The following is a 57671-nucleotide window of genomic DNA, read 5'->3' on the forward strand; positions in this document are numbered from 1 at the left end:
AGGTACCGTCGGATTAAGGCAGCACCAGGAGCCGCTGGATTCAGGCGTCTCCCAGGCGAAGGGGAAGCACACCGTGGCACGCATCGGTGACGGCGGCGATCTGCTCAAGTGCTCGTTCTGCGGCAAGAGCCAGAAGCAGGTCAAGAAGCTCATCGCAGGGCCTGGTGTGTACATCTGCGACGAGTGCATCGACCTCTGCAACGAGATCATCGAGGAAGAGCTCGCTGAGACGAGCGAGGTGCGCTGGGAGGAACTTCCCAAGCCGCGCGAGATCTACGAGTTCCTCGAGGGCTACGTCGTCGGCCAGGAGCCGGCGAAGAAGGCCCTCTCGGTGGCGGTCTACAACCACTACAAGCGCGTCCAGGCCGGCGAGAACGGCGGCGCCAACGGACGCGACGACGCGATCGAGCTGGCGAAGTCCAACATCCTGCTGCTCGGCCCCACCGGCTCGGGCAAGACCCTCCTGGCCCAGACCCTGGCCCGCATGCTGAACGTGCCGTTCGCCATCGCCGACGCCACGGCGCTGACGGAGGCCGGCTATGTCGGCGAGGACGTCGAGAACATCCTGCTCAAGCTGATTCAGGCGGCCGACTACGACGTCAAGAAGGCCGAGACCGGGATCATCTACATCGACGAGATCGACAAGGTCGCCCGGAAGAGCGAAAACCCGTCGATCACGCGCGATGTGAGCGGCGAGGGCGTGCAGCAGGCCCTCCTCAAGATCCTCGAGGGCACGACCGCCTCGGTGCCGCCGCAGGGCGGCCGCAAGCACCCCCACCAGGAGTTCATCCAGATCGACACGACGAACGTCCTGTTCATCGTGGGCGGTGCCTTCGCGGGCCTGGAGAAGATCATCGAGTCCCGGGCGGGCGCCAAGGGCATCGGCTTCGGCGCGACGATCCGCTCCAAGCGTGAGCTGGAGGCCAAGGACCAGTTCGAGGACGTCATGCCCGAGGACCTGGTCAAGTTCGGCATGATCCCCGAGTTCATCGGCCGCCTCCCCGTCATCACCTCGGTCCACAACCTGGACCGCGAGGCCCTGCTGCAGATCCTCGTCGAGCCGCGTAACGCCCTGGTGAAGCAGTACCAGCGCCTGTTCGAACTCGACGGTGTGGAACTGGACTTCGAGCGCGAGGCCCTGGAGGCCATCGCCGACCAGGCCATCCTCCGCCAGACCGGCGCGCGAGGGCTGCGCGCCATCATGGAGGAAGTCCTCATGTCGGTGATGTACGAGGTCCCGTCCCGCAAGGATGTGGCCCGCGTGGTCGTCACGGCGGACGTCGTCCACTCGAACGTGAACCCGACCCTGATCCCGCGGGACGCCCGCGGCCGCGGCCCGGGGGAGCAGAAGACGGCGTAACCGCCGTCCCGTACACGGCGAAGGGGCCCCGGTCGACTGACCGGGGCCCCTTCGTGGTCGTGGCGTTCGGCGTCAGGCGGGGACGCGTACGTCGTTGCGGAGCTTGGCGGCCAGGGCTGCCGCGTCGTCCAGCGAGGTGCTCTTGCCCGAGGTCATGGAAGCCAGGTCGTACGAGACCACGTAGGCGAGGGTGCTGTGGTCACCCCAGATGCAGATCGGCATCTTCACCGTCTGCCCGGAGGACGTGGTGTCGAGCTCCTGGCACTTCATGACGCCGTTCTCGAAGCCGGCGGGCTTGAACTCCTGGGGGCTGCCCACGAGTTTGCCGCCGGACGAGCTCTTCTCGGTCTCCGTCTTGCTCTGGGCGAACATGGCGTCGACGGTCTTCTCCGGGTCGTCGATGGTGCCGTACACGCCCGTGAACATCAGGTTCTTCGCGGTGAGACCCGATCCCGAGGTGTAGAGCGCGCTGACGTCCTTGGCGTTCTGCACGCCCCACGACTCGGCGTCCTTGACGTCCTTGTCGCTCATCTGGCCGGCCGAGGAGTCGCTGCCCTTCTTGTACTCCCCGGAGAGGACCGTCGCCGGCGCCGACAGCTTGTGCGCCCCGTCGTCCGCGATGCTGCTTCCACTGCCGGATCCGCCGAACCTGCCCCCGCCGAGCACGAGGTACGCCCCGACCCCGATGGCCGCCACGACCGCCACGGCGCCGATGATCAGGCCCGCCTTCTTGCCGCCGCCACCGCTGGGCACGGGCGGCTGCGGGACGGTGTAGGGCTGCTGGCCGTAAGGGTCCTGGCCGTAAGGGGCCTGCTGCTGCGGGTAGCCGTAGCCGGGCTGGGGCGGGGGAGCCTGCTGCGGGTAGCCGTAACCCGGCTGGGGCTGGGGCGGAGGGGCCTGCTGGGGGTAGCCGTAGCCGGGCTGGGCCGGAGGGGCCTGCGGCGGCTGCTGGCCGTAGGGGCCCGGCTGGCCGTACGGGCCGGGCTGCTGGGGCTGCCCGCCGTACGGGCCCGGCTGGTTGTAGCTCATTACTGGGTTCCCCTCCAGAATGTTTATGTGGTGCCGACATCCTGGCGCAGACACGGACAGCGCACCGCATCGGGGCCCCCACCGTTACAGAGCAAACACGTTTCGGGACACGCCCGCGACACCCCTAAACTGACCCCGTGACCGAGAACGCTCAGCAGCAGCCACCAGCGCCCGACACCGAACTGCCGACCCAGTACGCGCCGGCCGATGTAGAGGGGCCGCTGTACGAGCGCTGGGTAGAGCGCGGTTACTTCGAGGCTGACGAGAAGAGCGACAAGCCGTCGTACACCATCGTCATCCCGCCGCCGAACGTCACCGGCAGCCTGCACCTCGGGCACGCCTTCGAGCACACCCTCATCGACGCGCTGACACGTCGTAAGCGCATGCAGGGCTTCGAGACGCTCTGGCAGCCCGGCATGGACCACGCCGGCATCGCCACCCAGAACGTCGTCGAGAGGGAGCTGGGCAAGGAGGGCAAGTCCCGCCATGACCTCGGCCGTGAGGCCTTCGTCGACCGCGTCTGGCAGTGGAAGGCCGAGTCCGGCGGGCAGATCTCCGGGCAGATGCGGCGCCTCGGTGACGGTGTCGCCTGGTCGCGCGAGCGCTTCACGATGGACGAGGGGCTCTCCCAGGCCGTCCAGACCATCTTCAAGCGCCTCTACGACGACGAGCTGATCTACCGCGCCGAGCGCATCATCAACTGGTGCCCGCGCTGTCTGACCGCGATCTCCGACATCGAGGTCGAGTACCAGGACGACGACGGCGAGCTGGTCTCCCTCAAGTACGGCGAGGGGGAGGAGACGGTCGTCGTCGCCACCACCCGTGCCGAGACCATGCTCGGTGACACGGCCGTCGCCGTTCACCCCGACGACGAGCGCTACAAGCACCTCATCGGCAAGCTCATCAAGCTGCCGCTGACCGACCGCTCCATCCCGGTCGTCGCCGACACCCACGTCGACCCCGAGTTCGGCACCGGCGCCGTCAAGGTCACCCCGGCCCACGACCCGAACGACTTCGAGATCGGCCAGCGCCACGACCTCCCGGCCATCACGGTCATGGACGAGCACGCCGTGATCACCGTCCACGGCCCCTTCCAGGGCCTGGACCGCTTCGAGGCCCGCTCGGCGATCGTCGCCGCGCTGCGCGCCGAGGGCCGGATCGTCGCCGAGAAGCGGCCCTACGTCCACTCCGTCGGCCACTGCTCGCGCTGCAAGACCACCATCGAGCCGCGGCTGTCCATGCAGTGGTGGGTCAAGGTCGGCCCGCTCGCCAAGGCCGCCGGTGACGCGGTCCGCGAGGGCAAGGTCAAGATCCACCCGCAGGAGATGGAGAAGCGGTACTTCGACTGGGTCGACAACCTCCACGACTGGTGCATCTCGCGGCAGTTGTGGTGGGGCCACCGCATCCCGGTCTGGTACGGACCGAACGGCGAGGTCGTCTGCGTCGGCCCCGACGAGCAGCCGCCGAGCGGCGAGGGCTGGCGTCAGGACACCGACGTCCTCGACACCTGGTTCTCCTCCGGCCTGTGGCCCTTCTCCACGCTCGGCTGGCCCGAACAGACCGAGTCGCTCGCGAAGTTCTACCCGAACTCCGTCCTGGTCACCGGCTACGACATCCTCTTCTTCTGGGTCGCCCGGATGATGATGTTCGGCCTGTACGCGATGGACGGCACCCCGCCGTTCCACACCATCGCCCTGCACGGCATGGTCCGCGACCAGTTCGGCAAGAAGATGTCGAAGTCCTTCGGCAACGCGGTCAACCCGCTGGACTGGATGGACAAGTACGGCAGCGACGCCCTCCGGTTCACCCTCGCCCGCGGCGCCAACCCCGGCGTCGACGTCCCGATCGGCGAGGACTGGGTCCAGGGCTCCCGCAACTTCGCCAACAAGATCTGGAACGCCACCCGCTTCGCACTGATGAACGGCGCGACGGTGGACGGCCCGCTGCCGGACGCCTCGAAGATGTCCGCGACCGACCGCTGGATCCTCTCCCGCCTCAACTCCGTCGTCGCCGAAGTCGACGCGCTCTACGAGGACTTCCAGTTCGCGAAGCTCTCGGACGCGCTGTTCCACTTCGCGTGGGACGAGGTCTTCGACTGGTACGTCGAGCTGTCCAAGACGACGTTCCAGGCGGGCGGCGAGGCGGCCGAGGTCAGCAAGCGGGTCCTCGGTGAGGTCCTCGACGTCACCCTCAAGCTCCTGCACCCGGTCGTCCCCTTCGTCACGGAGACGCTCTGGACCACCCTCACGGGCGGCGAGTCGGTCGTCATCGCCGAGTGGCCGAGCGACAGCGGCTTCCGCGACAAGGCGGCGGAGCAGGAGATCGAGACCCTGCAGTCCGTCATCACCGAGGTCCGCCGCTTCCGCGCCGACCAGGGTCTGCAGCCGGGTCAGCGGGTCCCGGCCCGGCTGACCCTGGACGGCACGACGCTGGCTCCGCACGAGTCGGCCATCCGCCAGCTGCTGCGTCTGCAGCCGGAGGGCGAGGCCTTCACGGCCACGGCGACCCTGCCGGTCGGCGGTGCCGAGGTCGCCCTCGACCTGTCCGGCACGATCGACGTGGCGGCGGAGCGCAAGCGCCTCGCGAAGGACCTCGCGGCCGCCGAGAAGGAGAAGGCCCAGGCCACCGCCAAGCTCGGCAACGAGGCGTTCCTGGCGAAGGCTCCGGACAACGTGGTGGACAAGATCCGCGGACGGCTGGCCAAGGCGGACGAGGACATCGCCCGGATCCAGGCCCAGCTGGACCGGCTGCCGGAGGCGTAAGTCGTTTTGCGGAGCTGAGGGCCTCCAGAGCTGCAAAGCTCTGGAGGCCCTCAGCTCCGTCACGGGCGCGGGGAACTGCGCGACCAGCCACATCCGGCCCGCGGCCGCCAACACGACCAGCCGCCCCACTCCCTGGGCGCACTGTCAGTCGACCTCCGTAGACTGACCCCGTGAGTGAAAGCGACCCCTTCGACGACATCGTCGCCGCAGAGACCGACCGCGACCCCGACCTCGCGATCATCGAGGCCGGCAGCCGCACCCTGCGCACGCAGGGCGGCCCGCCGCAGGCCGATGTGCCCGCGCGGCCGGAGGACCCCGAGGTCGACAAGGCCCTGCGCGAGGTCGAGGCGGAGCTCGCCACCCGCTGGGGCGAGACCAAGCTCGAGCCCTCGGTCAGCCGTATCTCCGCACTGATGGACGTCCTGGGCGAGCCGCAGCGCTCGTACCCCTCGATCCACATCACCGGCACCAACGGCAAGACCTCCACCGCCCGCATGATCGAGGCCCTTCTCGGCGCCTTCGAACTGCGCACCGGCCGGTACACCTCGCCGCACGTCCAGTCGATCACCGAGCGCATCAGCCTGGACGGCGCCCCCATCTCCGCCGAGCGCTTCATCGAGACGTACAACGACATCAAGCCGTACATCGAGATGGTCGACGCACAGCAGGAGTACCGGCTGTCCTTCTTCGAGGTGTTGACGGGCATGGCGTACGCGGCCTTCGCGGACGCGCCCGTCGACGTCGCCGTGGTGGAAGTGGGGATGGGCGGCTCCTGGGACGCCACCAACGTCATCGACGGGGACGTCGCCGTCGTCACCCCCATCGACCTCGACCACACCGACCGACTCGGTGAGACGCCCGGTGCGATCGCCACCGAGAAGGCCGGCATCGTCAAGCAGGACGCGACGGTCATCCTGGCCCAGCAGCCGGTGGACGCGGCCCAGGTGCTGCTGAAGAAGGCCGTCGAGGTCGACGCCACGGTGGCCCGTGAGGGCCTGGAGTTCGGGGTCGTGTCACGTCAGGTCGCGGTCGGCGGGCAGCTGCTCACCCTGCGCGGCCTCGGCGGCGAGTACGACGAGGTGTACCTCCCGCTCCACGGCCCGTACCAGGCGCACAACGCGGCCGTCGCGCTCGCCGCCGTCGAGGCGTTCTTCGGGGTCGGTTCGCAGCGGCCCGAGCCGCTCGACATCGACACCGTCCGCAAGGCCTTCGCGGCCGTCTCCTCGCCGGGGCGGCTCGAAGTCGTACGGCGCTCGCCCACCGTCGTCCTGGACGCCGCCCACAATCCGGCCGGCGCCCGCGCCACCGCCGAGGCGATCGGGGAGGCCTTCGACTTCAGCCGGCTGATCGGTGTGGTCGGCGCGAGCGGCGACAAGAACGTACGAGGAGTGCTGGAGGCCTTCGAGCCGATCTTCGCCGAGGTCGTCGTCACACAGAACTCCAGCCACCGCGCGATGGACGCGGACGAACTCGCCGCGATCGCCGTGGAGGTCTTCGGCGACGAGCGCGTCCAGGTCGAACCACGGCTGCCGGACGCCCTGGAGGCCGCGATCACGCTGGCCGAGGAGGAGGGCGAGTTCGCGGGCGGCGGCGTACTCGTGACCGGCTCCGTCATCACCGTCGGCGAGGCCCGGCTGCTGCTGGGAAGGGGCTGATCACTCGTGCGTACGCTCTGTGCCTCGACCCTGATCGGCGAGTTCTTCGTGATCGGCTTCGCCGGACTCGTCGCCATGAAGGACCCCGACCTCGCCACGTCGACGGTGTGGACGGTCAGCGGCATCGCGATGTTCCTGTGCGTGGTGCTGTGCGGTGTCGTGACGCGACCGGGCGGCGTCGCCCTCGGCTGGGCCCTGCAGGCGGCCCTCGTCGCCTCCGGCTTCGTCGTCCCGACGATGTTCTTCCTGGGCGTGGTCTTCGCGGCCCTGTGGTGGGCCTCGGTGCACTACGGAAGGAAGATCGACGAGGCGAAGGCGCGGTTCGCCGCCGCAGAGACAGGCTCGACAGGCTCCTCCACACCTGACGCTGTGTGACAGGGGCCCGGACACGCCCTGTAATCTTCGAACACCCCCGCACCATCCTTGATCTTCCATAGGAGCCCGCAGTGACCCAGCGCACCCTCGTCCTGCTCAAGCCCGACGCGGTCCGTCGTGGCCTGACCGGCGAGATCATCAGCCGTATCGAGCGCAAGGCCGGCTGGCAGATCACCGCGCTGGAGCTGCGCACCCTCGACCAGGAGACCCTGGAGCAGCACTACGGCGAGCACAAGGGCAAGCCCTTCTACGAGCCGCTGGTGGAGTTCATGGCCTCCGGTCCGGTCGTCGCGCTGATCGTCGAGGGCGAGCGGGTCATCGAGGGGCTGCGCGCGCTGGCCGGTCCGACCGACCCGATCGCCGCCGCCCCCGGCTCCATCCGCGGCGACTACGGCGTGATCGTCCGCGAGAACCTGATCCACGCCTCCGACTCCGAGGAGTCCGCCGAGCGCGAGGTGAAGATCTTTTTCCCCGGCCGCGGTTGAGCGACAAACCTATGAATTTTTGAGTGACCGTCAGGTCGCTCGCCCGTCTGACCTGGGACGGCCGAGGGTTTTGGGCCGTCCTCTGGCATATGCGTGCCGATCGGGGGAACGAGTGCCCCCGATGGGCCGTCTCCACAAGCGAGGCGACACTTCATCTGCTGACAATGGCGAGGACCCTCGCGCAGTGTTCGTGCAGGCGCGTCTACGATGGAAGCCTTCACGTCACAGCACCCACTTCGCCGACCTGAAAAGCCCTCAAAAGCTCCCAGGAAGGCCAGACGAATCCTGATGGGGAACTCAATGTCGTTCATCGGCCGTGACATGGCTGTCGACCTCGGGACCGCCAACACGCTGGTGTACGTCAGGGGACGGGGGATCGTACTCAACGAACCGTCCGTCGTCGCGATCAACACCAACACCGGTGGCATCCTCGCGGTCGGCGCCGAGGCGAAGAAGATGATCGGTCGGACCCCTGGCAACATCGTTGCCGTACGACCGCTGAAGGACGGCGTCATCGCCGACTTCGAGATCACCGAGCGGATGCTCCGCTACTTCATCCTGAAGATCCACAAGCGGCGGTATCTCGCGCGGCCGCGTGTCGTCGTGTGTGTGCCCTCCGGCATCACGGGCGTCGAGCGCCGCGCCGTGATCGAGGCGTCCTCGCAGGCCGGTGCTCGTCAGGTGCACATCATCGAGGAGCCCATGGCGGCGGCCATCGGCTCCGGCCTCCCGGTCCACGAGGCCACCGGCAACATGGTGGTGGACATCGGCGGCGGCACCACGGAGGTCGCGGTCATCTCGCTCGGCGGCATCGTCACCGCCCAGTCAATCCGCGTCGCGGGCGACGAACTGGACAACGCGATCATCCAGCACATCAAGAAGGAGTACTCGCTCCTTCTCGGTGAGCGGACGGCCGAGCAGATCAAGATCACGATCGGTTCGGCGTACGACCTGGAAGACGACCAGCACACCGAGATCCGCGGCCGGGACCTCGTCTCCGGACTGCCCAAGACCGTCGTCATCTCCGCCGCCGAGGTGCGCAAGGCGATCGAGGAGCCGGTCAACGCCATCGTGGACGCCGTCAAGACGACCCTCGACAAGTGCCCGCCGGAGCTGTCCGGCGACATCATGGACCGGGGGATCGTGCTGACCGGCGGCGGGGCGCTGCTGCGCGGGCTCGACGAGCGGCTGCGCCGGGAGACCGGGATGCCGATCCACATCGCCGAGGACCCGCTGGACAGCGTCGCGCTCGGCTCGGGCAAGTGCGTCGAGGAGTTCGAGGCGCTCCAGCAGGTGCTGGACGCCCAGCCGCGCAGATGACGGCAACTCTTCGATTCCGCCGTACGGGACGATCTCCTCTCGTACGGCGGATCGTTGATATAGAGGCAGTTGATATAGAGGCATAAGCTCGCCCATAAGCCTCTGCCCGCTGGAACCGCCCAGCTGAACCGAACACCTGAACCTCTGCACATTCCTATGAGGAAGGCACGGCCGCCGCACGTGAGGGACACACGAGAGAGCCGGCTGCTCCTGGTGCTGCTGATCGCCATCGCGTTCGCGCTGATCACGGTGGACATCCGCGGCGGGGAGGACTCACCGGTCGACGGTGCCCGCCAGGTCGCGGCCACCGTGTTCGGCCCGATCGAGGACGGCGTGTCGTCGGCGGTCGACCCGGTCGGCAACGCCATCTCAGCGGTCCGTGACTCGGGCACCCGGCACGACCGGCTCGCCCGTCTGGAGACGGAGAACGCCACCCTCAAGGCGAAACTCGGCAGCGACGACCGCAACCGCAGCCGGCTGGCGCAGCTCGACAAGATGCTGAAGGTCTCCGCCGAGGGCCAGTACGGCATCAAGGGCGCCCAGGTCATCGCCATAGGAGCGGCCCAGGGCTTCTCCTGGACGATCACCATCGACGTCGGCGCCAACGACGGCATCAAGCGGGACATGACCGTGCTGAACGGCGACGGCCTGGTCGGACGGGTCACCAACGTCGGCCCCGACGCCTCCACCGTCCTGCTCGCCAACGACCCGGACTTCACCGTCGGCACCCGCATGGAGGGCAGCGACGAGCTCGGCTTCGCCACCGGGCAGGGCGACCGCCCGCTGCGGGTGGAACTGCTCAACTCCAAGGCGGACGTGAAGAAGGGCGACCGCCTGGTCACCTTCGGCTCCGAGGCCGACAAGCCCTTCGTGCCGGGCGTCCCGGTCGGTGTGGTCTCCCGCGTCGACCCGTCCGGCGGCAACCTGACCCGCACCCTCTTCGTCACGCCGTTCGTCAGCTTCTCCAAGCTGGACATCGTCGGCGTCGTCGTCGAGGCCCCGAAGAAGGACCCGCGCGACACGGTGCTCCCCGCCAAGCCCCAGCCGACGCCCACACCGACGGTCACCGTCACGGTGACCCCGTCCCCGAGCGCGTCCCTCGACGGCCAGACCCAGCAGCAGTAGGAGCTGAATCCCCATGCGCGTCAACCGGATCCTGCTCTCCTCGGCCCTGGTCGTCGTAGCCCTGGTGGTCCAGGTGAGCGTCCTCGCCCGGCTCCATCTGCCGGGCGCCGTTCCCGACTTGCTGCTGCTGACCGTGCTGGGCCTGGCCCTGGTCTACGGCCATGTCGGCGGCGCCCTCGTCGGCTTCGGCGCGGGCCTGCTCGCGGACCTCGCCCCGCCCGCCGACCACGCGGCCGGCCGCTACGCCCTGGTGCTGTGCGTCATCGGCTACCTCGCCGGGCTGGCCAGACCGGAGAACGGGCGGCTGAAGTCGGCCACCGGCCCCATGCTCGTCGTGGTGGCCGCCGCCATCGGCTCGACCCTGCTGTACGCCGGTGTCGGTGCCCTCGTCGGGGACACCGCCGCCCGCCATGTCGGCCTCGTCAGCCTGATGCTCTCGGCGGCACTGTACGACCTGCTGCTCGCCCCCTTCGTCGTGCCCGGGATCATGGCCCTGGCCCGGCGCGCGGACAACGACCCGCTCGCCGAGGCCGGCTCCCCGTCGAAGAAGGCCACCGACATCACCTCCGGCTGGATCTCCAACGGGACGGGCCTCAAGCTCGGCGGCCAGCGCGGCGGCCTCGGCGCCCTGAAGGCCAGGGCCCGCACCCGCACCGCCCGCGTGGGCCGCATCAAGGGGGTCAAGCGGCTGTGAGCAGGCGGGAGTTGGCGGCGGGCGCCATTCACAGCTCCGTCGTATATGACACGTACACACACTGAGAGGGGGAGGCAGCCGCAGTGACCAACATTCCCGAGACCGGGCGGACCCCACGGGTCCAGATCCGGCTCGTCGTCATCCAGATCCTGGTCCTCTCCCTGCTCGGTACCCTCGGCGGCCGGTTGTGGTACCTGCAGATCCGCGAGGGCAGCGAGTACGCCAAGGAGGCGTCCGGCAACCACGTCCAGCAGGTCGTCGACCCCGCCGTACGCGGCTCGATCCTGGACGCCCGCGGTGTGGCGCTCGCCGACAACGAGACCCGGCTCGTGGTCTCCGCCTCCCGCACCGACCTGCTGAAGATGAAGGACGACGGCAAGGCGGTCCTCACCAAGCTGGCCGGGGTCCTGGGCATGAAGCCCAAGGAGGTCATGCAGCGGGTCCGGCTGTGCGACGCCAAGACGCCCCAGCCCTGCTGGAACGGCTCGCCCTTCCAGCCGATCCCCATCACCGACGAGGCAACGCCCCGCCAGGCCATGCAGATCCGCGAGCGCTCCGAGGACTTCCCCGGCATCACCGCGGAGCCCGAGGCGCTGCGCCGCTACCCCGGCCCCGGCAAGTCCAACACCGCGCAGGTCCTCGGCTATCTCTCGCCCGTCACCGACGAGGAGATCCAGAAGGCCAAGGACACCGACTCGCCCTATCTCCGCTCCGACCAGGTCGGCCGCTCCGGCCTCGAGCGCCAGTACGACAAGGAACTGCGCGGCAAGGCCGGCGTCACCCGCTACGAGGTCGACAACCTCGGCAGGGTCATCGGCAAGGCCAAGTCCGATCCCGCCCAGGCCGGTTCGACCCTCGTCACCAGCATCGACGCCCGCGTCCAGCGGGTCGCCGAGTACGAGCTGCACAACGCGATGAAGATCGCCCGCGGGCAGTACGACAAGGTCACGGGCGAGAAGTACAAGGCCGACTCGGGTGCCGTCATCGTGATGGAGGCCAAGACCGGCCGTATCGTCGCCATGGCGTCCGCGCCGACGTACGACCCGAACGTCTGGGTCGGCGGCATCTCCGCCAAGGACTACAAGCAGCTCACCGGCAAGGACTCCGACTACCCGCTGCTCAATCGGGCCATACAGGGTCAGTCCGCGCCGGGTTCGACCTTCAAGGTGGTCTCCACGGCCGCCGCGGTCCAGGCCGGCTACGCCTGGGACGGCGGCTACCCCTGCACCAGCTCGTACTCGGTGGGCGGCCAGGTCTTCAAGAACTTCGAGGGCGAGAGCTTCGGCCCCATCTCGCTGGGCCGGGCCCTGGAGGTCTCCTGCGACACCGTCTTCTACGGCCTCGCGGACCGCGAGTGGAAGAAGGACGGCGGGATCAACCCGAAGAAGGGCCAGCCCAAGGACTACTTCTACAAGACCGCCCACCAGTTCGGCCTCGGCAAGCAGACGGGCATCGACCTCCCGAACGAGGTCACCGGCCGCGTCCCCGACCGCCAGTGGAAGCAGGACTACTGGAAGGCCAACAAGGACGCCTGGTGCAAGAGCGGCAAGAAGGGCGGCACCTACGTCCAGAGGATCGAGTACGAGGGCTGCCTCGAGGGCTACAAGATGCGCGAGGGCGACTCGATCAACTACTCCATCGGTCAGGGCGACACCCTCCTCACCCCGATCCAGGAGGCCATGATCTACGGGGCCCTCGCCAACGGCGGCACCGAGCACGTCCCGACCATCGGCAAGGCGATCATCAGCGCCGACGGCAGGACGGTCAAGGAGATCAAGCCCCGGGTCCTGCGCAAGCTCCCGATCAGCGAGGCCACGCACAAGGGCATCGACAAGGCGCTCGCGGGCGTCATCACCGCCGGTACCGCCGCCTGGAAGTTCAAGGGCTGGCCGCAGGACAAGATCACACTGCACGCCAAGACCGGTACCGCGGAGGTCTACGGCAAGCAGACCACCTCATGGCTCGCCACGTACTCCAAGGACTACTCGGTCGTCATGACGATCGCCCAGGCCGGTACGGGTTCCGGCGCCTCCGGTGAGGCCGTCCGCAGCATCTACAGCGCCCTCTACGGCGTCCAGCCCGACGGCTCGATCGACAACAAGAAGGCACTGCTGCCCTCCCCGCAGAAGGGCCTGCCCAAGGTCAAGACGGACGGCACGATCGCCTCGCCGAAGGTCCCCAAGGACCCGGCCAAGGAACTCCACGCCAACGACAACGCCAGCCCCTCCCCGGGCGCCAGTCAGCCCGCGGCGACCACGCCCTCGCCCACGTCCACCAACCGGACCACCCGCAGGCGGCCGCGCAGGCGGGGAAGCCGGAGGATGCTCACATGACCGGTGCAGGCAGCTTCTCCGTTCCCGGATACGGCCCGCGGCGCGCGGGCTGGACCCGGATCTTCGCCCGTGACTCGGTGTCCCGCCGGCTGGACTGGCCGATGCTGCTGGCGGCCCTCGCGCTCTCGGGGATCGGCTCGCTGCTCGTCTACTCGGCGACCCGCAACCGCACCGAGATCAACCAGGGCGACCAGTACTACTTCCTGATCCGGCACATCATGAACACGGGCATCGGGTTCGCCCTGATGGCCGGCACGGTCTGGCTCGGCCACCGCACCCTGCGCACCGCCGTCCCGATCCTGTACGGCGCCTCGGTGTTCCTGATCCTGCTGGTCCTCACCCCGCTGGGCGCCACCATCAACGGCAGCCGCAACTGGATCGTCTTCGGCGGCGGCTTCTCCCTGCAGCCCGCCGAGTTCGTGAAGGTCACGATCATCCTCGGGATGGCGATGCTGCTGGCGGCGCGGGTCGACGCGGGTGACAAGAAGTACCCCGACCACCGCACGGTCCTGCAGGCGCTGGGCCTGGCCGCCGTACCGATCCTGATCGTGCTGCTCATGCCCGACCTCGGCACGGTCCTGGTCCTGGTGACGATCATCCTGGGCGTGCTGCTCGCCTCCGGCGCCTCCAACCGCTGGGTCTTCGGCCTGATCACGGCCGGAGTCATCGGCTGCATCACCATCTGGCAGCTGCACATCCTGGACGAGTACCAGATCAACCGTTTCGCGGCCTTCGCCAACCCGAGCCTCGACCCGGCGGGCGTCGGCTACAACACCAACCAGGCGCGCATCGCGATCGGTTCGGGCGGTCTGACCGGCGCGGGCCTCTTCCACGGCTCGCAGACCACCGGCCAGTTCGTGCCCGAGCAGCAGACCGACTTCGTCTTCACCGTGGCGGGGGAGGAGCTGGGCTTCGTCGGCGCCGGCCTGATCATCTTCCTCCTCGGCGTGGTGCTGTGGCGCGCCTGCCGCATCGCCCGTGACTCGACGGAGCTGTACGGCACGATCGTCGCCGCCGGGATCGTCGCCTGGTTCGCCTTCCAGACCTTCGAGAACATCGGCATGACCCTCGGCATCATGCCGGTCACGGGCCTGCCGCTGCCCTTTGTGTCGTACGGCGGCTCGTCGATGTTCGCGGTGTGGATGGCGGTGGGCCTGCTGCAGTCGATCAGGGTGCAGCGGCCCATGTCGGCTTAGGCCTCCGGCGGTCGGGCCGGGTGCGGTGCGGGTGAGTGGGGGTGCGGCCCCGGGGGCTGTGCCCCCACACCTCCTTCGGCCTGAACGGCCTCGTCCCCAAACGCCGGACGGGCTGAAAGTGCGCCCCCTGTCCTACCGGATCCGCAGCAACTAGATTCGGTGCATGGCGGACACAAAGCGGGAGATCGAGCGGAAGTACGAGTCCGACGACAGCGGCCTGCCCGACCTGACCGGCGTCGCCGGAATCGACGCGGTCGTCGACAAGGGGGTCGCGCACCTGGACGCCACCTACTACGACACCTCCGACGAACGCCTCGCCGCGTCCGCGATCACCCTGCGCCGCCGCACCGGCGGCTCCGACGCGGGCTGGCATCTGAAGTTCCCGGTCGCCCCCGGTGTCCGCGACGAGATCCAGGCCCCGCTCTCCGACACCGTCCCGCGCAGCCTCGCCGGGCTGGTCCGCTCCCGGGTGCGCGACGCCGAGCTGCTGCCCGTGGTCCGGCTGCGCTCCGACCGCGACCTGCGTGACCTGGTCGACGCCGGGGGCCGGGTGCTCGCCGAGGTCAGCGTGGACGCCGTGTACGCCGAACGGCTCACCGGCAAGGGCGGCTCGGCCCAGTGGACCGAGCTGGAGGTGGAGCTCGCCGACGGCGGCGACCCCGCCCTCCTGGACAAGGTCGACAAGCGGCTGCGCAAGGCGGGCGTACGACCCTCCGCATCGGCCTCCAAGCTGGCCCGGGCCCTCGCGGAGACCGCTCCGAAGAAGAAGCGCAGCAAGCAGCGGCAGGACGAACCACCGGTGACGGCCGGCGACCACGTCCTCGCCTACGTCCGTGAGCAGCGCGACGCCATCGTCGAACTCGACCCCGCCGTACGGCAGGACGTGTTCGACTCCGTGCACCGCATGCGCGTCGCGACCCGCCGGATGCGCAGCGCCTTCCGCTCGTACGGCAAGGTCCTGGACCGCAGCGTCACCGACCCCATCGGCGGGGAACTGAAGTGGCTGGCCGGCGAGCTCGGCGTGGACCGGGACCGGGAAGTGCTGACCGAGCGCCTGGCGGCGGCCCTGGACGAGCTGCCCAGGACGCTGCTCTCCGGCCCGATCCGCACCCGGTTGCGCACCTGGATGAACGCCCGCCGCGGCGGTTCGCGCCGCCGTCTGACCGGGGTCCTGGACTCCCAGCGCTATCTGAAGCTGCTCGACAGCCTGGACGCGCTGGTCGCGGACCCGCCGCTGCTGAAGGCGGCCGCCGGGAAGCCGGAGAAGGTGATCACCAAGGCGGTACGGAAGGACTTCGGAAAGCTGTCCGAGCTGGTCGAGCGGGCCCTCGCCCTGGAACCCGGCCACGACCGCGACCTCGCCCTGCACGAGGCCCGCAAGGAGGCCAAGCGGACGCGGTACGCGGCGGAGGCGGCCGCACCGGCCCTCGGCAGCCCGGCAACCGAGCTCTCCCGGTCGATGAAGTCCCTGCAGAACCTGCTCGGCGACCACCAGGACAGCTTCATGACCCGTCAGACCCTGCGTGAGCTGTCCGCCGTGGCCCATGCGGCGGGGGAGAGCTCGTTCACGTACGGAGTGCTCTACGGGCGCGAGGAGGCGCGGGCCACGGCCGTGGAGCTCCAGATGCCGGCCGTCTGGCGGGAGGTCAAGGACGGGATGCAGGTCTGAGCGGTCGGGGCCGGTGCACAGCCGCGTTAGGCTAGATGGTCACCCCTGTCAGTTCAGGTCGTCCCATCAGCCCATCCCACGAAGGTTCGCGAGATGTCTGCCGAAGTCGCTGCGGCCGCCGAGTCTGTGTTCCCGCAGCTCGAAGCTCTGCTCCCGCATGTGCAGAAGCCGATCCAGTACGTCGGCGGAGAGCTCAACTCCACGGTCAAGCCGTGGGAGTCCTGTGACGTCCGCTGGGCGCTCATGTACCCGGACGCCTACGAGGTCGGGCTGCCCAACCAGGGCGTCATGATCCTCTACGAGGTCCTGAACGAGCAGGAGGGCGTCCTCGCCGAGCGCACCTACAGCGTGTGGCCGGACCTGGAGGCGCTGATGCGGGAGCACGCCGTCCCGCAGTTCACGGTGGACAGCCACCGGCCGGTGAAGGCCTTCGACGTGTTCGGGCTGAGCTTCTCCACGGAGCTGGGCTACACCAACATGCTGGCGGCCCTCGACCTCGCCGGGATCCCCCTGGAGTCCAAGGACCGGACGCTCGACGACCCGATCGTCCTGGCCGGCGGCCACGCGGCCTTCAACCCCGAGCCGATCGCGGACTTCATCGACGCGGCGATCATCGGCGACGGCGAGCAGGCCGTTCTGGACATGACGAAGATCATCCGCGACTGGAAGGCGGAGGGCCGCCCCGGCGGCCGCGAGGAGGTCCTGTTCCGCCTCGCGAAGACGGGCTCGGTCTACATCCCCGCGTTCTACGACGTGGAGTACCTCCCCGACGGCCGTATCGCCCGTGTCGTACCCAACAAGTCGGGCGTCCCGTGGCGCGTCTCCAAGCACACGGTCATGGACCTCGACGAGTGGCCCTACCCCAAGCAGCCCCTGGTCCCGCTCGCCGAGACGGTCCACGAGCGCATGTCGGTGGAGATCTTCCGCGGCTGCACGCGCGGCTGCCGCTTCTGCCAGGCGGGCATGATCACCCGCCCGGTCCGCGAGCGCTCCATCACGGGCATCGGCGAGATGGTGGAGAAGGGCCTGAAGGCGACCGGCTTCGAGGAGGTCGGCCTGCTCTCCCTGTCCTCCGCGGACCACAGCGAGATCGGTGACATCGCCAAGGGCCTCGCGGACCGGTACGAGGAGGACAAGATCGGCCTGTCGCTCCCGTCGACCCGGGTGGACGCCTTCAACGTCGACCTGGCGAACGAGCTGACGCGCAACGGCCGCCGTTCCGGCCTGACCTTCGCCCCCGAGGGCGGCTCGGAGCGCATGCGCAAGGTCATCAACAAGATGGTCTCGGAAGAGGACCTGATCAGGACGGTCGCCACCGCCTACGGCAACGGCTGGCGCCAGGTGAAGCTGTACTTCATGTGCGGCCTGCCGACGGAGACGGACGAGGACGTCCTGCAGATCGCCGACATGGCGACGAAGGTGATCGCGAAGGGCCGGGAGGTCTCCGGCTCCAACGACATCCGCTGCACGGTCTCCATCGGCGGCTTCGTCCCCAAGCCCCACACCCCCTTCCAGTGGGCCCCGCAGCTCTCGGCGGAGGAGACCGACGCCCGCCTCGAAAAGCTCCGGGACAAGATCCGCGGCGACAAGAAGTACGGCCGCTCGATCGGCTTCCGCTACCACGACGGCAAGCCCGGCATCGTCGAGGGCCTCCTCTCCCGCGGCGACCGCCGGATCGGCCCCGTCATCCGCGCCGTCTACGAGGACGGCGGCCGCTTCGACGGCTGGCGCGAGCACTTCTCCTACGACCGCTGGATGAGCTGCGCCGACAAGGTGCTGCCCGCCTTCGGCGTGGACGTCGACTGGTACACGACGCGCGAGAAGACGTACGAGGAGGTCCTGCCCTGGGACCACCTGGACTCCGGTCTCGACAAGGACTGGCTCTGGGAGGACTGGCAGGACGCCCTCGACGAGACGGAGGTCGAGGACTGCCGGTGGACGCCGTGCTTCGACTGCGGGGTGTGCCCGCAGATGGACACGCACATCCAGATCGGCCCGACGGGCAAGAAGCTGCTGCCGCTGACGGTCAGGAACGCCGGCCCGGCGCCCGCTTCGAGTGGCCACACGCACTGACGTGAACCTCGTCGTCTCCGTCGTCACGCCGGTGCACGGCGGCGCTGTCCGTTTCCTCCCCGACGCCTACGCCTCGCTGCTCCGCCAGGATCTTCCCGGCGGATGGTCCTGGGAGTGGTGCGTACAGGAGGACGGCGGCGATGTCCGCGCGCAGGTGTATCTGCCGGCCGACGATCCGCGGATCCGGATCTCGGCGTCCCGTGCCGGTGGGCCCCACGTGGCGCGGACCATGGCGTTCGCGCGCTCGACCGGTGCCTATGTGAAGACGCTGGACGCCGACGACCAGCTCACCCCCGGCACTCTCGCCCGGGATCTCGCCGTGCTGGAGGCGGACGCCTCGGTCGGCTGGACCACGTCACGGGTCGTCGATCTCCTCGAGGACGGCAGCACCGTCTCGTTCGAATCGAGCGACCCGCGACCGGGCCGGCTCCCCAGGGGCAGCGAGTTCGGCTTCTGGGCCGAGCACCACCGGCCGCAGGTCCACCCCGCCACCCTGTGTGTCAGGCGCTCCCTGCTGGCGCTGCTGGGCGGCTGGATGGCCCTGCCCGCCTCGGGCGACACCGGGCTGCTGCTCGGTCTGGACGCCCTGGCGGACGGATGGTTCATCGGCGAGACCGGCCTTGCCTACCGCAAGCACGGCGGCCAGATCACCGCCCATCCCGACCATCGCAGCGGCGCGGAATGGGAGGCCCGCATGTCCCTGATCCGTGAGCATGCGGAGGCGATCCGGGCGTGGGCCGGCACCGGGGTTCAGCTGGCGCCGGAGCCCGGGCCGTAGAGCGCGGCGATGTCCTTGGACGTCGCCCACCGGCTGTAGGTGGGGGACTGGGGCCAGCCCTCGGGTGAGTCCTGCCATTGCTCCTGACGGCCGTACGGGAGGAGATCGATCAGCGCGAAGCTGTGGCTCAGCTGCTCGGTGCCGCGGCCGTCGGTGTGCCAGGTGCGGTAGACGGTGTCGCCGTCGCGCAGGAAGACGTTGACCGCGAACCCGCCGCCGGGCGGTGCGCCGACGTCGGACCCGAAGGAGCTGTTGGCGGTCGAGTACCAGGTCATGCGGTTGCCGACGCGCCGCTTGTAGGCCAGTGCCTCCTCGATGGGACCCTGGGTGACGACGACGAACCGCGCGTCGTAGTTGTCCAGGAACTCCAGGCGGGTGTACTGCGACGTGAACCCGGTGCAGCCCGGGCACTGCCATTCCTGGCCGGCGGACCACATGTGGTTGTAGACGATCAGCTGCCTCCTGCCGTCGAAGACGTCCGCCAGCCGGACGGGGCCGTCCTCGCCGTCGAGGGTGTAGTCGGGCATCTCGACCATCGGCAGCCGGCGGCGCTCGGCGGCGATGGCGTCGAGTTCCCGTGTCGCGGCCTTCTCCCGGGCCCGCAGTGTTGCGAGCCTGCTCTCCCAGGTCGCGGCGTCGACGACGGGTGGCAGCGCGTGGTTGGTCATGGTCCCCTCACAGAGCTCGCGCGTGACTTTCGCTTGTACGGGGGTGGACCGTGCGGGGCTGCGGAACTCATCGGTGTTCCGACGGGGGATCCGGACGGGCGGCCACGGCGTCTGTGGGGGTATGGATCTGCAGAAGCCGCCCACCGGACACCCCGAACAGCAGCCCGCGCGGCAGTCGCCCGAAGGGTGCCTCGTCGTGGCGATCCGTCTTCCCGTGCGGATCGTCGTGCTCGTGCTGGTCGTGCCGGTGCGGATGGTGTGGGACGCGCTCGTCGTCACCGGGCGGTTCCTGAACGACACCGTGCTCCGGCCGGTGGGGCGGGCGCTGCTGTGGGTGGCGCGGGCGGTGTTCGTGTGGCCCGTCGTGGGGCTGTGGCGGTATGTCCTCGTGCCGCTCGGCAGGGCGCTGGGATGGCTCGGGAACGTGTTCCTCGTGGTGCCGCTGAAGTGGTTCCACGGCTATGTGCTGACCCCGCTCGGGCAGGCCCTGGTGTGGGTGTACGCGCGCGTGCTGACGCCTGTCGGGCACGGCGTGATGTGGGTGCTCAGGGGGGTCGGGGCGGTGCTCGCCCTGCTCGGGACCAGTGTGTTCGCCGGTCTCGCGTGGCTGGTGCGGTATCTCGTCGTCGTCCCCGCGGTGTGGGTGTACGCGCGCGTGCTCGCGCCGGTCGGCCGGGCGGTCGCGTGGCTCGTGGGCGTGGTCGCCACCGGGGTCGGGATCGGCCTGTACTGGGTGGGCCGGGTGCTGTTCGTGCTGCCGGCGCTCGCCCTGTGGCGGTGGGTGCTGGTGCCCGTCGGGCGGACCCTGGCGGTCGTCGGGCGCGAGGTGGGGCAGGCGATCGGGCATGCCTGGCGGGTGGCCGGGCGGATCTCGCTCGCCGTGGGGCGGGCTCTCGCAACCCTCTTCCGGTGGATCTTCGTGGAGCCCGTGCGCTGGGCCTACCGGACCGTGCTCGCTCCGGTCGGACATGTCGTACGGGATGCCGTGCTGCGGCCCGTCGCGGAGGCGGCGCGCAGTGTGGGGCGGGCCACCAGGCTGGCGCTCGCCTCCGCCCGGGAGGCCGCACGGCAGGCGCGTGCCGACTTCCGGCGGCTGCTCTTGGGGGAGCCCGAGCGGACGCGGGCTGTGGACCGGCGGGAACCTACGGCCCGCGAGACACGTACTCTTGGTAGCAGGACGACCGCTCTCACGAAGGACTGAACGACACTGGGCAAGCGACAGCCCGAAGGCCCGCCGCCCGCACCCGCGGTGCAGCGCATCCGACTGCGTTACACCAAGCGCGGCCGCCTCCGGTTCACCAGCCACCGTGACTTCCAGCGCGCCTTCGAGCGTGCGCTGCGCCGCGCCGAGGTGCCCATGGCGTACTCGGCGGGGTTCACGCCGCATCCGAAGGTGTCGTACGCCAATGCCGCACCCACCGGCACGGGCAGTGAGGCGGAGTATCTGGAGATCGCCCTCACCGAGGCGCGGGACCCGGAGAAGCTGAGGCTGCTGCTCGACGAGTCGCTGCCCGCCGGGCTCGACGTCGTCGACGCGGTCGAGGCACGGACCTCCGGCCTCGCCGACCGGCTGACGGCTTCCGTGTGGGAGCTGCGGCTGGACGGCGTGGACCCGGCCGAGGCGGAACGGGCCGTAGCGGCCTTCAACTCCGCCGAGGCCGTCGAGGTCCAGCGGATGACCAAGAACGGCGTCCGGACCTTCGACGCGCGCCCCGCGGTCGTACAACTTGAAACGCATAGTGATCCGGCTGATAGGCCGACCGACCAGCCCTGTGCGATACTGCGGCTGGTTGTTCGGCACGTGACGCCTGCCGTACGACCCGACGACGTCCTGTCCGGTCTCCGCGCCGTGGCCGACCTGGCGCCGCCGGTCCCCGCAGCGGTGACCAGGCTGGCGCAGGGGCTGTTCGATGAAGAGACCGGCACGGTGACCGACCCGCTCGCGCCCGACCGCGAGGCAGCGACGGCCCCCATGGCCGATTCCGCTGCCGCCGCGAAGGCGTCGGCGTAAGGAAGGTCCCGCGAAGGACGGACGTCGAAGCGCCGCCCTCGTACTCGGGAGCCACCTGGGTCGGGCAGCGCACCGACACAGAAGACTTTCGCCAGGCCGTACGCAATAGGTGTACGGAACCGGCGAGACAGGACACAGAGAGCTCCCGTGCGGCGCCCGCGCCCCGGACGGCGGCACCGCGCATCGCGCGAGCCGCGGACGTCACCGGCGATCAACGCCGGACCAGGCGCGGCGCCCGGGAGCCTGACGGGAGAAAAGCCCGCATGCTCGAACCGACCGAACCCACCGAGGGTTCCGAACTGAACACCCCCAGCGACACCTTGCCGCCGCGTCGTCGGCGCCGTGCCGCCTCGCGTCCGGCGGGTCCTCCCGCCGGTGCCGCCTCCGAAACCCCGGAGGAGATCGTCGCGCCGGCCATACCGGCCGACACCGACAGCGAGAAGAAGCCCGACGAGACCGAAGAGGTCGCCGAGGCCGAGGAGACCGAAGAGGCCGCCGAGGCGCCTTCGGTCGTCGAGGAGCCTGCGCCCGTCGCGCGGACGCGTCGTCGTGCGACCCGCCGGGTGTCCGCTCCTGCCGGGGCGCCCGCTGCGGCCGAGGCCGCCGAGACCGTGGTGCCCGCTGCCGCTCCGGCCGCGGAGCCGGCCGCTGCCGAGGTTCCTGCCGAAGCGCCCGCCGAGTCCGACGAGGACGCCGCTCCGCGCCGGACCCGTCGTCGCGCCACGCGCCGTGTGTCGGCGCCCGGCGAGGCACCCGTGAGCGTCGAGGCGACCGCTGCCGAGGAGGCCGAGGCGCCCGCCGAGGCCGAGGCACCTGCCGTCGAGGCCGTCGAGCCGGCCGAGGACGCTGCCCCGCGCCGTACGCGCCGTCGTGCCACGCGCCGCGGGTCCACGCCGGTCGAGGAGACCTCCGGCGCCGAAGAGGCGCCCGCTGCCGAAGAGCCCGCTGCCGTTCCGGCCGCCGCCGAGCAGGCCGAGGAGGACGGCGCGCCGCGGCGTACCCGCCGCCGTACCGCCCGCAAGGCCGCCACCGGCTTCGCCGAGCCCGCGCAGAGTGCCGCCGCCGAGAGCGTCGAGGACGAGGGTCCGCGGCGGCCGGCCCGTCCCGCCGTCGCCGTGTTCCAGGCGCCCGTGTTCACCGAGCCGCAGTTCCAGACGCCGCAGCGGGCCGCCGCCGAGGCGGCCGCCGAGGCCGAGACCGCCGAGCCGGAGGAGCTTCCCGAGGAGCAGGCCGGGGCGCGGCGCCGTCGCCGTCGCCGGGGTGCCGCGTTCGGTGAGGAGGCCGAGCCGCAGGCCGTCGAGACCGCCGTGGAGGACGAGGCGGAGGAGGCCGAGGAGTCCGCCGAGGACGGCGCCGAGGGCGACGAGTCCGAGGACACCGGTTCGCGCCGTCGCCGTCGCCGTGGCGGCCGTCGCCGCCGGCGTGGCGAGTCCGCCGACTCCGCGGGTGACGACGAGTCGGAGGACTCCGACGAGCTGGCCGCCGTACAGGCCGCGCAGGACGCCGAGGACACCGCCGAGCAGGTCGAGGACGACGAGGAGGACGAGGCCGGCGAGAGCGGCGGCTCCAGCTCCAGCAACCGCCGTCGCCGGCGCCGTCGTCGTCGTGCCGGTGACACCTCCGTGGACACCGAGCCCGGCGAGGGCGACCCCGAGCGCACCGTCGTCAAGGTCCGCGAGCCCCGCCCGAAGGCGGAGCCGTCCGACGAGGTGCAGTCCATCAAGGGCTCCACGCGTCTGGAGGCCAAGAAGCAGCGCCGTCGCGAAGGCCGTGAGCAGGGCCGCCGTCGCGTGCCGATCATCACCGAGGCCGAGTTCCTGGCCCGCCGCGAGGCCGTCGAGCGCGTGATGGTCGTGCGCCAGTACGGCGAGCGCACGCAGATCGGTGTGCTCGAGGACGGCGTGCTCGTCGAGCACTACGTCAACAAGGAGCAGGCCACCTCGTACGTCGGCAACGTCTACCTGGGCAAGGTCCAGAACGTGCTGCCCTCGATGGAGGCCGCCTTCATCGACATCGGCAAGGGCCGCAACGCCGTCCTGTACGCCGGCGAGGTCAACTTCGAGGCGCTCGGCATGGCCAACGGGCCGCGCCGCATCGAGTCCGCCCTGAAGTCCGGCCAGTCGGTGCTCGTGCAGGTCACCAAGGACCCGATCGGGCACAAGGGTGCCCGTCTGACCAGCCAGGTCTCCCTGCCGGGCCGCTACCTCGTGTACGTCCCCGAGGGCTCGATGACCGGCATCAGCCGCAAGCTGCCCGACACCGAGCGGGCCCGGCTGAAGACCATCCTCAAGAAGATCGTCCCCGAGGACGCGGGCGTCATCGTCCGCACCGCCGCCGAGGGCGCTTCGGAGGACGAGCTGCGCAGGGACGTCGAGCGGCTCCAGGCGCAGTGGGAGGACATCCAGAAGAAGTCCAAGAACGGCAACGCCCCCACGCTGCTGTACGGCGAGCCGGACATGACCGTCCGGGTCGTCCGCGACATCTTCAACGAGGACTTCACCAAGGTCGTCGTCAGCGGCGACGACGCGTGGGAGACCATCCACGGCTACGTCTCGCACGTCGCCCCGGACCTCGCCGACCGGCTGTCGAAGTGGACCAGTGAGGTCGACGTCTTCGCCACGTACCGGATCGACGAGCAGCTCGCCAAGGCCCTGGACCGCAAGGTCTGGCTGCCCAGCGGCGGTTCGCTGGTGATCGACCGGACCGAGGCGATGGTCGTCGTCGACGTCAACACCGGCAAGTTCACCGGTCAGGGCGGCAATCTCGAGGAGACGGTCACCAGGAACAACCTGGAGGCGGCCGAGGAGATCGTGCGCCAGCTGCGGCTGCGCGACCTCGGCGGCATCATCGTCATCGACTTCATCGACATGGTGCTGGAGTCCAACCGGGACCTGGTGCTGCGGCGCCTGCTGGAGTGCCTGGGCCGGGACCGTACGAAGCACCAGGTCGCCGAGGTCACCTCGCTCGGCCTGGTCCAGATGACCCGCAAGCGCGTGGGTCAGGGCCTGCTGGAGTCCTTCTCCGAGACCTGCGTCCACTGCAACGGCCGCGGTGTCATCGTGCACATGGAGCAGCCGACCTCCGCCGGTGGCGGCGGCAAGCGCAAGAAGCGCGGGCGCGGCGGCGACGGGCACGAGCACGTGCACGAGGCCGCGGTGGCCGCCGAGGCCCCGGAGGCCGAGGAGACCGAGGCCGAGGTCGCCGCCGAGGTCGCCGAGCCGGTCGCGCTCTCCGCGCCCGCCTTCGCGCCGGACGAGGAGCTGTACAGCAGCGTCGCCGAGGCGGAGGCCGCGGTCGGCCGTGGCCGTTCGCGGCGCCGCGCGAGCCGTCGGGCGTCCGCTCCGGCGGGTGCGCCCCGGCGTGAGGCACCGCGGTACGAAGAGGCCGAGGTGCCGACCGCCCAGGACGTGACGGTCGAGGCAGAGGTGGAGCGTCCGGTGCAGCCGGAGCCCGCCGCCGAGGCGCTGGCCGAGCCCGCCGCCGTGGAGGACGCCGTGGTTCCGGCCGAGGCCCCGGCCGCGGACGAGGCAGCGCCCAAGGGGCGTACGCGCCGTCGTGCGACCCGCAAGGTGTCCGCGCCGGCCGGCTCGCCCGCAGGGGCCGAGGCCACCGTGGTGACCGTCGCCGAGACCGCGCAGGTCGCGGAGGCCGCACCGGCGGAGGCCGTCGCGGAGCCCGAGGCTCCGGCCGAGAGCGCCGCTCCGGCCCGCCCGCGGCGCCGTGCGGTGCGCAAGGAGGCCGCGCCGACCGCGTCCGAGGAGACGGCCGTCGTGGTCGTCCCGTCGGCTGCGGAGGAGCCGGCTGCCGCGGAGGAGAGCGCCGAGGAGGCGGCTCCGGCCAAGAAGACGGCCGCCCGCAAGACGGCGAAGAAGGCCACCGCGAAGAAGGCCGCCACCAAGAAGACCGCGGCCGCCAAGAAGACGGCGGCCAAGAAGGTCACGGCCAAGAAGGCGGCGAAGACCGCCAAGACGGCCGCGGCCAAGTCGACGGCGAAGAAGACCTCGGTCTCGGCCGCCGCCGACGAGAGCTGAGCAGAGTGCGCCGTGCGGCCGGTCCCTGTGACCGGCCGCACGCGTGCGAGGCCAGGCCCGGTTTGACCCCTCCGGCCACGGCCCCGTAACCTTGACCGTCGGCGTGTCCTTGGATATGGGCGCGCCACATCCCCGTAAACCTCATTCCTCCAGGGCACTGGGTGCTCCGGAGAGGCTGCCCGTGCCGGGTGGCTGGACTGCGGGGGTGCCGTTCCCGAGCGAGAGAGTGAGATCCGCGTGTACGCCATCGTGCGCAGCGGTGGTCGCCAGCACAAGGTTGCTGTCGGCGACATCGTTGAGGTTGACAAGATTTCCACTGCCAAGGTTGGCGACACGGTCGAGCTCTCGACCCTGCTCGTTGTCGACGGCGACGCTGTGACCAGCGACCCGTGGGTGCTGGCCGGCATCAAGGTCCAGGCCGAGGTCGTGGACCACCACAAGGGCCAGAAGATCGACATTCTGCGCTACAAGAACAAGACCGGCTACCGCCGTCGTCAGGGCCACCGCCAGCAGTACACGGCGATCAAGGTCACTGAGATCCCCACGGCTGCGAAGTAAGGGACTGAGGAGAGATGGCACACAAGAAGGGCGCATCGTCCACCCGGAACGGTCGCGACTCGAACGCCCAGCGGCTCGGCGTGAAGCGCTTCGGCGGTCAGGTCGTCAACGCGGGTGAGATCATCGTCCGCCAGCGCGGCACCCACTTCCACCCCGGCGCGGGCGTCGGCCGTGGCGGCGACGACACGCTGTTCGCGCTGCAGCCCGGTGCGGTGGAGTTCGGTACCCACCGCGGCCGCAAGGTCGTGAACATCGTTCCGGTCGCCTGAATCAGGCCCTGATCGGAAGCTTTGCGCGAGGCGGACCTCACTTCCCTGGTGGGAAGGCGGGTCCGCCTTTCGCGTGTTGACATAGGTAACACCCGTACGTAACTGGAGGCACCCCACCATGACCACCTTCGTGGACCGCGTCGAACTGCATGTCGCCGCGGGTAACGGAGGTCACGGCTGTGCCTCCGTCCACCGTGAGAAGTTCAAGCCGCTCGGCGGACCCGACGGCGGCAACGGCGGGCGCGGCGGTGACGTCATCCTCACCGTCGACCAGTCCGTGACGACTCTTCTCGACTACCACCACTCGCCGCACCGCAAGGCCACCAACGGCAAGCCCGGCGAGGGCGGCAACCGCTCTGGCAAGGACGGCCAGGACCTCGTGCTGCCCGTGCCGGACGGCACCGTCGTCCTCGACAAGGCCGGCAATGTGCTCGCCGACCTGGTCGGACACGGCACCTCGTACGTCGCCGCGCAGGGCGGCCGCGGCGGGCTCGGCAACGCGGCGCTCGCCTCGGCGCGCCGCAAGGCGCCCGGGTTCGCGCTGCTCGGTGTCCCCGGCGATGTCCAGGAGATCGTCCTTGAGCTGAAGACGGTCGCGGACGTGGCGCTGGTGGGCTACCCGAGCGCCGGCAAGTCCTCGCTGATCTCGGTGCTGTCGGCCGCCAAGCCGAAGATCGCCGACTACCCGTTCACCACCCTCGTCCCCAACCTGGGTGTCGTGACGGCCGGTTCGACCGTGTACACCATCGCGGACGTGCCGGGGCTGATCCCCGGTGCCAGCCAGGGCAAGGGGCTGGGGCTGGAGTTCCTGCGGCACGTGGAGCGGTGCAGTGTGCTGGTGCATGTGCTGGACACGGCGACCCTCGAGTCCGAGCGGGACCCGGTCTCCGACCTCGATGTCATCGAGGAGGAGCTGAAGCAGTACGGCGGGCTCGACCGGCGGCCGCGGATCGTCGTACTGAACAAGATCGACGTACCGGACGGCAAGGATCTCGCCGAGATGGTGCGGCCGGATCTGGAGGCGCGCGGATACCGGGTCTTCGAGGTGTCGGCGGTGGCTCATCTCGGGCTGAAGGAGCTGTCGTTCGCGCTGGCCGACCTGGTGGCGAAGGCGCGCGCCGCGAAGCCGAAGGAGGAGGCGACGCGGATCGTCATCCGGCCCAAGGCCGTCGACGACGCGGGCTTCACGGTGACGCGCGAGGACGACGGGCTGTTCCGGGTGCGGGGCGAGAAGCCCGAGCGCTGGGTGCGGCAGACCGACTTCAACAACGACGAGGCCGTCGGGTATCTCGCGGACCGCCTCAACCGCCTCGGTGTGGAAGAGGAGTTGATGAAGGCGGGGGCCCGGTCGGGCGACGGTGTCGCCATCGGACCCGAGGAGAACGCCGTCGTCTTCGACTGGGAGCCGTCGGTGATGGCCGGGGCGGAGATGCTGGGCCGTCGTGGTGAGGACCACCGGTTCGAGGCGCCGAGGCCCGCGGCGCAGCGGCGTCGTGATCGGCAGGCCGAGCGTGATGAAGCCTTTCAGGAGTACGGGGGCTTCGAACCGTTCAGTGAGTAGGCGGGCGGCGGCTTCGGTTCCGTCAACTGGGGGCTGCCGCCCCCAGGCCCCCGCTGTCGGCCCTTGAGGGGCCTCGTCCTCGAACGCCGGACGGGCTGGATGGGGCAACCCTCTCGGCCGGTGGGGAGTCGTACTGGGCAGCGCGGATGAGGATCTTGAACCTCTCCGTGGGTAACTGTCCTTCAGATTCCCGGAGTCGACGTGTCCGAGTCCGTTGTTGTACCCAGAACGCGGCGTGCCGTCGCGGTCGCGATCGCTCTGCTTGCCGCGACCGGTGTGGTCTCGCCGCTCGCCCATGCACAGCCCGCCGCGGTGAAGAGTGTCCGGCAGGACTTCAACGGTGACGGGTACGAGGACCTCGCCACCGGGGCGCCGGGCGCCACGGTCGGCGGCAGGAAGGCCGCCGGTTATGTCGCTGTCGTGTACGGGTCGGCTCATGGGCTGAACCTCGCGAGCAAGCGGGTCTTCACCCAGGCGACGCCGGGTGTTCCGGGTACCCCCGAGGCGGGTGACCTCTTCGGTGCGCATCTGACCGCCGGTGACCTGGACGGCGACGGCTACACCGATCTCGTGGTCCCGGCGGCGGGCGAGCAGTGGACGCAGGGCGGGGTGGCCCGGCACGGCAGTGTGACCGTGCTGTGGGGCGGGAAGAGCGGGCTTTCCGGCGGGACGATTCTGCCGGGTGCCCGCACCGACGGTACCGCGCGCGTCGTCGCCGGTGACTTCGACGGGGACGGGCACGCCGACCTGGTGGGGCCCTCGTCGCTGGAGTCGGGGCCGTTCAGCCGGACCGGAGTGCCCGCCCGCAGCCAGGACATCTCCTTCACCGACGCCGATGTGCAGGTGCTGGACGTGGCGAGCGGGGACGTCGACGGCGACGGCATCAGCGACCTGGTCGTGCTGACCGGGCCGTTCGACTTCGACGACCCGGGCGACCTGAACGTCGGGCACACCCTCCTCTATCGGCACGGCACCCGGAGCGGTCTCGCCTCGCCGGTGCATCTGAAGGACGGCGAGGGCCGGGAGATCGAGGGCGGTGAGAGCATCGCGCTCGGTGACGTCAACGGCGACGGGCGGGACGATCTCGTCTTCGGGCGGCCCCGGGTCGCGTACTCCGGCGAGGGCACGCCCGACCCCAGCGAGTACGGCGAGCGGATCGGCGTGGTGCTCGGTACGGCACAGGGGCCGCAGGCCGCCGACCCGCGCACGATCGACCAGGACACGCCCGGAGTGCCGGGGGCGACGGAGTCCGGTGACGGCTTCGGTACGGATGTCGCGGTCGGTGACGTGAACGGCGACGGTTACGCCGACATCGCGGTCGGTATTCCCGGTGAGGACTTCTCCGGGGTGACTGATGCGGGGACCGTCGCCGTCGTTCCCGGCAGTGCGTCCGGGCCCACCGGCGCCGGTACGAAGGTGTTCAGCCAGAACACCGCGGGCGTCCCCGGCACGGCCGAGCGCGCGGACCACTTCGGCGAGGCGGTCACCCTCCTCGACGGCGACCATGACGGCCGTGCGGACCTGGTCGTCGGCGCGCCCGGTGAGAACTCGAATGCCGGTTCGGTATGGGGGTTCCGTTCCACCGCCTCCGGGGTCACCACCACCGGCTCCCTCTCCTTCGGCGCGACGGCCCTCGGTACGAACCCCGAACTCGCCCGCCTCGGCAGCGAGTTCACCCGCTGAGTCCATGCCCCTGGTCGAGGCTGACGTCGAACTCGGCTTGAACTTCGCTCACTGAACAGCCCCTTGCCCGGTGTCAATTGACGGCATGTAGGGCCCGTTGCGGCAAAATCACGTTGTCGTGTTGTTCCCGTGTCGCAACGGGCCTTCTGTTGTCTGCTCATTTGTCATGCACGCGAAGGCTTCAGTTCAGCGGGTGGACCGCCCGGTTGCGTGAGCTTTCACGTGTCCAGGCTTGCGAGACAGGGGAGTTCGCGATGACCGGAGCAATCTCGCCCGACCGACGCCGCTTTCTGACCGCCGGTGCCGCCGTCCTCGGCGCCGCCGCGTCCGCCCAGCTCTGGCTGCCGGGCACGGCCCGCGCGGCCGAAGCCACCCTGCCCGACGGCGTGTTCAGCCTCGGCATCGCCTCCGGCGACCCGCTGCACGACGGCATCGTGCTGTGGACCCGGCTCGCCCCCGACCCCCTGAACGGCGGAGGCATGCCCGACGCCGTGGTCCCGGTCGAGTGGGAGCTCGCCGAGGACGACCGGTTCAGAAAGCCCGTGCGCCGGGGTGTCGCCCAGGCCCGGCCCGAGTACGGGCACAGCGTTCACGTGGACGTACGGGGCCTGCGCCCGGACCGCTCGTACTGGTACCGGTTCCGTACGGGCGGTCAGATCTCGCCCACCGGCCGCACCCGCACAGCCCCGCACCCGCACAGCAGGGGCGGTTCGCTGCGGGTCGCGCTCGCCTCCTGCCAGAACTGGCAGCACGGCTATTTCACGCCGTACGCCGACATGCTCGACCAGGACCCCGACGTCGTCCTCTTCGTCGGCGACTACATCTACGAGTCCGCGCCCTCGGCCACGGCCGTGCGCAGGCACGAGGGCACGGGGGAGCCGTACACCCTGGAGCAGTACCGCAACCGGTACGCGCAGTACAAGACCGACCCCGATCTCGCCGCGGTGCACGCGAGCATGCCCTGGGTGGTCACCTTCGACGACCACGAGGTCGACAACGACTGGGCCGGCGAGATCCCGCAGGACCCCGACAAGCAGCCGCACGACGCGTTCGTGGCGCGGCTGACGGCGGCCTTCCAGGCGTACTACGAGCACATGCCGGTGCGTGCCTCGGCGATCCCGAACGGCCCGCACATCCAGATGTACCGGCGGCTGGAGTTCGGCCGCCTCGTCCGTCTGAACGTCCTGGACACCCGGCAGTTCCGCAGCGACCAGGTGACCAGCCAGGCGGCCGCCGAGAACCCGTCGCTCACCATGCTCGGCGCCGAGCAGAAGAAGTGGCTCCTGGACGGGCTGGAGTACTCCCCGGCCCGCTGGAACCTGATCGCCTCGCAGATAATGATGGCCGAGACCGATCTGCAGATCGGCGAGGGCAAGCTCTGGTACTACGACGCCTGGGACGGCTACCAGGTCGAGCGCAATGCCCTGCTGGAGGAGTTCGCCGACATCCGCAACCCGGTGGTGCTCAGCGGCGACCGCCACCTCACGATGATCAGCGACCTCAAGGCCGACTACGACGACCCGGACTCCGAGGTCGTCGGCGCCGAGTTCGTCGGTACGTCCATCTCCAGCAACGGGGACCAGGACCAGGCCGCCTTCCACGCCGAGTGGGACCCGCGGATGCCCGACAACCCGCACTGGAAGCTGATCGACGCCCACCGCGGCTACCACCTCCTGGACATCGACCGTGACGGCATCGACGCGCAGGTGAGGGTCGTGGACACGGTGCGCCGGCCGACCGCCGCGCCGAGCACGCTGGCGCGGCTGCGGGTGGAATCGGGCGAACCCGGCGTGCGGCTGGTCTGACCCTCAGCGCAAACCGTTGCCGCGGAATCCCCATAGGGAATTCCGCGGCAATGGACTCCCTGAGGAGCCGCATTCCAGAGGCTCGTTCATAACGGCGCGGGCATGCATATGAAGAACGCGTGCAGCCCGACGCCGCAGGACGTGAAGGTGCCGGCCCCGCAGTGGTCCGTCGAGGCCGCCACCTGGACCGCCGCCGAGATGATTGACCGCGTCGCCCAAACGGGTGTACGACCCCTCGGCGATCCGGCACTGCCCTGCGCCGTCCTGTGCAGTTACTCACAGCAATTCCGGCGCGGCCGACGCAGGTGGTCCCACCGTCACCAGCAGTGCAAGGTGAATGACAGATGGCGCGCACATATGCAGCGAACAGCGCTCACCTTGCACAGCGGTAACCGCAAGTGGGACCATTTCCGCGTTCCCTGTCGCCCCAAGGTAGGTCCTCTGTGTCCCAGCACATAGCCAAGCCCCGTACCACCGCAGTGATCCTGGCCGGTGGCACCGGCCAGCGTGTGGGTCTTTCGATCCCGAAGCAGCTGCTGAAGATCGCCGGCAAGGCAGTCATCGAGCACACCCTGACCACCTTCGAGAAGGCCGACTCGATCGACGACGTCATCGTGCTGATGGCGCCGGGATACGTGCCCGACGTCGAGAAGATCGTCGCCAAGGCCGGGTTCAAGAAGGTCAGGAAGATCATCGAGGGCGGCTCGACCCGGAACGAGACCACCGAGCGCGCCATCGAGGCCCTCGGCGAGGGACTGGCCGAGGGCGAGGACCTCAACGTCCTGTTCCACGACGCCGTCCGCCCGCTGCTCGCGCAGCGCGTGATCGACGACTGCGTGGCCGCCCTCGAGCGCTACCAGGCCGTCGACGTCGCCATTCCGTCCGCGGACACCATCATCGTCACGCGCACGCACGGCGAGGACGGCGAGTTCATCACCGAGATCCCGGACCGCTCCCGGCTGCGCCGCGGCCAGACCCCGCAGGCCTTCAAGCTGTCCACCATCCGCAGGGCGTACGAGGTCGCGGCCGGCGACCCCAACTTCCAGGCCACGGACGACTGCTCCGTCGTACTGAAGTACCTGCCGGACGTGCCGATCCACGTCGTCGCGGGCGACGAGTACAACATGAAGGTCACCCAGCCGGTCGACGTCTTCATCGCCGACAAGCTGTTCCAGCTCGCCTCCACGGCCGCGCCCGAACAGGTGAGCGAGCAGGCCTACCGTGAGCTGCTCACCGGCAAGACCGTCGTGATCTTCGGCGGTTCGTACGGCATCGGCAAGGACATCGCCGAACTCGCCGAGTCCTACGGCTCCAAGGTGTACGCGCTCGGCCGCTCCACCACCGGCACCCATGTGGAGAACCCGGAGGAGGTCGACGACGCGCTGTCCAAGGCGTACGCGGAGACCGGCCGCATCGACTACGTCGTCAACACCGCGGGCGTGCTGCGCATCGGCAAGCTGGCGGAGACCGACAATGCGACCATCGAGGAAGCGCTGAAGGTCAACTACCTGGCCCCGGTGCAGATCGCTCGTTCCGCGTACAAGTACCTCGCCGAGACCAAGGGCCAGCTGCTGCTGTACACCTCCAGCAGCTACACCCGCGGCCGTGCCGAGTACAGCCTCTACTCCTCGACCAAGGCCGCCATGGTGAACCTCACCCAGGCCCTGTCCGACGAGTGGGCCGGCGACGGCATCCGCGTCAACTGCATCAACCCGGAGCGCACCGCGACGCCCATGCGTACCAAGGCCTTCGGCCAGGAGCCCGCGGGTTCCCTGCTCTCCTCCGAGGCCGTGGCCCGCACCTCGCTGGACGTACTGCTGTCCGAGCTGACCGGCCATGTCATCGACGTCCGCCAGCAGGACCCGACGGCGGGCGCGGCGAAGGCCTCCGGCTTCGAGCAGGCGCTGGCCTCGGTGCTCGACCGACAGGACGGCATGTAATAATCGACGGGAATTAGTCTTCCGTTATTCAGGCCTCTGCTTTCCGGTGTCAATGCAGTGTATTGACCGGGTGTTCGCAGGGGCCTGAATCCGTACACCCGACGAATTCCCATAGAATTGCCACAAATCCTGCGCACTTCACCACAAAACCGGCACTCCCCCTCCCAGAGCAGGTTCTCCGTGATATCCACCGCTATTCGTGTCGCCCGGGTGGGCAGCGCGGCCGAGCTGGCCGCGGCGGTCCTCATGATGCTGGGCTTCCCGGCGATCATGGTGGCCGCGCTCGTCCCGAGCGTCTACGCCTTCGCGGCAGCGGCCGCCGTGACGTACCTGGCCGACCACTACCTGCACCGGAAGGGCAGTTACCTGGTCAACCGGCTGAGCAAGGTCAGAGCCGGTCTCTCGATCCGCTTCCTGATCCGAGAGCTCCTGCTGATCCTGCTGCTGGCCCGGCTGGACCTCGCGAACAACCTGATCTACTACGGCGCGATCGGCTGCTTCATCGCGTTCTACGGCCTCCAGGCCCCGCATGGCGCCGTGGTCACGCTGATCCGCAACCGACGCCGGCTGCCGGTCGCCACCCGCAACGTCGACCTCAAGTCGCGGATCGACATCCCGGACGCGCCGCGGATGGGGCTGCTCGACCGGTCGGCCGAGAAGATGCTCCACCTCGACCTCGCGGCCGTCGTCGGCATCCTGATCTCCGCCGTGGCGGGTTCGTCCGTGGCCGGCTTCGTCGGCATCGGCATCACCCTGGGCCTGGGCTGCCTGTACGTCCTCGCGCTCGTGCCGTACGTCCGTGGCCGCAAGATCCCGCCGAACGCCGACAAGGTCCTCGCGGCCGTCGACGACTGGCTGCACGAGTACAAGCCGCAGACGGTGCTGTACTTCTCCGGCTCCAAGGACTCCGCCTACCAGGTCAACATGTGGCTGGAGACCATGGAGCAGCTGGACTCCCGGCTGCTGATCATCCTGCGCGAGCGGGTCATCCTGCAGAACCTGGCGCCCACCACGGTCCCCGTCATCTGCGTGCCCGGAGGGGTGCACCTGATGAACATGGACCTGTCCACGGTGCGCGTCGCGCTGTACGCCGCGAACGTCGGCAAGAACATCCACCTGCTGCGCGTGCCCACCATGAAGCACGTCTTCATCGGCCACGGCGACAGCGACAAGCTGGCCAGCGTCAACCCGTTCAGCAAGGCGTACGACGAGGTGTGGACCGCCGGCCGCGCGGGCCGCGACCGCTACGCCATCGCCGACGTCGGCGTCCGCGACGAGGACATCGTGGAGGTCGGCCGCCCGCAGCTGGCGCCGATCCGGGGCTGGGAAGGCGTACCGGAGGGCCGCGTCCCGACCGTGCTCTACGCGCCCACCTGGGAGGGCTGGGACGGCGACCCGGGCAACACCTCGATCATGCTTGCCGGCGAGAGCATCGTGAAGAAGCTGGTCAAGGCCGACCCGCCGGTGCGTGTGCTGTACAAGCCGCACCCCTTCACGGGCACGGTGCTCCCCAAGGCCGCCGCCGCCCACCGGCGCATCGTCGCCCTGGTCGAGGCCGCCGCCGCCGAGCGCGCCGCCGACTCCCGCTTCACCTCCGACCCGGCCGAGCAGGAGAAGGCGAAGGCCGACCTCGTCCGCATCGAGGCCCGGATCGCCGAACTGGTCGGCACCGGAGGTGAGCGGGCCGACGAGGCCGAGGCCACCCGCGACGGTGTGGTCGACGTCGCCAGGTACGAGGAGGTCGCCCGGCTGCGCGACGAGTGGAACGAGGCCTACTGGCGCTCCTTCCCGGTGTGGGAGCACCGTGTCATCGAGGGCGCCGAGCCGCGCCTGTACGACTGCTTCAACGTCTCCGACGCGATGGTCTCCGACATCTCCAGCGTGGTCTCCGACTTCATCGCCAGCGGCAAGCCGTACGCGGTCACGGACTCCGCGGGGCTGGGTGTCGAGGAGTTCAAGCGGCAGAACACCGCCGTGCGCGCCGCGGTGATCCTCTCCAACAGCGCCAAGGAACTGGGCGCACTGCTGGACGCGGTCCGCGACCCGGCCGCCGACGCACTGGCGGAGGACCGCAAGGAGCTGAAGGAGTACCTGCTCGGCCCGGACGACCCGACGTCCATCCAGCAGTTCAACACCGCGGTGGCGAACCTGGCGCTCAAGGCCGACAGCCGCAACCGCGGCCAGGAGTCACGGGCCGCCGCGGCCGGTACCCCCGGCGCGGACGAACTGTCCGACGCCCTGTCGGCGCAGCCGCCCACCGCGTGAGAAGGCCGCCGCTCACGGTGTGAAACCAGTGAGAAGGGCCCGGTTTCCGAGGAGTGATCCTCGAAAACCGGGCCCTTCTTCGTATGTTCATGTGTCCGTACCTGTCCGTTCGCCATGTGAACTGAGTCACGAAGAACCGACCACAGGGCAACCGCTTGCCCTGACCGACCGTCTTTTCATGTAGCGAATGAGGCGATACAGGGTAAATGTCCCGTTAATGAGGGGGAAACAGTGACCGTGACGCAGCCTGATGTGAGCGTCGTCATCGGGGCGTACGAAGCGATGCCGTATCTGGTCGAGTGCCTGGCGTCCGTCGAGGCGCAGACCATCGCCCCGGAGCGCATCGAGGTCATCGCGGTCGACGACGGCTCCACCGACGGCTCGGGCGAGTACCTGGAGGAGTTCGCGGCCCGCGCGGCGATGCCGGTGACGGTGATCCGGCAGGACAACTCCGGCGGCCCCAGCGGTCCGCGCAACGTGGGCCTGGGCAAGGCCGCCGGTCGCTATGTCTTCTTCCTCGATGCCGACGACCGGCTCGGTCCCGAGGCCCTGGAGCGCATGGTCGCCATGGCCGACCGCAACGGCACGGACGTGGTCCTCGGCCGCGTCGAGGGCATCAACCGCAAGCCGCCGGGGTCGATGTGGGGCAAGACCCTCGACCGCACCGACGTCTACTCCTCCAACATCAAGTTCACGCTGAGCGCGCAGAAGCTGTTCCGCCGTGAGCTCCTGGAGCGGCACGGCATGCGCTTCGACGAGTCCCTGTGGACCGGCGAGGACGCCCTGTTCACGATGGAGGCGTATCTGCGGGCGAACGGCGTCTCTGTGCTCGCCGACTACACCTGCTACTACCTGGTGGGCCGCGACGACGGCAAGCACGTCACGAAGAGCGGCGCCTACACCCTGCGCTTCGACTCCGCCCGCGCCCTCATGAACCTGATCGCCCGGCTCGTCCCCGCCGGGGACAGGCGCGACCTGCTCCTGGTCCGCCCCTTCCTGATCACGCTGCTGCCGCAGTTCGGCCCGAAGTACCTCACGGACAGCGAGAAGGTACGGCGGCACAAGTTCGAGCTGGCGAAGCCGTTGATGGAGGAGTTCTGGAGCGAGGGCGTCGCACGCCGCCTCAAGGTCGAGGAGCGGCTGCGGCTGCACCTGGTCGCCGAGCAGCGGCCCGAACTCCTGCTGCCCGTCGTGCAGTTCGTGAAGGCGAAGAAGCAGGCGGCGCCCATCCTGGAGAAGAAGGGGCGGGAGGTCTACCTCGCCTATCCGCACTTCCGTGACGCGACGGCCGCCATACCCGACTCCGTCTACCTCGCCGCACCCCGCGAGGCCCGGGCCGTCGAGGGCTACCGCGAACACTCCGCCGCCTCCGTACTGAAGCGGGCGGTGCGCAAGGCGCGCCGGGTGATGAAGGCCCGGGTGGGCGGGGGCGGAACCGCGGCGGCGGCCTGACGACCGGGCCGGGCCCTGAAGGGGCGGACTTCAGGGCGATCTTCTGTCCGGGGACCGGACCGGCGCGCGGGGTGCGGTCCCCTTCGCGTAGATTGCCGGACGGGGGGAGCCCGAGCGTGCGAGGGGACGGAAGAACAAGGTGGCAGGGGCAAGGCAGGGCGTGAGCGAGGCCCGCAGGATCGTCGTCAAGGTGGGTTCCTCGTCGCTGACCACCGCGTCCGGCGGCCTGGACGCCGACCGGGTCGACGCGCTCGTCGACGTCCTGGCCAAGAGCCGCAGTGGCGGGGAGAGGGAGATCGTCCTGGTCTCCTCCGGCGCCATCGCCGCGGGGCTCGCACCGCTGGGGCTGCGCCGCCGCCCCAGGGACCTCGCGCGCCAGCAGGCCGCCGCCAGCGTCGGCCAGGGCCTGCTGGTCGCCCGCTACACCGCCTCCTTCGCCCGCTACGGCGTCCGGGTCGGCCAGGTCCTGCTCACCTCCGACGACATGAGCCGGCGCGCCCACCACCGCAACGCCTCCCGCACCCTGGACAAGCTGCTCGCGATGGGCGCGTTCCCGATCGTCAACGAGAACGACACCGTCGCCACGGACGAGATCCGCTTCGGCGACAACGACCGGCTCGCCGCCCTCGTCGCCCACCTCGTCCATGCCGACCTGCTGGTGCTGCTGTCCGACGTCGACGGCGTGTACGACGGTGATCCGAGCAAGCCGGGCACCTCGCGGATAGCCGAGGTACGCGGGCCCGAGGATCTCGCGCACGTCGAGATCGGCAGCGCGGGCAAGGCCGGCGTCGGCACCGGCGGCATGGTCACCAAGGTCGAGGCGGCCCGGATCGCGGCGGCCGCCGGCATCCCCGTGGTCCTGACCAGCGCGATCCACGCCGCCGAGGCCCTGCACGGCGGTGACACCGGCACGTACTTCCACCCCGCCGGCAAGCGCTCCGCCGACCGGCTGCTGTGGCTGCAGCACGCCTCCACCCCGCAGGGCTCCCTCACGCTCGACGACGGGGCGGTACGGGCGGTCGTCGAGCGGCGCAAGTCCCTGCTGCCGGCCGGGATCGCCGCCGTGGAGGGCGAGTTCGTCGCCGGGGACCCGGTGGAACTGCGGGATGCCGAAGGCCGCGCGGTGGCCCGCGGCCTGGTGAACTTCGACGCCAAGGAACTCCCCCAACTCCTCGGCCGCTCCACCCGAGAACTGGCCCGCGAACTGGGCCCGGCCTACGAACGCGAGGTCATCCACCGGGACGACCTGGTACTCCTGCACCCCTGACGCCTGCCGAGCGGCAGACCATCACCTCGGAGCAGCCTCCCCCGGCTACCGCGCCTGCGGGGCAGCCCCTGAGGCTCGGGTTGCCATGTCTCCGGCGCTGAGACCGGGCTGCCGCGTCTGTGGGGCGCGTGGCCCTCGGGGCGGGGTTGCTGGGTCTGTGGGACCACGGCCCATGGGTCGACTTTTCCGCGTCTCGGGAGCCCCCTGGGGGCCAGGCTTCCGTGTCTCTGGGCCGCGTCTCGGGATCCCCCTGGGGCCAGGCTGCCGAGTCTGCGGGGCGCGTGCCCGCTGGAGCTGTTCGCTGGGTTTCTCGGGTGTGGCACCCGTGGCGGGGCTGCTGGGGGCGGCTGCTGTGTCTTTGGGGCCGGCTCCCGGGCCAGACTGCGGTGCTTTGTGGCAGGCCCTCGGCCACGGCTGCCGCGTCTGTGGGGCGCGTGGCCCTGGGGCCTGGCTGCAGCGTCTGGGAGGCCTCGAGCCCCACCCTTGCAGCTTCGGGGCCTCGGCCCGGCTGTGTGGGTCCTGTGGAGGGTGCCGTGCCCGGCCGTTCATCGCCCGCGGCCGAGCTGGGCCCCCCGGCCGCAACCCCCCAGGTCCCAGCCGAAAACGGGGGGAACGCCCCGCAAATCGACCCGTCGTGAGGTGGACGTTCCGCAAAACCGCCCCACGAGCCCTTGCGGCCTGCTCAACTTTGTCTCAGGGATACATTCCGCACGTCCGCCAGTCGATCACTGCGTGAAGGAGGCCGTCGTGAGACGAGTGCGCCCTGGGGCGGCGGCGTCCCGTGACGGCGCCCCCTCCCGCGCGGCCGGCGAGGAGCGCGCCCTGACCAGCGTCGCGGCCGGCGACCGGTGCGAGGAGCCGGCCGACCTGCCGCGCCTGTGGCACGTCACCCTGAGCGTCTCCGGCGAGGAGGCCCCCCTGAAGGAGGTGCGGCGCGGCCTCGAACAGCTCGCCCACGACCACCCCTTTCTGCTGACCAGCCGGTACGCGAGCGACCACGCGGAGATCCGCTACTGGGAGGAGGCCCGCGACCTGCACGACGCGGCCGCCGTCGCCCTGCGCCTGTGGGGCGAGCACCGCCAGACCGCCAAACTGCCGCCCTGGGAGATCGTCGGCCTGGAGGTCATCGACCGCGAGACCTACCACCAGCGGATAGCGGCGGGCTACGGCCCGGCGCCCGCAACCCCGGTCGGCGTACACCCCTTTTGATCCGACCACGGACCGTAACCATTGATTGAGGAACCCTTACGGCGAGCAACCACATCCGGGAGAGCGGCGCCGGTTTGGGTGCAAAAGGTGTGCGTCTCGGGGTTTGGAATGCTTGCTGGACGGGCCCGCCCGGCGCACTACCCTTCCCTCATGACCACGCTTTCGCCGTACGACTCCATGTCCCCGGTCAACCGGGCCGCCTACCGCGCCAAGGCCGCCGCCGCCGACCTCGCCCCGCTGCCGCGCGCGGTCAAGGACGACGCGCTGGCCGCCATCGCGGACGCCCTGGAGGTCCGTACGAGCGAGATCGTCGAGGCCAACGCCAAGGACATCGCCAAGGCCCGCGAGGCCGGCACCAGCGAGGCCATCATCGACCGGCTGACCCTCACCCCGGAGCGGGTGCGCGCCATCGCCTCCGACGTGCGTGACGTGGTCGCCCTGCCCGACCCGGTCGGCGAGGTCGTCCGTGGCTCGACCCTCCCGAACGGCATCGACCTGCGCCAGGTCCGCGTCCCGCTCGGCGTCGTCGGCATCATCTACGAGGCCCGCCCGAACGTCACGGTCGACGCCGCCGCCCTCTGCCTGAAGTCCGGCAACGCGGTCCTGCTGCGCGGCTCGGCCTCCGCCTACGAGTCGAACACCGCCCTCGTCCGGGTCATCCGGGACGCCGTCGGCGGCGCCGGACTGCCCGCCGACGCCGTACAGCTCGTACCCGGCGAGGGCCGCGAGAGCGTGCGCGAGCTGATGCGCGCCCGTGGCCTGGTCGACGTCCTGATCCCGCGCGGCGGCGCCTCCCTGATCCAGACGGTCGTGACGGAGTCGATCGTCCCCGTCATCGAGACCGGCACCGGCAACTGCCACGTCTACGTCGACGCGGACGCCGACATCGACATGGCCATCGACATCCTGATCAACTCCAAGGCCCAGCGGGTCAGCGTCTGCAACGCCGCCGAGACCCTCCTGGTCCACCAGGACATCGCCCCGGAGTTCCTGCCGCGCGCCCTGGACGCCCTCGCCGAGGCCGGCGTGACCGTGCACGCCGACCCGCGGGTGCTGGCGTACGCGAAGGACTCCAAGGCCACCGTCGTCGAGGCCACCCCGGAGGACTGGGACACCGAGTACCTCTCCTACGACATCGCCGCCGCCGTCGTCGACTCCCTGGACAAGGCCGTCGAGCACATCCGGCTGTGGACCTCCGGTCACACCGAGGCGATCGTGACGACCTCGCAGCAGGCCGCCCGCCGCTTCACCCAGCTCGTCGACTCCACCACCGTCGCCGTGAACGCCTCCACCCGCTTCACCGACGGCGGCCAGTTCGGCTTCGGCGCGGAGATCGGCATCTCCACGCAGAAGCTGCACGCGCGCGGCCCGATGGGGCTGCCGGAGCTGACCAGCACCAAGTACATCGTCACCGGCGACGGACACATCCGGCGCTGAGACCGCGCCCTCCGGGCGGCCGTGCCGCATGAGAGGTGTCTCACAAGGCGGATGAATTTCCATACCGTCTGCCCAAAATGACCCCCCAGGTCTACTCTGGATCCCGTGCCGGAGGACGTGGGGGGCACGCCGTTCCCTGACGGCTGGGAGCCCGACGACGACCACGACCGCGGGGTGTCGGACGAAGAGTTCGCCTCCGTGGTCTTCGACGAGGCCTTCGTACGGGCGGCCGTGGTGCACGAGCCGACCGCCGTCGAACGCCTCCTTGCCGCCGCCCAGGCGAGAGCGGAGGCCTCCGAGGCGGAGGCGCGCCGGGCCCACGGCAGGGGCGAGCGGTACGAGGAGGGATACAAACCCTCCGGTTTCGGCCATGATCCCGAGCTGGACGACCTGGACGACACCGACGTCCTGGAAGGCCGCTACGGCGCCCCTGGGTCGTACGGAAAACAGGTCCGCTGGCACCGCCCGGTCGCCTGGATGCTCGCCCTGGTCATGGGCATAGGCATGGTCGCGCTGGCCTTCACCGCGGTCTACCGTGGCGCCTCCTCGGGCAGCCGGGACCAGGGACCGCCGCCGCCCGCCTCGACCGGCCTGGAACAGGGCAGCGCGGCACCGCCCTCCGCCTCCGCCGACAACTCTCAGCCAGCCCTCTCGGTCATCCCGCCGACCCCCTGAGCGGCGCCCCGAGCGCCCCCTTCGCGCGCACTTTCGAACCTGGTGAGAACCTGTCAGAACTTGTCGTGTACCAGGGCGTTTACCGGGCCTTCCGGAGACCTACCCTGAATATATGGGAGGGCCTGGAGACCCACCTGAGGGGACACCCGAGGGCGCCCCCGGCGGTGGAGGAGAGGACGAATACCGATCCGTCGTCTTCGACGAGTCGTTCGTCCGTGCTGCCCGCCTCCAGGAGTTCTCCGCGCAGGAGCGCATGGCCGACCACGCACCTGCCGTGCGCCGCCGCCCGCCACTGCGCAGAGGCCTGTCCCGGCAGGCGCTGATCCTGGTCCTGCTGATAGCGGTGGCCTTCGGCACCGCCATCTACATGGGTGTACGGCACCCCTACCAGAGCGCCACCGCCCCGCAGCCCGTCGAGCCCCTGCGGATGACCGTCATACCCCTCTCCCCGCAGGGCAGGGTGCCGGGCGCGACCGATCCCGAGTACCTGTACGCGCACAGCCCCGCCGCCCAGTTCCGCGTCGGCGCCAAGGGCATACCGCTGCCCGCCGCGCGGCGCACCGCGCACTTCTCGGACAGCCAGGTGGTGGCCGCCCTGACCACCGCCCAGGACTACATAGTCCGCTCCTCGCTCTACCCCGAGGTGCTCAGCAGCCAGGACGTCCGCGCCGCGCGGGTCCTGCTCGACGGCGGCCAACTCGACCAGTTCGACCAGAGTTTCGAGCACCCGACCGCCGACGGCCGCCACCAGCCCACCGGATGGCTGGTTCGCTTCGACCAGACCCGCGCCCAGCTCGCCGACAGCAGGATCCGCGTCCAGGGCACGCTGCAGGTCACCGAGACCGACTCGGCCACCCTCGAGGTCACCGCGGACCACACCTTCGTCTACGCGCTGAAGCCGACCGGCGCCGACGCCAGGGCGCAGGCCTCCCTGTTCACCGTCCGGCGCGAGCTGCACTTCCGCTTCGACCGCGACGACCTGCGCCTGCACCAGGCCCAGCTGGTCGTCTCCTACGTCCAGGCAGGACCGCTGTCCTGCGCCGAGGACTCCACGAACCACTTCCACCCGCTGCTGGCCGGGCAGACGGCCAAGGCGGGCGGCCCCGCGGGCACCGACCCCTACGCCACGGGCGGCGCCACCGCCCTTTGCGGATCCCTGGCGACGAGCGCGCAGCCCAAGGTGTGACCGACCGGCGGGGCGCCGCCGTCCCCGCCGGCCTCGAACCGCCGGATCAGTGCTCGTCGCGCCGCGGGGTGTCCGTGGGCGGCTCGTCCTGCGGCGGGCGCTCCTGGGAGGGAGCCGAGCTGGTGAAGCCGTCGAACCCGCGCCGCACCCGCCCGCCGATGCCCCCGGCCCCGCCGGCGATGTCGCTGACCAGCTTCATCAGCGGGTCCTTGGAGCTCTTCACATTGCTGGCGTAGCTCGCCGCGGACTCCCGGAACGAGTCCGAGACCGAGGTGTCCTTGTCCTCGCTGCGCCGCGGGTAGTGGCCGTCCATGATCCGCTGGTAGTCCCGCGACTCGGACCACTTCTTCAGCTCGGCTGCCCGGATCGTGGTGAACGGGTGCGAGCGCGGCAGCAGGTTCAGGATCTTCAGCACGGAGTCGCGCAGGTCGCCGCCCTCCTCGTACTCCTCGGCCTGCTTGAGGAACGCGTCCACGTTCATCTCGTGCAGATGGTTGCCGCCCGCGATCTTCATCAGACCGCGCATCGAGGCCTGCAGATCCTGCCCGGCGAGCAGTCCCGCCCGGTCCGCGGACAGCTCCGACTTGCGGAACCACTCGCGCAGCGCCGTCACGATCGCCATGATCGCGATGGTGCCCAGCGGGATCCAGGCGACCCGGACCGCCAGCTGGGTCAGGAACAGCAGGATCGTGCGGTACACCGCGTGCCCGGACAGGGCGTGGCCCACCTCGTGGCCGATGACCGCCCGCATCTCCTCCTCGTCGAGCAGCTCGACGAGCCCGGTGGTGACCACGATGATCGGCTGATCCAGGCCGATGCACATCGCGTTCGGCTGCGGGTCCTGGTTGACGTACATCGGCGGGACCTTCTCCAGGTCCAGGATGTAACAGGCGTCCCGCAGCATGTCGTTGAGGTGCGCGAACTGCTGGTCCGAGACGCGCACCGAGTCGGACAGGAACAGCAGCCTGAGGCTGCGCTCGGGCAGCAGCCCGCTGAGTGCCTTGAACACCGTGTCGAAGCCGCTCAGCTTGCGCAGCGCCACCAGTGCGGAGCGGTCCGCCGGGTGCTCGTACGCACGGGAGGAGATCCCCGGGAAGCGCCTGCGCTGCCTGCTCGGTACGTTCTCGTGTCCGTTGTGCTCGTGGTGGCCGTCGTCGGACATGTTCTCCCCCATGTGCGTGTAGTGGCCCTTTGCGGACCCTTGTGCGGCCCTTTGCGCCCCCGAAGCAAGCCCCAGCCTAGGCGGAGTTACCGTGGACGGGCACTACACCGAAGGAGTCCGTCAGCCATGGAGCACACCCCCGCAGCCGCCTGGCTCGCCGAGGCCGCGAGCGCCGCCCCACACCAAGGGCCGGGGAATCTGCTCCGGGTCGTACTGATCGTGATGATGGTGGGTTGTGCGCTGACCGGGTGGTTCCTGTTGCGGGGCTACAAGCAGAAGGACGACTGACGACCGCACCGGGTTCCCGACAGCGGAGTCGGGGTGATCGCCGGGCAGGCCCCCGCTTACGATGGGCCGACATCTTTATCCCGCCCACACCGGATAGGTCCTGCCGAGATGAGCTTCCACAGCGCCGCAGCCCAGTTGGTCACCCTTGCCGCCGAGGGCGAGGAGCACGGCGGCAACCACGAGAGCCTCAGCCCCTACGTCACCGGTGGCAGCGCGCTGTTCATCCTGCTGCTCCTGCTGTGGATCACCACCCGTTTCAACCGCGACCGCTGAGGCACCCGGTGCCCATAGCGGGGCACTCCGGGCATCCTCGGGCCGGTACCCGCAGGCCGGGCCGGTAGGGTCTGCACGCATGGGAGAGCAGGACATGCCTACCGGTCCGGCGAAGGACGCGACGATCGGCACGGAACCCCGCCCGACGAGCGGCCCCGGCAACGGGCCGACGAACCCGGGCAAGCGCCGCCTGGGCGTCATGGGCGGAACGTTCGATCCGATCCACCACGGGCACCTCGTGGCGGCCAGTGAGGTCGCCGCGCAGTTCCACCTGGACGAGGTGGTGTTCGTCCCCACCGGACAGCCGTGGCAGAAGACCCACCGCCATGTCTCCCCGGCCGAGGACCGCTATCTGATGACGGTCATCGCGACCGCCGAGAACCCGCAGTTCTCGGTCAGCCGTATCGACATCGACCGCGGCGGCCCCACCTACACGGTCGACACCCTGCGCGACCTGCGCGCGCTCAACCCCGACACGGACCTGTTCTTCATCACCGGCGCCGACGCCCTCGCCCAGCTGCTGACCTGGCGGGACACCGCGGAGCTGTTCTCCCTCGCGCACTTCATCGGGTGCACCCGCCCCGGCCACCACCTGACCGACCACGGTCTCCCGGAGGGCGGTGTCTCTCTCGTGGAGGTTCCCGCGCTGGCCATCTCCTCCACCGACTGCCGTGCGAGAGTCGCCAAGGGAGACCCCATCTGGTACATGGTGCCGGACGGAGTCGTGCGCTACATCGACAAGCGCGAGCTGTACCGCGGCGAGTGAGCCGAGAGGGGCACCGGTGAACGACCGATACGACGCGGGCTACGGCGGCGACCACGAGGACCAGTACGAACTCGTCGGCTACGACGAGTACGGCCGGCCCGTCTACCGGCAGACCGCGCCGGGGCAGACGGCTGCCCAGCAGCCGTACGACCCCTACGGGCAGCAGCAGGGCTACGGGTACGACCCGTACGCCACCGGCGGCCGGCCGCCGGTCCCGCAGCAGTACGACCCCTACGGCACCGGCCAGCAGCCGCCCGTGCCCTCCTACGACCCCTACGGCACCGCTTCGTACCCGAGCGGCGCGCCCGGGACGCCGTACGACCCCTACGGGCAGGCCGCGGCGAGCGGTCAGCAGCCCCGTGTCGTCACCGAGCAGACCGCCTACATCCCGCAGCAGGCCGGCCCGGCGGAGCCCGCCCCGAGCGAGAAGGCCGCGCCCCAGCCCGAACGGGACTACCGCACCGAGCAGTTCGCCTTCGTCGAGGACCCGGACGCCGAGTCCGAGGACGTCATCGACTGGCTGAACTTCACCGAGAACCGCACCGAGCGCCGCGAGGAGGCCAAGCGGCGCGCCCGCAGCCGCATGATCGCCCTCGTCGTCGTCCTGGCCCTGGTCGCGGTCGGTGGCGTCGGCTACCTCTGGTACGCCGGGAAGCTGCCGGGCCTGGCCTCGCCCGACTCCAAGAAGGGCGGCACCACGACGGCCGCGGGCGCCCAGAACCGCGACGTGATCGTCGTCCACCTGCACAACACCAAGAAGGGCGGCACCTCCACGGCGCTGCTCGTCGACAACACCACCACCAAGCAGGGCACCACCGTCCTGCTGCCCAACTCCCTCGCCCTGACCGACGACGACGGCAACACCACCACCCTCGCCAAGTCGGTCGAGGACGACGGCTCCTCCGGCACCCGCGACGCCCTGAACACGGTCCTGGGCACCGACATCGAGGGCACCTGGCGGCTGGACACCCCCTACCTGCAGAACCTCGTCGACCTCGTCGGCAGCATCGACCTCGACACCAACGCCGACGTACCCGACCCGGACGCCACGAAGAAGGGCAGCGCGCCCCTCGTCCACCGGGGCAAGGACCAGACCCTCAGCGGCAAGATGGCCGTCGCCTACGCCACCTACCGCGCCTCCGGCGAGGCCCAGAACGCCCAGCTGGAGCGGTTCGGCCAGGTCATGCAGGCCACGCTGCGCAAGCTGTCCTCCGACCCGTCGCAGGCGACCACCACCGTGCAGACGCTGGCGCAGATCCTGGACCCCTCCCTGACCGACAAGGACCTCGGCACCTTCCTGGCCAAGCTCGCCGACCTCGCCAAGGGCGGCGACTACAAGACCGCCCTGCTGCCCGTCCAGAACGACGGCACGCTGAGCGAGCAGGCCAGTGCCAGTGTGGTCAAGGACGTCCTCGGCGGCACCGCGAAGAGCCCCGACCAGGGCTCCGGGATCCGGGTGTCCGTGCAGAACGCCAGCGGTGTGAAGGACAACACAGAGAAGGCCCGTGTGGTCCTCCTCAACGGCGGCTTCACCTTCCTGGAGGGCGGCACCGCCCCCGCCTCCTCGGCCACGTCCAAGGTCGTCTACACCGACGCCGCCGACAAGGAGAACGCCGCCGAGGTCGCCAAGACCCTGGGCCTGCCCGCCACCGCGGTCACCAAGGGCCAGGCCACCGGCAACGCGAACGTCTCGGTGATCCTCGGCCGGGACTACAAGCCGTCGTCGTCCTAGCCGGCCCGGGCCGCCCCACGTGATCCCTTAATCACGTGGGGTGCTGTCGGCGGTCCGTGAGACCCTTGGTGTCAAGTGACCGCCGACCGGAAAGCCACGTAGTGACCGCCACTGACCGCTCTCTCGAGCTCATCACCACCGCCGCCCAGGCGGCCGCCGACAAGCTCGCGCACGACATCATCGCCTACGACGTCAGCGACGTCCTGTCGATCACGGACGCCTTCCTGCTGGCCTCCGCACCCAACGACCGCCAGGTCAAGTCGATCGTCGACGAGATCGAGGAGCGGCTCAACAAGGAGCTCGGCGCCAAGCCGGTGCGCCGCGAGGGCGACCGCGAGGCCCGCTGGGTCCTGCTCGACTACGTCGACATCGTCGTCCACGTCCAGCACAGCGAGGAGCGCGTCTTCTACGCCCTGGAGCGGCTGTGGAAGGACTGCCCCGAGCTGGAACTGCCCGCCGACGCGAAGGCCACCCGCGGCAAGGCCGAGGAGCACGCCAAGCTGCAGGCTGCCGAGGAGGCGGCCGACCTGGGCGGTGAGTGGTGATGAGCGCCACCGGTGAGGTGTCCGCGGGCCGGCCGGGCCGCGGACGCCGCGTCATCCTGTGGCGCCACGGCCAGACCTCCTGGAACGTGGAGCGCCGCTTCCAGGGCAGCACGGACGTCGCACTCACCGAGGCGGGCCTCGCCCAGGCCCGCCGCGCCGCCCGGCTGCTCGTATCCCTCAAGCCCGACGCGATCGTCGCCTCCGACCTCCAGCGCGCCGCGCACACCGCGGCCGAGCTCGCCGCGCTCACCGGCCTGGAGGTCACCCACGAGGAGGGCCTGCGCGAGACCTACGCGGGCGTCTGGCAGGGCCTGACGCACGAGGAGATCATCGAGCGCTACGGCGAGGAGTACGCCGCCTGGAAGCGCGGTGAGCCGGTCCGCCGTGGCGGCGGCGAACTGGAGACCGAGGTGGCCGAGCGCGCCGCCCCCGTGGTGCTGCGGCACGCCGAGAAGCTCCCCGACGAGGGCACCCTCGTCGTGGTCAGCCACGGCGGCACCATCCGCACCACCATCGGACGCCTCCTGGGCCTGGAGGCCCGCCACTGGGAGAGCCTGGGGGGCCTTTCCAACTGCTGCTGGTCCGTCCTGGGCGAGGGTGCCCGCGGCTGGCGCCTGCTGGAGCACAACGCCGGCACCCTCCCGGAGCCGGTGCTCGGGGACGACGACTGACCTCCCGGCGGCCCGCACACCCGGATTTCACTTTCCGGCAGGTCGCAGGCTAGAGTTCTACTCGTTCGCCCCGCCAAGCGGGACGCATGAGGGGCTATAGCTCAGTTGGTAGAGCGCCTGCATGGCATGCAGGAGGTCAGGAGTTCAATTCTCCTTAGCTCCACAGATCGTTTGACGAAGATCCCGTCCCCGCAGGGGGCGGGATTTTTCGTGTTCCGGCACCGGCTTGAGTCACTTCGGCCCCGCAGGCGTATACCTCTGCGAAGGCGCCGTGTCCGGACTGGTACTGAGGCGTCGCTGACCGTATTGGTCCGGCCGTGGCAGAATCAAACGGCCGGAAGGGAGCGCGGCCCGACGGGAGGGAGCAGTGATGCCTGCGAGCATCCTCGAGGAGGTCGGCCACCTCCTCGAAGCGGCGTCGACACGGGACACGGTCACCCGTCTGAGCTGCCCTTCCTGCGGTTCCCTCCATGTCGCCCAGGTTCTCGGCGACAACGGCGGAATCTCCTACGTGTGCACGGCCTGCGGCCACAGCTGGAGCTGAACGATGGGTGCACACAGGCGAAAGTGCGACTGGTGCGGCAGCGGTACGCCGATCGTCCGCGACATGGAGCCGGTCAACCCCGACTACCAGTACTGGTGCGAGGAATGCGCGCGGGCGCTGATCATAAAGGGCGACCCGATCGAGACGTACCGCGAGCTGGAGGGCGAGCCGATCTACGGCCGTCTGCTTGAGGAGCACTGCACGCTCAAGCGGTTCTACTCCTTCGTCACCGCTTGACGCCGTCGGCCCTGCCCGGGGCCGACGGAAACGATTTGGTGTTCCACCCGGTGGACCGTGTAATGTTGGCGTCGCCGCCGGGGGAAACCCCGGAGGACCAAGCAAGGGGCTATAGCTCAGTTGGTAGAGCGCCTGCATGGCATGCAGGAGGTCAGGAGTTCAATTCTCCTTAGCTCCACAACCAAGATCCCGCCGGATCGATTCGATCCGGCGGGATCTTCGTGTTTTCGGGGGCAGTTGTGCGAGAAGGGGGCCGCCCACCGGGCGGCCCCCTTCCTGACGTCGGCTCAGCGGCCCAGTGCGCGCCGTCCGCGGCCCTGCGAGAGGACCGGCAGGTTGCGGGAGGGCGCCCGGTCCCTGGGCGTCTCCTCCTCGATGCGCAGGGCCAGCGCCGGGCAACGGCGCACCGCGCGCAGGGCCTTGGCCTCGGCGTAGCGCGGCACCTGCGCCTGGGCGACGGTCGGGAAGCCGTCGGCGCCGAGTTCGAACACCTCCGGGAGGATGTCCGCGCACAGCCCGTGGCCCCGGCACAGCGTCCAGTCGACGTAGATCTTCTGACGGCTGGGGCCGTTCTCCACGGGCTCTCCGCCGCCCGGGATACCCGTGGGCAGCTGACCGCCCTCGAAGAGCGGCAGAACGCCCTCCACGGGCCGTCCGCAGCCGTTTCCGAGGACGTGCGCGGCCAGGTCGTCGGTGAACGCCTTGATGGTCGACTCAAGGAACATCGCGGAGCCGTCCGGGTGCGAGCACGCGCCGCGCCGCTTCACGTTCTTGGCGACCTGCTTGAGCGCCTCCAGGGCGGCCGGGCCGCCGCCGTTGAGGATGTCGGCCATGCCGCGCGCGGCGGCCGGCAGACCGAGGTAGCAGGGGCCGCACTGGCCCGCGCTCTCCTCGGCCAGCCACTGCGCCACGCGCAGCGACTCGCCCAGCGGGCAGGTCTCCTGACTGATCGGCAGGATCGCGCCGGCGCCCAGCGCACCGCCCACCGCGTCCAGGGAGTTGCGGGAGACGATCGCCTCGTTGACCGTCGCCGCGTCGATCCACTTGCCGTGGTAGCCGCCCGTCAGCACGCCCTGGGGCACCGGCGGGGCGCCGGCGAGCTGGAGGACGTAGCGCAGCGGGACGCCCGTGGGGACCTCGATCACCATGGGGCGGGCGACCGCGCCGGAGACCGTCAGCATGACGGTGCCCGGCTCGTCGTACAGACCGGTGTTGCCGTAGCGCTCGGGGCCGATGCGGGCGGCTATCGCCAGCTGGGCGAAGGTCTCGGCGTTCGACAGCAGGGTCGGTGCGCCGCCGACGCCGTTCTGGGAGGCGCTGACCTTGCGGCCGGGCGGGATGGCCGGGCCTCCGTCGATGGAGCGGATCAGCGAGGCGGCCGCCCCGGTCACCATGCGGATGGGATTGCGCTGCACGCGCGCGCGTAGAACCGACCGGCGGCCGTTGTTCAGACCGCGCTCGGCGAGCGCGGCCTCCATCGAGCGCTGGGTCGACTCACGGGTGACCCCCACCACGAGCGTGCGGGCACCCAGCGCCTCCGCGACCAGCAGAGCGCCGTCCAGGATGAGGTGCGGGGCACGGTTGATCAGCACCGTGTCCTTGCGGCAGGCCGGCTCGTCCTCGCTTCCGTTGACGACGACGACCGGCCGTACGCCGCGCTTGATGGCCGCTTCGGCGACCGAGCGCAGCTTCTTGTGGAAGGGGAAGCCCGCGCCGCCGCGGCCCTTCAGGTTGATGTTCTCGGCGAGCTTCGCGAGCTGCTCGCCGCCGAGCGGTTCGAGCGGCCCGTGCACCTTGAGGTGCATGGGCAGATCGAGTCTTTCGACAAGGTCGAAGCCTGACGTGAGCTGCGGAAGTCCGACCACGCGGACTTCTGGGACGTCGGGCAGGGCCTCGTTCACCTATAGCCTCCGGAAGGCGTGTTCCAAGGTTCGCCCGAACCCGGTGCGTCGAACGAGGCACCGGGCGTTGGTTCACTGGCGGGACCGCTGTTGTACGTGTCGTTCGGGTTGTACGTGCCGTAGAGGGTGTTTGTCTCACCGGTGTCGTACATGTCACTTCCGCCGTACCCGGCGGTGCCCGGATTGCCATAGGCCGGGATGTTGTATCCGGTGTCCTGCAACGGGTCGTACGCCGACGGGGGCGCCTCGCCGACCGGCGGCGGAGAGGGGACCGGCCAGCTGCCCGAGGTGCTGCCGTCCGTGCGCGGGATCGACTCCGTGGGCTGCATGTCCATGGGCAGGTCCATACGGGCGGTCTGGTCGGCCGCGTAGGACTGCCGGCCGCGCTGCTGGGGCGTGACGGCGCGGTAGGCGGCCGCGAAGCCGTTCGCGGGCTCCGGGGTCATCGTGCGGGCGGCGGGGGCGTCGTAGTAGGGCGCCGCGGGCGTGGTCATCGTGTCGGCGGGGGACGGCTTCGGCGCCCGCGCGTTCTCGTAGCCCGGCAGTGCGGAGGAGGTCTCGCCGACCCGTGCGCGGCTCGCTTCGAGCTCCTCGGCGCGGGACGAGCCCGGCTCGTTGCCCAGGAAAGCGGCCAGCCGGTCGGCCACCCGGCGCTTGAACGGCCGGGGAGCCGCCCGCAGGGCGAGCGCGGCGGCCACCGCGACCAGGCACAGCTCGTAGGAGATCATGAAGAACGGCTTTGCCGCGCGGCCCGCGAACAGGCCGTGGACCAGCGCCGAGCACCAGGCCGGGTAGGCCAGTGCGTGCATGGCGCGCCAGCGCGCCGCGACCGGCGCCGGGGAGGCGAACTGGTTGCGCAGGGCGCCGGTGATGCCCACGAAGATCATGAGCAGTCCGGCCAGTGAGCCCAGGCCGATGAGACCCGCGCTGCCCTTGACGCCGAGGCTGAAGGGGATCAGTGCGGCGATCAGCACCGTGTGGTCAAGCGCCAGCTTGACGGTGATGTGGACCAGCAGGAACGCGATCGAGCCGACGGCCGTCACCCGGTGGATGCCCTGGGCGATGATCCGCTGGCGCGTGTTCAGGATGAGCCGGTCCTGGGCCACCAGTCCCCAGATCACCGAGCAGGTCAGGCAGACGAGCGAGAGGACGCCCGCACCGAAGTTCAGGAACTGTTGCAGCCACCCGCCTCCCAGCAGGACGACGACGGGTATGAGCAGCAGGACGACAGCCGACGCCACCCCATAGGCCGACCGGCCCGGTTTGGGGAGCGAGGTGTTACTACGACGAGGGTTCATGGGGGCAACTCCGAAGCAGTTTCGGGAAGGCGGTCCCGCTGCCGAACTCTAAGTGGCTCCATACCGATCGGTACGAGGTTTGAGTTATTGCGTTGTTATCCAAGGACAACGCGCTCGTTGCGATGTCCCGGTAGTGGGTGTTACGCGAAGTAACTTTTGACCTTGGTTCAGCTTTTGTCGGGTGATGGCAGTCGTGCAAGGAGCCATACGGAAGCGCGTCGCATCGTGCTCAAGCGCTGCGGTACCCTAACCGCATGCGTGCCGTACGCCTTCTGCTTAGCGGGCCGCGCTGATCAGTCCCGACCACCGGGCGAATCGGATGGTCGGAATCGGCGCGGCGTCCCCTCCTGTGCGAGGGGATTTTTCGTTTCTCGAACGACACCGCTGCTGGCAGAGACGATCGATGGAGCTTAAGGATCATGAGCGAGACGAACCCCGCTGCCGCCGCCGAGGCGGCAGCGCCGCACCGCTACACGGCCGCCGTCGCGGCCGAGATCGAGGCACGCTGGCAGGACTTCTGGGACGCCGAGGGCACGTACGAGGCGCCGAACCCCAAGGGCGACCTGGCCGGTGACCCCGAGGTCGTCGCCCGGCCCAAGAAGTTCATCATGGACATGTTCCCGTACCCCTCGGGTGCGGGTCTGCACGTCGGCCACCCTCTGGGGTACATCGCCACCGACGTCTTCGCGCGCTTCCAGCGCATGACCGGCCACAACGTGCTGCACACCCTGGGCTTCGACGCCTTCGGCCTGCCCGCCGAGCAGTACGCCGTGCAGACCGGCACGCACCCGCGGGTCTCCACCGAGGCCAACATCGAGAACATGAAGGCCCAGCTGCGCCGGCTGGGTCTGGGCCACGACAGGCGCCGGTCGTTCGCCACGATCGACCCGGACTACTACAAGTGGACCCAGTGGATCTTCCTGCAGATCTTCAACTCCTGGTACGACGACGAGGCGAACAAGGCCCGCCCGATCTCCGAACTGATCGCCCAGTTCGAGACCGGTGAGCGCGCCGTACCGGGACACACGCGCGCGTGGCACGAGCTGAGCGCCACGGAGCGTGCCGACGTCCTGAGCGAGTTCCGCCTGGCGTACGCCTCCGACGCGCCGGTCAACTGGTGCCCCGGCCTGGGCACCGTGCTGGCCAACGAGGAGGTCACCGCCGACGGCCGCTCCGAGCGCGGCAACTTCCCCGTCTTCAAGGCCAAGCTGCGCCAGTGGAACATGCGCATCACCGCCTACGCCGACCGGCTGCTGGACGACCTGGAGGCGCTGGACTGGCCCGAGGCCATCAAGCTGCAGCAGCGCAACTGGATCGGCCGCTCCGAGGGCGCCCGCGTCGACTTCCCGATCGACGGCGAGCGCATCACGGTCTTCACCACCCGCCCGGACACCCTGTTCGGCGCGACCTACATGGTGCTGGCCCCCGAGCACCCGCTGGTCGAGAAGTTCACACCGGCCGCCTGGCCCGAGGGCACGCACGAGGTGTGGACCGGCGGTCACGCCACCCCCGCCGAGGCCGTCGCCGACTACCGCGCCCAGGCCGCCTCCAAGTCCGACGTCGAGCGGCAGGCCGAGGCCAAGGACAAGACCGGCGTCTTCATCGGCGCGTACGCGACCAACCCGGTCAACGGCGAGCAGGTCCCGGTCTTCATCGCCGACTACGTCCTGATGGGCTACGGCACCGGCGCGATCATGGCCGTACCGGCGCACGACAGCCGTGACTTCGAGTTCGCGCGCGCCTTCGAGCTGCCGATCCACTGCGTCGTCGAGCCGACCGACGGCCGCGGCACGGACACGTCCACCTGGGACGAGGCCTTCGTCTCCTACGACGCCAAGATCGTCAACTCCGTCGGCGAAGGCGTTTCCCTGGACGGTCTGGGCGTCGTCGAGGCCAAGGCGCGCATCACCGAGTGGCTGGCGCGCAAGGGCATCGGCGAGGGCACCGTCAACTTCCGGCTGCGTGACTGGCTGTTCAGCCGCCAGCGCTACTGGGGCGAGCCCTTCCCGATCGTCTACGACGAGGACGGCGTCGCCCACGCGCTGCCCGAGTCGATGCTGCCGCTGGAGCTGCCGGAGGTCGAGGACTACTCGCCGCGCACCTTCGACCCGGACGACGCGAACACCTCCCCGGAGACCCCGCTGTCCCGCAACGAGGACTGGGTCAACGTCACGCTGGACCTGGGCGACGGCCCCAAGCGGTACCGCCGCGAGACCAACACCATGCCCAACTGGGCCGGTTCCTGCTGGTACGAGCTGCGCTACCTGGACCCGCACAACAGCGAGCGGCTGGTCGACCCGGAGATCGAGCAGTACTGGATGGGCCCGCGCGAGGGCCAGCCGCACGGCGGTGTCGACCTGTACGTCGGCGGCGCCGAGCACGCCGTGCTGCACCTGCTGTACGCCCGCTTCTGGTCCAAGGTGCTGTACGACCTGGGGCACGTCTCCTCCGCGGAGCCGTTCCACAAGCTGTTCAACCAGGGCATGATCCAGGCCTACGTCTACCGGGACAGCCGTGGCATCGCGGTGCCGGCCGCCGAGGTGGAGGAGCGCGACGGCGCCTACTACTACCAGGGCGAGAAGGTCTCCCGGCTGCTGGGCAAGATGGGCAAGTCCCTGAAGAACGCGGTCACTCCGGACGAGATCGCCGCCGAGTACGGCGCCGACACCCTGCGCCTGTACGAGATGGCGATGGGCCCGCTGGATGTCTCGCGGCCGTGGGACACGCGCGCGGTGGTGGGCCAGTTCCGGCTGCTGCAGCGGCTGTGGCGCAACATCGTCGACGAGGCGACCGGCGAGGTCACCGTCGTCGACGTCGAGGACGCCGACATCGACGTGGAGACGCTGCGCGCCCTGCACAAGGCGATCGACGGCGTGCGCCAGGACCTGGAGGGCCTGCGCTTCAACACCGCCATCGCCAAGATCACCGAGCTGAACAACCACCTGACCAAGGCGGGCGGCCCGGTGCCGCGCTCCGTCGCCGAGGCCCTGGTGCTGCTGGTGGCCCCGCTGGCCCCGCACATCGCGGAGGAGCTGTGGCGCAAGCTGGGCCACACCGACTCGGTGGTCCACCAGGACCTGCCGGTCGCCGACCCGGCGTACGCGGTCGACGAGTCCGTGACCTGCGTGGTGCAGATCAAGGGCAAGGTCAAGGCGCGGCTGGAGGTCTCGCCGGCCATCTCCGAGGAGGAGCTGGAGAAGGTCGCGCTGGCCGACGAGAAGGTCGTCGCCGCGCTGGACGGCGCGGGGATCCGCAAGGTGATCGTGCGGGCGCCGAAGCTGGTCAACATCGTTCCGGCGTAGGCGCCGAGGACGGCCGGGGCGTGAGCGCCTCGGGGTAGTCCCCTACGGGCAGGTTCGGGGTTCTTCTGGAACTCCGGGCCTGCCCGCCTCGTTTACCGTGGAAGAGCGACGCGGGGTGTGTCGCGACCGGTCGGAGGAGGAGCGGTGGAAGCAGTGATCGCAGTGTTCGCCCTGCTCTTCGTGCTCTTCCTGGGACTCGGCGCCTACGCAACGGTGAAGGCCGTCGGCGCCGCCAAGCGCAGCGTGGACCGCACGATCACCCAGGCCCGCCGCACCGTCGAGGACCACACCCTGCGGGCCAAGTCCTTCGCCCAGCCCGGAGCGGCGGGCGAGCTGGCCCAGCTGCGGCTGAAGCTGCGCACGTCGATGCGTGCCACACAGGACGCGCTGTACGCGGGCGTGGCCGAGGACGAGTCCCTGAAGGAGTCCCTCGGCCTCTTCGAGCGCCTCAGCGCGCACGGACATGAACTGGACGGCGATCTCAAGCGCCTGGAGGCCGAGCCGGACCGCACGACACTCGCCGAGCGGCTGCCCGCCCTGCGCGAGCGCACCGAGCGCATCGTGCAGTCGGCGGACGCACTGCGCTGGGCGGCCCGCGACCGGGCCCGCCGTTTCGCCGACGACGACCTGGACTCGCTGAGCGCCCAGATAGACGTCGAGGCGGGAGCCCTGCGGCACTGGACGAAGGCGGAGCCGGCGGCGCCCCCGCCGCCGTGGCCCGAAGCCCCCGGCGACACCGAGGCATCCCGGCAGACCTGGCCCGACGGGTCCCGGTCCCGCACCGCCGAGGAGCCGGCGCGGCCCGCCATCACCCTGCCGGGACGGCGCCCCGCCTACCCCTGGCAGAAGAAACCCCGCCCCGAGAGCACTACTTGATCCGGTCAAGGGCAGACCAGGTGAGAGGGGCCGGGCTGCCGTCCCGGCGCTACGGCAGGTAACCTCCAGCTCATGTCCCGCCATGTCGCGATCGTCACCGATTCAACGGCCTACCTGCCGCCGCGGACGATGGAGCGCCACGGCATCACAGCGGTGCCCCTGACCGTGGTCCTCGGCGACCAGGCACTGGACGAGGGCACCGAGATCTCGACGCGCTCCCTGGCCCAGGCGCTTCAGAAGCGGCGCCCCGTCACCACCTCGCGCCCCAGCCCCCAGCTCTTCGCCGAGACCTACCGCAAGGTCGCCGAGTCCGGCGCCACCGGCATCGTCTCCCTCCACCTCTCCGCCGAACTGTCCGGCACGTACGACGCGGCGGTCCTCGCGGCACGCGAGGCGCCGGTGCCGGTGCGGGTGGTGGACACCGGGGCGGTCGCGATGGCGCTCGGGTTCTGCACGCTCGCCGCGGCCGAGGCGGCGGAGGCGGGCGGCACGGTGGACGAGGCCGTCACGGCCGCGGAGAAGCGGGCCTCGGGCACGTCCGCCTACTTCTACGTCGACACCCTCGACTATCTGCGCCGCGGCGGCCGGATCGGCGCCGCGCAGGCGCTGCTGGGCTCGGCGCTCGCCGTGAAGCCGCTGCTGCAGCTGGACGGCGGCCGTATCGAACTCCTGGAGAAGGTCCGCACGGCGTCCCGGGCGATCGCCCGTCTCGAGGAGATCGTGGCGGACCGCGCCGGCAGCGCCCAGGTCGACATCGCCGTCCACCATCTCGCCGCCCCCGAGCGGGCGTCGGCCCTCGCGGACCGGCTCAGGGCACGGGTGTCGGGGCTGGCCGATCTGCATGTGAGTGAGGTGGGCGCGGTGATCGGGGCGCACACCGGGCCCGGGCTGCTGGGGGTCGTGGTCTCACCGCGGTGATGGCGGCACCCCCCGCGCTTTCACCCGTGTGAGGGGCGAAGTTATCCACAACTGGTGGGTGATCCCCGGGAATTGAGCAAGATCATCGCGAGGGTGGCGGAGTGCCCCATCGTCGTCGCATGGCACTTCGATCACGTTCACGCACAGCGACAGCGACCAGTGGCCCGGGGCGCAGCCCCGCATCCGACGGCCGGCTCCGTCATCGCCGCCCCCTGGCCCGCAGCCGGGTCCGGCATAGGCACCGGCATGCACCGGCGGAGGACCTCCGACGGCGTGCGGAGGTGCTC

The 57671-nt window shown here is 70.1% G+C and carries 46 protein-coding genes and 2 tRNA genes (1 of these 48 cut by a window edge); 43 read left to right on the plus strand and 5 right to left on the minus strand.

The genetic code is table 11. The features are described 5' to 3' along the window. Nucleotides 1-73 precede the first annotated feature (73 nt). Nucleotides 74-1360 (plus strand): ATP-dependent Clp protease ATP-binding subunit ClpX, encoded by a 1287-nt coding sequence (gene clpX, locus ACIBW9_RS02345; RefSeq protein ID WP_351471003.1) that lies wholly within the window; start codon nucleotides 74-76, stop codon nucleotides 1358-1360. Nucleotides 1361-1432: 72 nt separating this feature from the next. On the opposite strand, the gene ACIBW9_RS02350 is transcribed toward clpX, so the two are convergent. Continuing rightward, nucleotides 1433-2389 carry a hypothetical protein gene (locus tag ACIBW9_RS02350; RefSeq protein WP_398950382.1) on the minus strand — a complete coding sequence of 319 codons (957 nt, stop codon included), beginning with the start codon at nucleotides 2387-2389 and terminating at the stop codon, nucleotides 1433-1435. A gap of 137 nt (nucleotides 2390-2526) precedes the next feature. On the opposite strand from ACIBW9_RS02350, the gene ACIBW9_RS02355 reads away from it, so the two are divergent. The 12 genes from ACIBW9_RS02355 to ACIBW9_RS02410 all read left to right on the plus strand — a co-directional run bounded on the left by ACIBW9_RS02355 (nucleotide 2527) and on the right by ACIBW9_RS02410 (nucleotide 18854). Then, nucleotides 2527-5151 (plus strand): valine--tRNA ligase, encoded by a 2625-nt coding sequence (locus ACIBW9_RS02355; RefSeq protein WP_398950384.1) that lies wholly within the window; start codon nucleotides 2527-2529, stop codon nucleotides 5149-5151. Between the two features lie 170 nt (nucleotides 5152-5321). Continuing rightward, nucleotides 5322-6806, plus strand: coding sequence for a bifunctional folylpolyglutamate synthase/dihydrofolate synthase (locus ACIBW9_RS02360; RefSeq protein WP_398950386.1), 1485 nt, complete (start codon nucleotides 5322-5324; stop codon nucleotides 6804-6806). Nucleotides 6807-6812: 6 nt separating this feature from the next. Beyond that, nucleotides 6813-7181, plus strand: a complete 369-nt coding sequence (locus ACIBW9_RS02365) for a DUF4233 domain-containing protein (RefSeq protein ID WP_398950388.1) — start codon at nucleotides 6813-6815, stop codon at nucleotides 7179-7181. A gap of 71 nt (nucleotides 7182-7252) precedes the next feature. Then, nucleotides 7253-7666, plus strand: coding sequence for a nucleoside-diphosphate kinase (gene ndk, locus ACIBW9_RS02370; RefSeq protein ID WP_030934323.1), 414 nt, complete (start codon nucleotides 7253-7255; stop codon nucleotides 7664-7666). A 300-nt stretch (nucleotides 7667-7966) separates the two neighbouring features. Further along, complete coding sequence (locus tag ACIBW9_RS02375; RefSeq protein WP_398950390.1) at nucleotides 7967-8986, plus strand: rod shape-determining protein; 1020 nt, start codon at nucleotides 7967-7969, stop codon at nucleotides 8984-8986. A gap of 180 nt (nucleotides 8987-9166) precedes the next feature. Beyond that, on the plus strand, nucleotides 9167-10111 hold the full coding sequence (gene mreC, locus ACIBW9_RS02380; RefSeq protein ID WP_398950392.1) for a rod shape-determining protein MreC: 945 nt from the start codon (nucleotides 9167-9169) through the stop codon (nucleotides 10109-10111). A gap of 13 nt (nucleotides 10112-10124) precedes the next feature. Beyond that, nucleotides 10125-10805 (plus strand): rod shape-determining protein MreD, encoded by a 681-nt coding sequence (gene mreD / locus ACIBW9_RS02385; RefSeq protein WP_398950394.1) that lies wholly within the window; start codon nucleotides 10125-10127, stop codon nucleotides 10803-10805. An 83-nt stretch (nucleotides 10806-10888) separates the two neighbouring features. Then, on the plus strand, nucleotides 10889-13138 hold the full coding sequence (gene mrdA, locus ACIBW9_RS02390) for a penicillin-binding protein 2 (protein ID WP_398950396.1): 2250 nt from the start codon (nucleotides 10889-10891) through the stop codon (nucleotides 13136-13138). Beyond that, nucleotides 13135-14334, plus strand: a complete 1200-nt coding sequence (gene rodA, locus ACIBW9_RS02395; protein ID WP_398950398.1) for a rod shape-determining protein RodA — start codon at nucleotides 13135-13137, stop codon at nucleotides 14332-14334. The genes mrdA and rodA overlap by 4 nt, the downstream gene beginning before the upstream one ends. Nucleotides 14335-14497: 163 nt before the next feature. Next, entirely contained in the window at nucleotides 14498-16003 is a 1506-nt protein-coding gene (locus ACIBW9_RS02400) for a CHAD domain-containing protein (RefSeq protein ID WP_398950400.1), read from the plus strand. A gap of 93 nt (nucleotides 16004-16096) precedes the next feature. After that, a complete protein-coding gene (locus ACIBW9_RS02405) occupies nucleotides 16097-18076 on the plus strand; it encodes a TIGR03960 family B12-binding radical SAM protein (RefSeq protein WP_398950402.1) in 1980 nt (659 codons plus the stop codon). A gap of 1 nt (nucleotide 18077) precedes the next feature. Then, the gene (locus tag ACIBW9_RS02410; protein WP_398950403.1) at nucleotides 18078-18854 is read left to right on the plus strand and encodes a glycosyltransferase family 2 protein; all 777 of its coding nucleotides are present in this window, start codon (nucleotides 18078-18080) and stop codon (nucleotides 18852-18854) included. Here the strand turns inward: ACIBW9_RS02410 and ACIBW9_RS02415 are convergent. Further along, the gene (locus ACIBW9_RS02415; RefSeq protein ID WP_398950405.1) at nucleotides 18827-19522 is read right to left on the minus strand and encodes a DUF899 domain-containing protein; all 696 of its coding nucleotides are present in this window, start codon (nucleotides 19520-19522) and stop codon (nucleotides 18827-18829) included. The two genes, ACIBW9_RS02410 and ACIBW9_RS02415, sit on opposite strands and share 28 nt — an antisense overlap. 121 nt (nucleotides 19523-19643) lie before the next feature. Between ACIBW9_RS02415 and ACIBW9_RS02420 the strand changes: the two genes are divergently transcribed. From ACIBW9_RS02420 to ACIBW9_RS02495, 16 genes are all read left to right on the plus strand, one after another. After that, nucleotides 19644-20723: a hypothetical protein gene (locus ACIBW9_RS02420; protein ID WP_398950407.1), complete on the plus strand. Its 1080-nt coding sequence runs from the start codon at nucleotides 19644-19646 to the stop codon at nucleotides 20721-20723. Between the two features lie 48 nt (nucleotides 20724-20771). Next, entirely contained in the window at nucleotides 20772-21533 is a 762-nt protein-coding gene (locus ACIBW9_RS02425; protein WP_398950409.1) for a TIGR03936 family radical SAM-associated protein, read from the plus strand. A 263-nt stretch (nucleotides 21534-21796) separates the two neighbouring features. Further along, nucleotides 21797-25564, plus strand: a complete 3768-nt coding sequence (locus ACIBW9_RS02430; protein ID WP_398950411.1) for a ribonuclease E/G — start codon at nucleotides 21797-21799, stop codon at nucleotides 25562-25564. Between the two features lie 237 nt (nucleotides 25565-25801). Then, nucleotides 25802-26122 (plus strand): 50S ribosomal protein L21, encoded by a 321-nt coding sequence (rplU, locus tag ACIBW9_RS02435; protein WP_003990208.1) that lies wholly within the window; start codon nucleotides 25802-25804, stop codon nucleotides 26120-26122. Between the two features lie 14 nt (nucleotides 26123-26136). After that, nucleotides 26137-26391: a 50S ribosomal protein L27 gene (gene rpmA / locus ACIBW9_RS02440; RefSeq protein WP_037854440.1), complete on the plus strand. Its 255-nt coding sequence runs from the start codon at nucleotides 26137-26139 to the stop codon at nucleotides 26389-26391. A 118-nt stretch (nucleotides 26392-26509) separates the two neighbouring features. Next, nucleotides 26510-27952 carry a GTPase ObgE gene (obgE, locus tag ACIBW9_RS02445; RefSeq protein WP_398950414.1) on the plus strand — a complete coding sequence of 481 codons (1443 nt, stop codon included), beginning with the start codon at nucleotides 26510-26512 and terminating at the stop codon, nucleotides 27950-27952. 201 nt (nucleotides 27953-28153) lie between these two features. Beyond that, the gene (locus ACIBW9_RS02450; protein ID WP_398950416.1) at nucleotides 28154-29635 is read left to right on the plus strand and encodes a VCBS repeat-containing protein; all 1482 of its coding nucleotides are present in this window, start codon (nucleotides 28154-28156) and stop codon (nucleotides 29633-29635) included. Between the two features lie 254 nt (nucleotides 29636-29889). Continuing rightward, on the plus strand, nucleotides 29890-31440 hold the full coding sequence (locus ACIBW9_RS02455; protein WP_398950418.1) for an alkaline phosphatase D family protein: 1551 nt from the start codon (nucleotides 29890-29892) through the stop codon (nucleotides 31438-31440). Between the two features lie 443 nt (nucleotides 31441-31883). Further along, a complete protein-coding gene (locus ACIBW9_RS02460; protein WP_398950420.1) occupies nucleotides 31884-33380 on the plus strand; it encodes a D-ribitol-5-phosphate cytidylyltransferase in 1497 nt (498 codons plus the stop codon). 180 nt (nucleotides 33381-33560) lie between these two features. Further along, on the plus strand, nucleotides 33561-35645 hold the full coding sequence (locus ACIBW9_RS02465) for a hypothetical protein (RefSeq protein ID WP_398950422.1): 2085 nt from the start codon (nucleotides 33561-33563) through the stop codon (nucleotides 35643-35645). Nucleotides 35646-35876: 231 nt separating this feature from the next. Next, nucleotides 35877-37097: a glycosyltransferase family 2 protein gene (locus ACIBW9_RS02470; RefSeq protein ID WP_398950424.1), complete on the plus strand. Its 1221-nt coding sequence runs from the start codon at nucleotides 35877-35879 to the stop codon at nucleotides 37095-37097. Between the two features lie 160 nt (nucleotides 37098-37257). Continuing rightward, a complete protein-coding gene (gene proB / locus ACIBW9_RS02475; RefSeq protein WP_398950426.1) occupies nucleotides 37258-38364 on the plus strand; it encodes a glutamate 5-kinase in 1107 nt (368 codons plus the stop codon). Between the two features lie 756 nt (nucleotides 38365-39120). Beyond that, nucleotides 39121-39573 (plus strand): hypothetical protein, encoded by a 453-nt coding sequence (locus tag ACIBW9_RS02480; RefSeq protein WP_398952064.1) that lies wholly within the window; start codon nucleotides 39121-39123, stop codon nucleotides 39571-39573. A 150-nt stretch (nucleotides 39574-39723) separates the two neighbouring features. Next, nucleotides 39724-41010, plus strand: a complete 1287-nt coding sequence (locus ACIBW9_RS02485) for a glutamate-5-semialdehyde dehydrogenase (RefSeq protein WP_398950428.1) — start codon at nucleotides 39724-39726, stop codon at nucleotides 41008-41010. Nucleotides 41011-41115: 105 nt separating this feature from the next. After that, a complete protein-coding gene (locus tag ACIBW9_RS02490) occupies nucleotides 41116-41685 on the plus strand; it encodes a hypothetical protein (protein WP_398950430.1) in 570 nt (189 codons plus the stop codon). Nucleotides 41686-41797: 112 nt separating this feature from the next. After that, nucleotides 41798-42871 (plus strand): hypothetical protein, encoded by a 1074-nt coding sequence (locus ACIBW9_RS02495; protein ID WP_398950432.1) that lies wholly within the window; start codon nucleotides 41798-41800, stop codon nucleotides 42869-42871. Nucleotides 42872-42917: 46 nt separating this feature from the next. Here ACIBW9_RS02495 and ACIBW9_RS02500 read toward each other — a convergent pair whose 3' ends face one another. After that, complete coding sequence (locus tag ACIBW9_RS02500) at nucleotides 42918-44033, minus strand: M48 family metallopeptidase (RefSeq protein ID WP_398952066.1); 1116 nt, start codon at nucleotides 44031-44033, stop codon at nucleotides 42918-42920. A 126-nt stretch (nucleotides 44034-44159) separates the two neighbouring features. Here ACIBW9_RS02500 and ACIBW9_RS02505 point away from each other — a divergent pair, with 126 nt between their 5' ends. The 10 genes from ACIBW9_RS02505 (at nucleotide 44160) to ACIBW9_RS02550 (ending at nucleotide 49267) form a co-directional block, all read left to right on the plus strand. Then, a complete protein-coding gene (locus ACIBW9_RS02505; RefSeq protein ID WP_344402465.1) occupies nucleotides 44160-44321 on the plus strand; it encodes a hypothetical protein in 162 nt (53 codons plus the stop codon). Between the two features lie 108 nt (nucleotides 44322-44429). Next, on the plus strand, nucleotides 44430-44594 hold the full coding sequence (locus tag ACIBW9_RS02510; protein ID WP_099928839.1) for a hypothetical protein: 165 nt from the start codon (nucleotides 44430-44432) through the stop codon (nucleotides 44592-44594). A gap of 79 nt (nucleotides 44595-44673) precedes the next feature. Then, on the plus strand, nucleotides 44674-45360 hold the full coding sequence (nadD, locus tag ACIBW9_RS02515; protein ID WP_398950435.1) for a nicotinate-nucleotide adenylyltransferase: 687 nt from the start codon (nucleotides 44674-44676) through the stop codon (nucleotides 45358-45360). 16 nt (nucleotides 45361-45376) lie between these two features. Next, entirely contained in the window at nucleotides 45377-47092 is a 1716-nt protein-coding gene (locus ACIBW9_RS02520) for a LytR C-terminal domain-containing protein (protein ID WP_398950437.1), read from the plus strand. A 101-nt stretch (nucleotides 47093-47193) separates the two neighbouring features. After that, nucleotides 47194-47637 carry a ribosome silencing factor gene (rsfS, locus tag ACIBW9_RS02525; RefSeq protein ID WP_344402461.1) on the plus strand — a complete coding sequence of 148 codons (444 nt, stop codon included), beginning with the start codon at nucleotides 47194-47196 and terminating at the stop codon, nucleotides 47635-47637. Then, a complete protein-coding gene (locus tag ACIBW9_RS02530) occupies nucleotides 47637-48308 on the plus strand; it encodes a histidine phosphatase family protein (protein ID WP_398950439.1) in 672 nt (223 codons plus the stop codon). The genes rsfS and ACIBW9_RS02530 overlap by 1 nt, the downstream gene beginning before the upstream one ends. Nucleotides 48309-48398: 90 nt before the next feature. Continuing rightward, a tRNA-Ala gene (locus ACIBW9_RS02535) sits at nucleotides 48399-48471 on the plus strand. A gap of 207 nt (nucleotides 48472-48678) precedes the next feature. After that, the gene (locus tag ACIBW9_RS02540) at nucleotides 48679-48852 is read left to right on the plus strand and encodes a hypothetical protein (RefSeq protein ID WP_344402459.1); all 174 of its coding nucleotides are present in this window, start codon (nucleotides 48679-48681) and stop codon (nucleotides 48850-48852) included. A gap of 3 nt (nucleotides 48853-48855) precedes the next feature. Further along, nucleotides 48856-49089 carry a hypothetical protein gene (locus tag ACIBW9_RS02545; protein ID WP_003976229.1) on the plus strand — a complete coding sequence of 78 codons (234 nt, stop codon included), beginning with the start codon at nucleotides 48856-48858 and terminating at the stop codon, nucleotides 49087-49089. Nucleotides 49090-49194: 105 nt separating this feature from the next. Continuing rightward, a tRNA-Ala gene (locus tag ACIBW9_RS02550) sits at nucleotides 49195-49267 on the plus strand. 109 nt (nucleotides 49268-49376) lie between these two features. Here the strand turns inward: ACIBW9_RS02550 and ACIBW9_RS02555 are convergent. Together ACIBW9_RS02555 and ACIBW9_RS02560 are read right to left on the minus strand one after the other, a co-directional pair. Further along, nucleotides 49377-50990, minus strand: coding sequence for an NADH-quinone oxidoreductase subunit NuoF family protein (locus tag ACIBW9_RS02555; RefSeq protein WP_115908210.1), 1614 nt, complete (start codon nucleotides 50988-50990; stop codon nucleotides 49377-49379). Next, complete coding sequence (locus tag ACIBW9_RS02560) at nucleotides 50987-52288, minus strand: cytochrome b/b6 domain-containing protein (protein ID WP_398950442.1); 1302 nt, start codon at nucleotides 52286-52288, stop codon at nucleotides 50987-50989. Before ACIBW9_RS02560 ends, ACIBW9_RS02555 begins: the two co-directional genes overlap by 4 nt. Before the next feature lie 419 nt (nucleotides 52289-52707). Here ACIBW9_RS02560 and leuS point away from each other — a divergent pair, with 419 nt between their 5' ends. From leuS to ACIBW9_RS02580, 4 genes are all read left to right on the plus strand, one after another. Next, complete coding sequence (gene leuS, locus ACIBW9_RS02565) at nucleotides 52708-55590, plus strand: leucine--tRNA ligase (RefSeq protein WP_398950444.1); 2883 nt, start codon at nucleotides 52708-52710, stop codon at nucleotides 55588-55590. Between the two features lie 144 nt (nucleotides 55591-55734). Then, entirely contained in the window at nucleotides 55735-56466 is a 732-nt protein-coding gene (locus tag ACIBW9_RS02570; protein WP_398950446.1) for a hypothetical protein, read from the plus strand. Between the two features lie 72 nt (nucleotides 56467-56538). Next, a complete protein-coding gene (locus tag ACIBW9_RS02575) occupies nucleotides 56539-57384 on the plus strand; it encodes a DegV family protein (protein ID WP_398950448.1) in 846 nt (281 codons plus the stop codon). Between the two features lie 119 nt (nucleotides 57385-57503). Further along, a protein-coding gene (locus ACIBW9_RS02580) for a helix-hairpin-helix domain-containing protein (protein ID WP_398950450.1) crosses the window boundary here: on the plus strand, nucleotides 57504-57671 show its 5' portion. It continues 834 nt past the right edge of the window; only the first 168 of its 1002 coding nucleotides appear in the window; the start codon lies at nucleotides 57504-57506; its stop codon lies off the right edge, out of view.

The sequence above is a fragment of the Streptomyces sp. NPDC049541 genome (assembly GCF_044465725.1).
Taxonomy (GTDB): Bacteria; Actinomycetota; Actinomycetes; order Streptomycetales; family Streptomycetaceae; genus Streptomyces.

Excerpts from the sequence above, each read along its gene's own strand:
- ACIBW9_RS02350 (WP_398950382.1), bottom strand. The coding sequence starts at position 2,389 with ATGAGCTACAACCAGCCGGGCCCGTACGGCGGGCAGCCCCAGCAGCCC.
- ACIBW9_RS02375 (WP_398950390.1), top strand. The coding sequence starts at position 7,967 with ATGTCGTTCATCGGCCGTGACATGGCTGTCGACCTCGGGACCGCCAAC.
- mreD (WP_398950394.1), top strand. The coding sequence starts at position 10,125 with ATGCGCGTCAACCGGATCCTGCTCTCCTCGGCCCTGGTCGTCGTAGCC.
- rodA (WP_398950398.1), top strand. The coding sequence starts at position 13,135 with ATGACCGGTGCAGGCAGCTTCTCCGTTCCCGGATACGGCCCGCGGCGC.
- ACIBW9_RS02400 (WP_398950400.1), top strand. The coding sequence starts at position 14,498 with ATGGCGGACACAAAGCGGGAGATCGAGCGGAAGTACGAGTCCGACGAC.
- ACIBW9_RS02405 (WP_398950402.1), top strand. The coding sequence starts at position 16,097 with ATGTCTGCCGAAGTCGCTGCGGCCGCCGAGTCTGTGTTCCCGCAGCTC.
- ACIBW9_RS02415 (WP_398950405.1), bottom strand. The coding sequence starts at position 19,522 with ATGACCAACCACGCGCTGCCACCCGTCGTCGACGCCGCGACCTGGGAG.
- ACIBW9_RS02420 (WP_398950407.1), top strand. The coding sequence starts at position 19,644 with ATGGATCTGCAGAAGCCGCCCACCGGACACCCCGAACAGCAGCCCGCG.
- ACIBW9_RS02430 (WP_398950411.1), top strand. The coding sequence starts at position 21,797 with ATGCTCGAACCGACCGAACCCACCGAGGGTTCCGAACTGAACACCCCC.
- rpmA (WP_037854440.1), top strand. The coding sequence starts at position 26,137 with ATGGCACACAAGAAGGGCGCATCGTCCACCCGGAACGGTCGCGACTCG.
- obgE (WP_398950414.1), top strand. The coding sequence starts at position 26,510 with ATGACCACCTTCGTGGACCGCGTCGAACTGCATGTCGCCGCGGGTAAC.
- ACIBW9_RS02455 (WP_398950418.1), top strand. The coding sequence starts at position 29,890 with ATGACCGGAGCAATCTCGCCCGACCGACGCCGCTTTCTGACCGCCGGT.
- ACIBW9_RS02485 (WP_398950428.1), top strand. The coding sequence starts at position 39,724 with ATGACCACGCTTTCGCCGTACGACTCCATGTCCCCGGTCAACCGGGCC.
- ACIBW9_RS02495 (WP_398950432.1), top strand. The coding sequence starts at position 41,798 with ATGGGAGGGCCTGGAGACCCACCTGAGGGGACACCCGAGGGCGCCCCC.
- ACIBW9_RS02500 (WP_398952066.1), bottom strand. The coding sequence starts at position 44,033 with ATGTCCGACGACGGCCACCACGAGCACAACGGACACGAGAACGTACCG.
- ACIBW9_RS02505 (WP_344402465.1), top strand. The coding sequence starts at position 44,160 with ATGGAGCACACCCCCGCAGCCGCCTGGCTCGCCGAGGCCGCGAGCGCC.
- ACIBW9_RS02510 (WP_099928839.1), top strand. The coding sequence starts at position 44,430 with ATGAGCTTCCACAGCGCCGCAGCCCAGTTGGTCACCCTTGCCGCCGAG.
- nadD (WP_398950435.1), top strand. The coding sequence starts at position 44,674 with ATGGGAGAGCAGGACATGCCTACCGGTCCGGCGAAGGACGCGACGATC.
- ACIBW9_RS02530 (WP_398950439.1), top strand. The coding sequence starts at position 47,637 with ATGAGCGCCACCGGTGAGGTGTCCGCGGGCCGGCCGGGCCGCGGACGC.
- ACIBW9_RS02540 (WP_344402459.1), top strand. The coding sequence starts at position 48,679 with ATGCCTGCGAGCATCCTCGAGGAGGTCGGCCACCTCCTCGAAGCGGCG.
- ACIBW9_RS02545 (WP_003976229.1), top strand. The coding sequence starts at position 48,856 with ATGGGTGCACACAGGCGAAAGTGCGACTGGTGCGGCAGCGGTACGCCG.
- ACIBW9_RS02560 (WP_398950442.1), bottom strand. The coding sequence starts at position 52,288 with ATGAACCCTCGTCGTAGTAACACCTCGCTCCCCAAACCGGGCCGGTCG.
- leuS (WP_398950444.1), top strand. The coding sequence starts at position 52,708 with ATGAGCGAGACGAACCCCGCTGCCGCCGCCGAGGCGGCAGCGCCGCAC.
- ACIBW9_RS02575 (WP_398950448.1), top strand. The coding sequence starts at position 56,539 with ATGTCCCGCCATGTCGCGATCGTCACCGATTCAACGGCCTACCTGCCG.